We start from the raw sequence: 55,850 nt of genomic DNA, 5'->3' as shown, positions 1-55,850 counted from the left end.
GACGGCCTCGCCTGACCGATCCACCGCTCCGTGTACGCGGATGGGCCCGGCACCTCACCCGTGCCGGGCCCATCCGCGTACGACGTCGCGATCAGTCGTTCGGCGTCCAGTACTCGATCAGCTTGCCCACGCCGTGCTCCACGCCCTTCCAGGAGCCGGAGAACTCGACGACGGCGAACGCGGCGGTCGGGAATCCGCCGTGGGTCATCCGGGCCAGGGTGTCGCCCTCCGCCGATGCGGAGAGGGCGTCGGCGAGAGCGTGCATCCCGGGGTTGTGACCGATGATCAGCAGGTTCCGTACCTCATCGGGGGTCTCGTTGATCAGGGCGATCAGCTCGCCGAGCGAGGCCTCGTAGAGCCGCTCCTCGTGCACGGTCTTGGGACGCTTCGGCATCTCGTGTACCGCCAGCTTCCAGGTCTCGCGCGTCCTGGCGGCGGTCGAGCAGAGGGCCAGATCGACGACGATGCCGGAATCGACGAGTTTGCGGCCTGCCACCGGCGCATCCTTGCGGCCGCGCTCCGCGAGCGGTCGCTCGTGGTCGGAGTCCTGCGACCATTCCGCCTTTGCGTGTCTGAGAAGGACGATCCTGCGAGGTGTATCGACGCTCATACACCTCAGCTTCGCATGAAATGTTCCGCCCGTCGCAGGGTGTTGAAGGGCTCCCCCGCCGCGGGTGAACGCCCTCAGCGGATCAGCAGGTCCACGATTCGCTGAAGCAACCGGCCGATCGCCGGGTCGCCCGTCGCCGCGTGCGCCTGGCCGGATCCCACCATCATCAGCAGGAGGACGGCGAACGCCACCGAGGGGAGCGCGATGGCCCACCACGGCAGCCGGACCTCGACGCCGGCCGACGCGGGGCGGGGGGACCGGGTGTACGTACGGGCCGACATGTCCGCCTCCGTGGGGCATCGGTTCTGATACTTGAAACCTACGGATCCGGCGGCGCCCGTCCCATCCGGTGACCCACCCACTTCACCCTGACCCTGGCCCCCTAGGGGATGGTGGTGCTAGCCCCACCATCCCCGGCGGGGACGTCGGGGCGTGGCACTGGGCAGGTGTCAGGGAGAGGCGATCGAAGCGATCACTCCGATGATCACCGTGATCAGGAGCATGACTCCGAGCACGAGGAGAAGCTTCTTCTGACCGTTCTGGGGATTCGGATCGAGCACTGGCATGGGGCCAGTCTCGCATCTCAGCTTTCGTCCTCGATCGTCCGGTCCCGCCCGGCCAGAATTCCCGCCGCCATCTGCGGCACCATGAGGCCCGCCATCAGCGCGATCGGCAGCCCCCACCCGCCGCTGTGCTGGTAGAGCACGCCGACCAGCAGCGGGCCGGGGATCGAGATCAGATAGCCGGTGGACTGGGCGAACGCCGACAGGCGGACCACTCCGGCGCCGCTCCGGGACCGCATGCCGATCATGGTGAGGGCGAGCGGGAAGGCACAGTTGGCTATGCCGAGGAGGAGCGCCCAGGCCCAGGCGCCGCCCGCCGGTGCAAGGTAGAGACCGGCGTAGCCGATGAGGCCGCAGGTGCCGAGCACGACGACGATCGGGCCCTGGTTCCGCATCCGGGCGGCGGCCCGCGGGATGACGAAGGCGAGCGGCACGCCCATGGCCATGGTCACGGCGAGCAGCACCCCCGCCGTGCCGGCGGAGACCCCGGCGTCGCGGAAGATCTGCGGCATCCAGCCCATGGTGATGTACGCGGCCGTGGCCTGGAGGCCGAAGAAGCAGGCGAGGGCCCAGGCTGTGCGGGAGCGGGTGATCCGCAGGGCCGGGGCGTCCTGGTGCTGCTGGCCGGCGGGCTGTCCCCGGGTGCCGCGCCGGTCCCGTACCAGCGGGATCCAGGGCATGATCGCCGCCGCTCCGAGCATGGCCCAGATCCCCAGACCTGCCTTCCAACTGCCGCCGAGCGCATCGGTCATGGGCACGGTGACGGCCGCGGCGAGTGAGGTGCCGAGGGCCAGCGCCATGGAGTAGAGCCCGGTCATGGAGCCGACCCGGTCCGGGAACCAGCGCTTGACGATCACCGGCATCAGAACATTGCTGACGGCGATGCCCATGAGCGCGAGGGCGCTGGCGGCGAGAAAACCGGCCGTGGAGCCGACAAGGGGCCGGATCAGCAGTCCGGCCGTGATGGCGACCATGCCGGCGCAGACGACCGCGCCGGGGCCGAAGCGGCGGGCGAGGCGAGGCGCCATGATGCCGAAGACGGCGAAACAGAGCGGCGGTACGGAGGTAAGGACACCGGCGACGCTGCCGCTCATGTGCAGCCCGTCCCGTACCTCTTCGAGGAGGGCGCCGAGGCTGGTGATGGCGGGGCGGAGATTGAGCGCGGTGAGAACGAGACCGACGGTGACCAGGCGCAGGAGCCAGGGGGCGGGATCCGCGGCGGCCGGCGGAGCCGGGGCGTCCAGGGGGATGTTCGCCGTGGTGGTGTGCCTGTTCAGGGTCAGGGGCTGGCGCTGGGTCTCGTCGTCGGGCATGGGCCCCATCATAGAATCATGGGATGATTGATTGTCCAATCGTCTGAGAAGCTTCGGAAACCTTCGGGAAACCCGCAGACCGGAGAATCCGGAGACCCAAGGAACCGAGCAAGGAGCATCATGGCGCTGACGTCTCCGCGACGTTCGGCACTCGCCGACCAGGTGATTGCCCAGTTGAGGAATCAGATCACCTCGGGCGAGTGGCCCGTCGGTTCGCGGATTCCGACCGAACCCGAGCTGGTCGAGCAGCTGGGGGTGGCCCGCAACACCGTCCGCGAGGCGGTGCGCGCGCTCGCGCACAACGGGCTGCTGGACATCCGTCAGGGGTCGGGCACGTATGTCGTCGCCACCAGCGAACTGGCCGGGGTGATGCACCGCCGTTTCGCCTCCGCCGACCCGCGCCATGTCGCCGAGCTGCGCTCGACACTGGAGTCGTCCGCGGCCCGGCTGGCGGCCGTCCGGCGCACCGAGCGGGATCTGAAGCAGCTGGACGCGCTCATGGCGCGCCGCGAGGAGACCTGGGCCGCAGGGGACGCGGAGGCGTTCGTGGCAGCGGATGCCACGCTGCATCTGGCCGTGGTCGCCGCCTCGCACAATGACGTACTGACGGGTCTCTATGCCGATCTGGGGGATCTGCTGCGCGACTATCTGCGGGTCGATGTCGGGCACGAACTGCGGCCGGAGAACCATATGGACCATGGGCGACTGGTCGAGGCGATCCGGGCCGGTGACGCGGAGACTGCGGCCGCCGAGGCGGCGAGCCACGCACTGAGCTGTCTGGTGGAACGGAAATGACCCGGAGGAGTGGATCTATATCCGGCGGTGGGTGACCCAGGCGGAGGCGACTTCCTTCCAGCAGCGGTCGTCGAGCCGCACCGTCTGTCCGGGAGCGACGTCGACGGGTATGCCGTCCGCGTCGATGTCCCACCAGCGGCGGCATTCGGTGTGCAGCTGCACCCGGTCGATGGAGGGGTACGGGTTGTGGCAGTAGGCGACCACCTGGGAGCCCTGGACCGTCGTACGGCATTCGGCGCCGGAGGGGTCCGGGGTGGGGCCGGCGGGTGCGGACGTTCCCGCGCCCATCCGCCCCATGACGGATATGCCTATGGGGGCGGCAAGTGCGACGGCGACGGCCGAGGCCGCCAGCAGGGCCCGGGTTCGGCGACGTGTGGGGCGCACAGCGATCACCTCCGCAGCCTGACCAAAAGTCCGGTTCCACCACATTCTGCGGTGGATCGACCGTCTTTTCGACTTGAGCGGGGGAAGACCGGGCGGAGACGCACGACGGCCGCGCACCACCCGCTCGGAGGTGGTACGCGGCCGGATCGTGCCGGGTCGTACGAGGTCAGGCACCCATCATGTGCACGCCACCGTCGACGTGGATGATCTCACCCGTGGTCTTCGGGAAGAAGTCCGAGAGCAGGGCGACGACGCCGCGGCCGGCCGGCTCCGGGTCGGCCATGTTCCAGGACAGCGGGGAGCGGGTGTTCCACACGTCCGCGAGCTCCGAGAAGCCCGGGATGGACTTGGCGGCCATCGAGCCGATCGGTCCGGCGGAGATCAGGTTGCAGCGGATGTCGTCCTTGCCCAGGTCGCGGGCGAGGTAGCGGGAGGTGGCCTCCAGCGCGGCCTTGGCCGGGCCCATCCAGTCGTACTGCGGCCAGGCGAACTGTGCGTCGAAGGTGAGGCCGACGATCGAGCCGCCCTCGCTCATCAGCGGCTTGCAGGCCATGGCGAGCGACTTCAGCGAGAACGCCGAGACGTGCATCGCGGTGGCGACGGACTCGAACGGGGTGTTCAGGAAGTTGCCGCCGAGCGCGTCCTGCGGCGCGAAGCCGATGGAGTGGACGACGCCGTCCAGCGAACCGAGCTCCGCACGGACCAGGCCTTCGAGCCGGTCCAGGTGCTCGGTGTTGGTCACGTCCAGCTCGATGACCTTGGCGGGCTTGGGCAGCTTCTTGGCGATGCGCTCCGTCAGCGTGGGCCGGGGGAAGGCCGTCAGGATGACTTCGGCACCCTGCTCCTGGGCCACCTTGGCGGTGTGGAAGGCGATGGACGACTCCATCAGCACACCGGTGATGAGGATGCGCTTGCCGTCGAGAATTCCGATCATGGTGGTCAGTGACCCATGCCCAATCCGCCGTCAACGGGGATGACGGCTCCAGTGATGTACGACGCGTCGTCGGAGGCGAGGAAGCGCACCGCGGCGGCGATCTCCTCGGGCTGCGCGTAACGGGCCAGCGGCACCTGGGCGACGATGCCCTTGCGCTGCTCCTCGGTGAGCGCCTGGGTCATGTCGGTGTCGACAAAACCGGGCGCGACGACGTTGAAGGTGATGTTCCGCGAGCCGAGCTCACGCGCCAGCGACCGGGCGAAGCCGACCAGGCCGGCCTTGGACGCGGCGTAGTTGGCCTGCCCCGCCGAGCCGAGAAGGCCGACGACGGAGGAGATGAGGACGACACGGCCCTTCTTGGCGCGCAGCATGCCGCGGTTGGCACGCTTGACGACCCGGAAGGTGCCGGTGAGGTTGGTGTCGATTACGGACGTGAAGTCCTCCTCGGACATCCGCATCAGCAACTGGTCCTTGGTGATACCGGCGTTGGCGACCAGCACCTCGACCGGACCGTGCTTCTCCTCGATCTCCTTGTATGCCTGCTCCACCTGCTCGGCGTCGGTGATGTCGCACCGGACGGCCAGGACCCCCGCTTCGGTGAGGACCTGGGGCGGCTCGCCCGAGCGGTACGTGATCGCGACCTTGTCGCCGTTGTCGGCGAAAGCGCGGGCGATGGCGAGGCCGATGCCCCGGTTTCCTCCGGTGACGAGAACCGAGCGGCTCAACGGATCACCCTTTCGATAGCGGTCTGGTACCTCGAAAACCTATCGCTACCATGCGCTTTCCAAGGACTCGGCCCCTGACAGTGGCTTCCACGAGGCACTGTGGGGTTCCTACAGTCGGCGGCGGCCCGGCCTCATTCCACCATTCCGGGCGCATGCGCGGACAGGCCCTCTTCCCTCGCCGTTTCCAGCATTCGCTTGTCGTACGTGATCAGGGAGTCGAGGGCTCCGCCGATGACGAGCGCGCTCGCGACGTGGATGGCATCAATGGATCTCAGGGCCCCGGAGACCCTGGTGGCCACCGGCAACATTCGGCCTACTGCCGTGCGGCATGCTCAGGACCCGCAAACCAGTAGCCGACCGGTGACGGTCCGCTCCATGATTCACTGCGAGCACTGTCAAAAGGAGGGGAGCCCTTCGTGGCCCACGAGGTAGATCAGTCGTTTCTCGCCCTGCCGCTACGAGCCCTCGCCGACGCGGCGCTCGCCCGGGCCCGCGCGCTGGGCGCCACGCATGCGGACTTCCGCTTCGAGCGGGTGCGCAGCGCCTCCTGGCGGCTGCGGGACGCCCGGCCCTCGGGGACCTCGGACACCACCGACCTCGGGTACGCGGTACGGGTGGTGCACGGCGGGGCGTGGGGGTTCGCCTCCGGGGTCGATCTGACCATGGACGCCGCGGCGAAGGTGGCGTCACAGGCGGTCGCCATGGCGAAGCTCTCGGCGAAGGTGATCGCGGCGGCGGGCTCGGACGAGCGCGTGGAGCTGGCGGACGAGCCGGTGCACGGTGAGCGGACCTGGGTGTCGGCGTACGAGATCGACCCGTTCTCCGTACCGGACGAGGAGAAGGCGGCGCTGCTCGCCGAGTGGAGCAGCCGGCTCCTGGGTGCCGAGGGCGTCGCGCACGTCGACGCCTCGCTGATGACCGTCCACGAGAACAAGTTCTACGCGGACACGGCGGGCACCGTCACCACCCAGCAGCGGGTCCGGCTGCACCCGGAGTTCACCGCGGTCGCCGTGGACGGCACGACGGGTGAGTTCGACTCGATGCGGACCATCGCCCCTCCGGTGGGGCGTGGCTGGGAGTACCTCACCGGAACCGGCTGGGACTGGGATTCCGAGCTGGAGCGGATCCCGGGGCTGCTCGCGGAGAAGATGCGGGCTCCGAGTGTCGAGGCGGGGACGTACGACCTGGTGGTCGACCCGTCGAATCTCTGGCTGACGATCCACGAGTCGATCGGGCATGCCACGGAGCTGGACCGGGCGCTGGGGTACGAGGCGGCGTACGCCGGAACCTCGTTCGCCACCTTCGACCAGCTGGGCAAGCTGGCGTACGGCTCCCCCGTGATGAATGTGACGGGCGACCGGACCGCCGAGCACGGACTCGCGACCATCGGGTACGACGACGAGGGTGTCGAGGCCCAGTCCTGGGACCTGATCAAGGACGGCACGCTGGTCGGTTACCAGCTGGACCGGCGGATCGCGAAGCTGACGGGTCTCGGACGGTCCAACGGGTGCGCGTACGCGGACTCCCCGAGCCATGTCCCCGTGCAGCGGATGGCGAACGTGTCGCTGCAGCCGGACCCGGGCGGCCTGTCCACCGAGGATCTGATCGGCGGGGTGGAGCGCGGCATCTACGTGGTCGGCGACCGGTCCTGGTCGATCGACCAGCAGCGCTACAACTTCCAGTTCACCGCGCAGCGGTTCTTCCGCATCGAGAACGGCAAGCTGGCCGGACAGCTGCGCGACGTCGCGTACCAGGCGACGACGACGGACTTCTGGGGCTCGATGGAGAAGGTCGGCGGCCCGCAGACGTACGTCCTGGGCGGCGCTTTCAACTGCGGCAAGGCCCAGCCGGGCCAGGTCGCGGCCGTCTCGCACGGCTGCCCCTCCGCCCTCTTCCGAGGCGTGAACATCCTCAACACGACGCAGGAGGCGGGCCGATGAGCCGCGTCAGCAAGCCGTACGAGATCGTCGAGCGCGCGCTCGAACTGTCCACCGCCGACGGCTGTGTCGTCATCGCCGACGAGGCGTCCTCCGCCAATCTGCGCTGGGCGGGCAACGCGCTCACCACGAACGGGGTGACCCGGGGGCGGACCCTGACCGTCATCGCGACGGTCGACGGCGCCGAGGGGGCCGCGTCCGGAGTCGTGTCGCGGTCCGCCGTCACCGCCGAGGACCTCGAGCCGCTGGTACGGGCCGCCGAGGCGGCCGCGCGGGGCGCAGGTCCGGCCGAGGACGCGCAGCCGCTGATCACCGGTGTGCCGTCATCGCCCGATTTCACGGACGCGTCGGCCGAGACGGGTTCCGACGTGTTCGCGGAGTTCGCCCCGGCGCTCGGTGACGCCTTCGCCCGCGCCCGGGCCGGCGGCCGTGAGCTGTACGGCTTCGCGCACCACCAGCTGACCTCGACGTATCTGGGCACGTCGACGGGGCTGCGGCTGCGTCACGACCAGCCGAACGGCACGCTGGAGCTGAACGCCAAGTCGCCCGACCGGTCGCGTTCCGCGTGGGCGGGCCGTGCCACCAGGGACTTCAAGGATGTCGACCCGGCCGAGCTGGACGCGGAGCTGGCGCAGCGGCTCGGCTGGGCGGAGCGCCGTATCGAGCTGCCCGCCGGGCGGTACGAGACGCTGCTGCCGCCGACCGCCGTGGCCGATCTGCTGATCTACCAGCTGTGGTCGTCGACGGCCCGGGACGCCGCCGAGGGCCGGACGGTCTTCTCGAAGCCGGGTGGCGGCACCCGGCTCGGCGAGAAGCTGTCCGAGCTGCCGCTCACGCTGCGCAGCGACCCGAACGCGCCGGGGCTGGAGTCCGCTCCGTTCGTGATCGCCCATGCCTCGGGGGACACCGGCTCCGTCTTCGACAACGGTCTGCCGCTGACGTCGACGGACTGGATCAAGGACGGCCGGCTGGACCGTCTGACCACCACCCGGCACACGGCGGGGCTGACCGGGCTGCCGGTCGCCCCCGCGATCGACAACCTGGTGCTCGACGGCGGCGGTGAGCGGTCGCTCGACGAGATGGTCGCGGCGACGACCGGCCGTGCCCTGCTGCTGACCTGCCTCTGGTACATCCGGGAGGTCGACCCGGCGACGCTGCTGCTGACCGGGCTGACCCGCGACGGGGTGTATCTCGTGGAGGACGGCGAGGTGGTCGGCGAGGTGAACAACTTCCGGTTCAACGAGTCGCCCGTCGACCTGCTCTCCCGGGCGTCCGAGGCCGGCCGCACCGAGAAGACGCTGCCGCGCGAGTGGGGCGACTGGTTCACCCGGGCCGCGATGCCCGCGCTGCGGATCCCGGACTTCAACATGAGCTCGGTGAGCCCGGGCGTGTGACCCGCCTAGACTGACTGTTGCCTTTCGATACACGTAGCTGAGGAGACACGGAACCGTGACGGACATCGTCGACGAGCTGAAGTGGCGTGGGCTGTTCGCCCAGTCCACTGATGAGGACGCACTGCGCAAGGCTCTCGCGGACGGTCCCGTCACGTTCTATTGCGGCTACGACCCCACCGCGGCGAGTCTGCACGTCGGCCATCTGGTGCAGGTGCTCACCATGCGCCGGCTCCAGCAGGCCGGTCTGCGGCCGCTCGCCCTGGTGGGCGGGGCCACCGGTCAGATCGGTGACCCGCGGCCGACCGCCGAGCGCACGCTGAACGACCCGGAGACGGTCGCCAACTGGGTGTCGCGGCTGCGGTCCCAGATCGAGCCGTTCCTGTCCTTCGAGGGCGAGAACGCGGCGGTCATGGTCAACAACCTGGACTGGACCGCGGGCATGTCCGCGATCGAGTTCCTCCGGGACATCGGCAAGCACTTCCGCGTCAACAAGATGCTGACCAAGGACTCCATCGCCCGGCGGCTGCAGTCCGACGAAGGCATCAGCTACACCGAGTTCAGCTACCAGCTGCTCCAGAGCATGGACTACCTGGAGCTGTACCGGCGCTACGGCTGCACCCTCCAGCAGGGCGGCAGCGACCAGTGGGGCAACCTCACCGCGGGCCTCGACCTGATCCACCGCCTGGAGCCGGGCGCCGAGGTGCACGCGCTGGCGACCCCGCTGATGACGAAGGCGGACGGGACCAAGTTCGGCAAGTCCGAGAGCGGGGCCGTCTGGCTCGACCCGGCGATGACGACGCCGTACGCGTTCTACCAGTTCTGGCTGAACGTGGACGACCGGGACATCTCCCGGTACATGCGCATCCTCAGCTTCCAGAACCCCGCAGAGCTGGCGGAGCTGGAGCAGCTCACCCAGGAGCGCCCGCAGGCCCGGACGGCGCAGCGCGCGCTGGCCGAGGAGCTGACGACGCTGGTGCACGGCGCCGACCAGTGCGCTGCGGTCATCGCGGCGTCGAAGGCACTCTTCGGTCAGGGTGAGCTCGGCGAGCTGGACGAGGCGACGCTGAGCGCCGCACTGTCCGAGGTGCCGCACGCGCAGGTCACCGAGCTCGGCCCGCTGGTGGACCTCCTGGTGGAGGCCGGCCTGGCGCCGAGCAAGTCGGGAGCCCGCCGCACGGTCAAGGAGGGCGGGGCCTACGTGAACAACGTCAAGGTCGCGGACGGCGAGGCCGCACCGGCCCGTGAGGAACTGCTGCACGGGCGCTGGCTGGTGCTGCGCCGGGGCAAGAAGAACCTCGCGGCCATCGAGGTCATCGCCGGCTGACCGGAAACGGACGCGCACTGCGGCCGGGCACGCGGGATGCGTGCCCGGCCGCACTGTGCTGTACGGGTGCCCGATCAGGCCTTCTGTCTGGTGCCGCGCATCGATGTCCAGAGCATGTCGCCGACACCGACGACGACCACGGCGCCGATCAGCTGCAGCAGGTGGCGCGTCCAGTCGATGCCCGCGGTGTCATTGACGCCGATCCAGGTCGCGACGGTATTGCCGAGGACGCTGCCGATGATGCCGAAAACGGTCGTCAGCCAGAGTGGGATGTTCTGTTTGCCCGGCAGGATCGCCTTGGCGATCAGACCGAGGACCAGCCCCACGATGATTGCCCACAACCAGCCCATGTCGCCTCCTCATGCGGCGCGCTGTCGCGCATGTGCGCCCAGTCTCGGCCCATCGGCGGTACTCCGCATGTCAGGCAGGTCCGTCCGTGCCACGAGGGTGCGGTTGTGCATGGATACGGCGTGCCCCGGTCTCGTGCCCGTCGGATGCCGGGCGTACCGTGGGAGCGGCTCGCGGAGAGCCCGGGGAAGGGTGGTGGAACGTGATGTGGAAGCAGAGCGGGGCGGAGGTCTTCCGGATCACGGGAGCGCGGCAGAGCCTCGCGGACGATGTGCGCGGCAGGCAGCGCCGCTACGTGATCTCGATGTCCGTACGGACGGTCTCGGTGATCCTTGCCGCAGTGCTGTGGAACATCGAGAGGCCTGTGGCCATCGTGGCGCTCGTCCTGGGTGCCCTGCTTCCGTACGTCGCCGTCGTCATCGCCAACGCGGGCCGGGAAACGCCCCCTTCGCTGCCCTCGACCTTCGTATCGCCGCCCGCGCGGCCGATGCTCGACGCCGCCCCGGTGGCCGGTCCCGCGGATTCCGGACCGGTGGCCGACCGGGCCCGTGGTGCGGCGGAACCGCATGAGCACAGTTGAGCGCACGGCACACCCGGAGCTCAAGAAAAGCGTCGGATCAATCATGCAGTTCAGGTGCACCGCACCCCGGTCCGCGTGACATACTGCCTACGCGCTCCGCATCCCCCGTCGGAGCGACAGACCGACGCCGGGCAGCTCCCCCCGTGGCTGCTCGGCGTCGTTTTTTCTCCGGCTCTCGCAGGGCCCTAGTGTTGAGTCCGTGAACTCCCCCGAACATGCCGCCGAGAGCGCTGCCACCGCACCGATCTGTTCCGCCAAGGGCTGCCGTACGGCCGCCGTATGGGTGCTGGCCTGGAACAATCCGAAGCTGCACGCCCCCGAGCGCCGTAAGACCTGGCTGGCCTGCGACGAGCACCGGGAGCATCTCTCCTCGTTCCTGGGGGTTCGAGGTTTCCTGAAGGATGTCGTGACGCTGGCGGAGTGGGAGTCCTCGGCCGAGGGGCACTGAGGACCGTTCGCCGCCGCGGCGGGGCTGGGCGGCCTAGCCGCCGATCGCCGACATCGGGCGGTCGGGCTGCAGGAACGACGGGTCGTCCAGACCGGATCCGGCCTTTTTTCCCCACATCGCGAGACGCCAGAGCCGGGCGATCTCCTCGTCCGGGGCCTCGGACCGCAGCGCGCCGCGCAGATCGGTCTCCTCGCGGGCGAACAGGCAGGTCCGCACCTGGCCGTCGGCGGTGAGCCGGGTGCGGTCGCAGGCCCGGCAGAACGGGCGGGTGACGGAGGCGATGACGCCGACCCGGTGGGGTCCGCCGTCGACGAGCCAGCGCTCGGCGGGGGCGGAGCCGCGCTCGTCCTCGCCCTCGGCGGTGAGGGCGAAGCGGGTGCGCAGCGAGGCGAGGATGTCGCCTGCCGTGATCATGCCGTCGCGCTTCCAGCCGTGCTGGGCATCGAGCGGCATCTGCTCGATGAAGCGCAGTTCGTATCCGTGTTCCACGGCCCAGGCGAGCAGGTCGGGGGCCTCGTCCTCGTTGAGCCCCGGCATCAGCACGGTGTTGACCTTGACCGGGGTGAGGCCTGCGTCGTGGGCGGCTTCGAGGCCTGCCAGCACGTCGTGGTGGCGGTCGCGTCGGGTGAGGGTCTTGAAGACGTCGGGGCGCAGGGTGTCCAGGGAGACATTGACCCGGTCCAGTCCGGCGGACCTGAGGGCGGCCGCCGTACGCTTCAGCCCGATGCCATTGGTCGTCAGCGACATCTTCGGGCGGGGCGTCAGCGCCGCGCACTGCTCGACGATGGAGACGAGGCCGGGGCGCAGCAACGGCTCGCCGCCGGTGAAGCGGACTTCCGTGATCCCCAGCCGGGTGACGGCGATACGGACAAGCCGGACGATCTCGTCGTCGCTCAGCAGGTCCGGCTTGGCCAGCCACTGCAGTCCCTCTTCGGGCATGCAGTAGGTGCACCGGAGGTTGCAGCGGTCGGTCAGCGAGACGCGCAGGTCGGTGGCGACCCGGTCGTAGGTGTCGATGAGCATGGTGGGCCCCCTCCCGCGGTGGATCCCGGTTGCGGATCTGACTGATTCGAGACTACGCGAGACCTGTGACACGCAGGTGGCCCGGTTGTCACGAGGTGCGGCGCGGCCGCGTCGTAGGACTCTACGACGCGGCCCCGGGAACAGCGTGGTGCGTGGCTCGAACCTTTCGATTGGTTCCTTCTCGTCAGTGGGCACCGACGCCGGTGAGGGACTTGACCTCCAGCTCGGCGTACTTGCCCTGGTCCGGCTCCTCCTTCGAGAGGAGGGAGCCGAGCCAGCCGAGCAGGAAGCCCAGCGGGATGGAGATCAGGCCGGGGTTCTCCAGCGGGAACCAGGCGAAGTCGACGCCCTTGAACATCGATGTCTTCGCGTTGCCGGAGACGACCGGCGAGAACAGCACCAGGATCACGGAGCAGGCCAGACCGCCGTAGATCGACCAGAGGGCGCCCTGGGTGGTGAACCGTTTCCAGAAGAGGCTGTAGAGAAGGGTCGGGAGGTTGGCGGAGGCGGCGACCGCGAAGGCGAGAGCCACCAGGCCGGCGACGTTCATGTCGCGGGCGAAGGCGCCGAGGATGATCGCGACCGCGCCGATGAGGACGGTGGCCCAGCGGGCGGCCCGCATCTCCTCCTTCTCGGTGGCCTTCCCCTTGCGGATGACGTTGGCGTAGATGTCGTGGGCGAAGGAGGACGAGGAGGCGAGGGTGAGGCCCGCGACGACGGCGAGGATCGTGGCGAAGGCGACGGCCGAGATCACGGCGAGCAGCACCGCTCCGCCCGTCGTGCCGACCCCGCCGAGGTATTCGGCGAGCTGCGGCGCCGCGGCGTTGCCGGCCGGGTTCTTCGCTCTGATCTCGTCCGGGCCGATGAGCGCCGCGGCGCCGAATCCGAGCGCGATCGTCATCAGGTAGAAGGCGCCGATGATGCCGATGGCCCAGTTCACCGACTTACGGGCGGCCTTGGCGGTCGGGACGGTGTAGAAGCGGATCAGGATGTGCGGGAGTCCGGCGGTGCCGAGGACCAGGGCGATGCCGAGGGAGAGGAAGTCCAGCTTCGAGGTGCCGGTGGCGCCGTACTTGAGGCCGGGCTCCAGGAACGCCGCTCCGTGGCCGCTCTTCTCGGCGGCCGTGCCCAGCAGGTCGGAGATGTTGAAGTCGAACTTGAGCAGCACCAGGAAGGTCATCAGGAGGGCGCCGGCGATGAGCAGGACGGCCTTGACCATCTGAACCCAGGTGGTGCCCTTCATGCCGCCGATGGTGACGTACACGATCATCAGGACGCCGACCAGGGCGACGATGAGGATCTTTCCGGCGTCGCTGGTGATGCCGAGGAGCAGCGAGACGAGCACGCCCGCGCCCGCCATCTGCGCCAGCAGGTAGAAGATCGAGACGACGATGGTGGAGACGCCCGCGGCGGTACGGACCGGGCGCTGCCGCATCCGGTAGGCGAGGACGTCACCCATCGTGTAGCGGCCGGAGTTGCGCAGCGGTTCCGCGACGAGCAGCAGGGCCACCAGCCAGGCGACGAGGAAGCCGATCGAGTAGAGGAAGCCGTCGTAGCCGAAGAGGGCGATGGCACCGGCGATACCGAGGAACGAGGCGGCGGACATGTAGTCGCCGGAGACCGCGAGCCCGTTCTGGAAGGCGGTGAACTGGCGGCCGCCCGCGTAGAAGTCGGAGGCGCTCCTGGTCTGCCGGCCGGCCCAGACGGTGATGCCCAGGGTCGCGGCGACGAAGACCGCGAACAGCGTGATGATCAGCGGCCGGTGCTCGGCGGTGGACGAGGCGGCGAGCTGGATCACGGGGTGCGAGTGGTACGCGGCGCTCATGCGTCGGCCTCCATACGGGACTTGATGGCCTCGGCCTTCGGGTCGAGCTTCGTCGCGGCGTGCCGCGCGTAGAACCAGGCGATGAGGAAGGTGGTGACGAACTGGGCGAGACCGAACACGAAGGCCACGTTGATGTTGCTGTACACCTTGGTGCCCATGAAGCCGCCGGCGTAGTTCGACAGCAGCACGTAGAGCAGGTACCAGAGCACGAACGCGATGGTCAGCGGGAAGGCGAACGAGCGGTGCGCGTGGCGCAGTTCGGCGAACTCCGGGCTCTCCTGAACCTCGACGAACCGTTCTGTCGTGGGCTGGGCAGGGCCGGTGTCCGGACCGGCCTTGGGCGGCGATGCATCGGTAGCCACGGATTCTCCTCGCGACGCGGGTGCGGTGGTGGGGGTGGTGGTGGGTTTCACAACAGAACCTCGATGTCGGGGGGTTGGTGGTGCGACTCCCCTGACAACGGCACGTGGGGCGCGGCGAAGCGGTTCACCGCGCGTTGCTGCTCCTCCGCTTCGCCCGATCGGCGGCGCACTTCGAACTGAATGTCGTCAATTCATTGATGTGCAGGATGATCAGCGATAGCTTCACCGTTCATGCACACGTCCGGACACATCCCGTGTCCGGCCGGCTGACACGGATGATGTGGAGACCCCATGGCGCATCTGGGATCCAGGCGGACCCGCGCACTGACGCTGCCCGTCGGATTGGCCCTCACTGCCTCGCTCGGCTTCCTGCCTATGAGTGCCGCATCCGCCGCCCCGTCGGACGGACTGCCCACGGCGGCGGTCTCGACGGACGGCCCGAAGCTGTCGTACGTCGTCAACACCCGTGCCAATCACGGCACCGTCAAGCAGGTGAAGAAGGCGATAGCCGCAGCCGGCGGCACGGTGGTGATCGCCTATGAGCAGATCGGCGTCATCGTCGTCGAGTCGCAGAACCCGGACTTCGCGGAGTCGATCCGCCGGGTCAAGGCCGTCGATTCGGCGGGGGCCACCCGTACCAACCCCATCGTTCCGCAGGCCACCACGGACATCGGGGTCGAGCAGCCGCTCTCCGCCGAGGAGGCGCGGACCGCGGCCGCGGAGGCCACCGGCGACCAGGATCCGATGGAGCCCCTGCAGTGGGATCTGCCCGCCATCAAGGCGGACCAGGCGCACCAGAAGACGCTGGGCAGCAGCAAGGTCACCGTCGCGGTCATCGACACGGGTGTCGACGACACCCACCCGGACCTGGCGCCGAACTTCAACCGCGGGGCCTCCGCGAGCTGCGTGTCCGGGGTGCCGGACACGACGGACGGCGCCTGGCGTCCCAAGGCCGGTGAGAGCGACCACGGCACGCATGTCGCGGGCACCATCGCCGCCGCGAAGAACGGCATCGGGGTGACGGGTGTCGCGCCGGGCGTGAAGGTCGCCGGCATCAAGGTCGCGAACCCGAACGGCTTCTTCTACACCGAGTCGATCGTCTGCGGCTTCGTCTGGGCCGCCGAGCACGGCGTCGATGTCACCAACAACAGCTACTACACCGACCCGTGGATGTTCAACTGCAAGAACGACCCGGACCAGGGCGCCCTGGTCGAGGCCGTCGCCCGCGCCACGCGGTACGCGGAGAGCAAGGGCACGGTGAACGTCGCCTCGGCCGGCAACAGCCGCTTCGACCTGGCCTCCGGCGCGATCGACGACACGACCAGCCCGAACGACACCACGGCCGTGACCCGGACGATCGACCCGCGTGAGTGCCTCGACATCCCGGCGATGCTGCCGGGCGTCGTGACCGTCTCCGCGACCGGTGCCAAGGGGCTGAAGTCCTCGTACTCGAACTACGGGAACGGTGTCATCGATGTGGCTGCCCCGGGCGGCGACTCGACGATCTACCAGACGCCCGCGCCGCCGGCCACGAGCGGTGGGATCCTGTCAACGCTGCCGGGCGGCAAGTACGGCTACAAGAACGGTACGTCGATGGCCTCCCCGCATGTCGCTGGTGTGGTGGCCCTGATCAAGTCGTCGCACCCGCACGCCTCGGCGGCCGCGGTGAAGGCGCTGCTGACCTCCCAGGCGGACGCGACCGAGTGCGGCGCCCCGTACGACATCAACAACGACGGCAAGATCGACGCCGTCTGCGAGGGTTCCAAGAACCGCAACGGCTTCTACGGTTTCGGTATGGTGAACGCGCTGAACGCGGTCAGCAAGTAACCGGCTCGTAGTCGGCAGGCGTAACGAGCGGGAAGGGCCGGGGGCATCCCCCCGGCCCTTCCTTCCGTCAGGTGGCACTCAGTGCCATAGTGTGGACATGACACACGTACAGAGCTCCGGTACGGAGCAGGCCTGGGCCGCTCTCGGCGGTGACCCCGCGCTTCTCGGCCGTATCGGCTTCGGCGGACCGACCGGTGCGCTGCCCGCGCGGCTGCCCGTCCTGGAGCTGGCCCGCTCCACCGTCGCGGTCTGTTCGCTGGCCGCCGCCGAACTCGCGGCGCGCCGCACGCGGGGCGGCGCCGGTCCCGTACCGCAGGTCCGGATCGACGACGGGGCGGTGGGCACGGCGTTCCTCAGCGAGCGGCATCTGCGGATCGACGGGCGCGCGCCGACGACGTTCGCCCCGCTGTCCCGGTTCTGGCGGACGGCCGACGGCTGGGTCCGCACCCATGCCAACTACCCGCACCACCGCGCCCGGTTGCTCGCCGCGCTCGGCCTGCCCGACGACACCGGGGTGGACACGGTGGCGGCTGTGCTCGCCGAACGCCGGTCGGTGGAGATCGAGGAGACGGTGTACGCCGCGGGCGGTCTGGCCGTCGCGCTGCGCACCCCCGAGGAGTGGGCGGCGCACGAGCAGGGCGCCGCGATCGCCGCACGCCCGCTGCTCACGCTCGAACGGACCGAGGGGCCGGGACCGGTGGCACCGCGCCGCCTCTCCCCGCTGTCGGGTTCGCCGCTGCTGCCCGCCGCCGGGCTCCGGGTCCTGGACCTGACGAGGGTGCTCGCCGGTCCGGTCGCCACCCGCACGCTGGCGCTGCTGGGCGCGGACGTGCTGCGGATCGACGCGCCGCAGCTGCCGGAGAGTCAGGACGCCCACAACGACACCGGCTTCGGCAAGCGGTCGGTCTCCCTGGACCTGCGCGACCGGGCCGGGCGGGCGACGTTCGAGGAGCTGCTCGCCGACGCCGATGTACTGGTGACCGGATACCGGCCGGGCGCGCTGGAGGCGTACGGCCTGACTCCGGAGGCGCTCGCCGTACGCCGTCCCGGTCTGGTCCTCGCGCAGGTGTCCGCGTGGGGCCGGTACGGGCCGTGGCACGAGCGGCGCGGCTTCGACAGCCTGGTGCAGGTGGCCACCGGCATCGCGACGCTGGAGGGGAGCTCGGGAGCCCCGGGTGCGCTGCCGGCGCAGGCCCTTGACCACGGCACCGGGTACCTGCTGGCGGCGGGGGTGCTGCGGGCGCTGTCCGATCAGCACGACGACGGCGGTTCGCGGCTGCTGCGGCTGGCGCTCGGGCAGACGGCGCACTGGTTGTGCAAGGGTCTGTCGGAGCAGCCGGCCGACGGCGCCCCGGAGACGTACGACCCCGAGAAGTACCTCGGCATCACGGACAGCGAGATGGGACGCCTGCGGTACGCCCTGCCGCCGGTGTCCTTCGCGGGCGGCCCGGCGGACTGGTCGCGCCCGCCGGGCCGGCTGGGCGCGGATTCCCCGGTGTGGAGTGTCACCGCGGCTGCCACGAGCGGCACCCACTGACCGGGACGGGCCCGGCGGACATGTCTCGTCCGCCGGGCCCGCACCGTTCACTGCCGGGGTCCGCTACGGCTTGATGAGGACCTTCAGCGCCGTACGCTCGTCCATCGCCCGGTAGCCGGCGGGGACCTCGTCGAGGCCGATGGTGAGGTCGAAGACGGGCGACGGGTCGATCGTGCCGGACAGGACGTCGGGGAGCAGTTCCGGAATGTACGCGCGCACGGGAGCGACGCCGCCGCGCAGGGCGATGTTCCGGTCGAACATGACGCCGAGGTCCAGCCCGGTGCCGCTGCCGTGCGGCACGCCGACGTAGCCGATCGAGCCGCCGTCGCGGGTGATCCCGACCGCCGTACGCATCGACTGCTCGGTGCCGACGGCCTCGATCACGGCCTGCGCGCCCGCGCCGCCGGTCAGTTCCCGTACGGCGGCGACGGCCGCCTCGCCGCGCTCGGCGACGACGTCCGTGGCGCCGAAGCTGCGGGCGATGTCCGTACGCGCCTGGTGGCGGCCCAGCGCGATGATCCGCTCGGCGCCGAGCCGCTTGGCGGCCATGACGCCGCACAGGCCGACCGCCCCGTCACCGACGACCGCGACCGTGGAGCCGGGCTTCACGCCCGCGCCGACGGCTGCGTGGTGGCCGGTGCCGAGCACGTCGGACAGGGCCAGGAGCGCCGTGAGCAGCCGGTCGTCGGACGCGGCGGCGGCCGGGAGCTTGACCAGTGTGCCGTCGGCGAACGGGACGCGGACGGCCTCGCCCTGGCCGCCGTCGGAGCCGACCGAGCCCCAGAAGCCGCCCTGCGGGCAGGACGTCATCAGGCCCTCGGCGCAGTACTCGCAGGTGCCGTCGGACCAGACGAAGGGGGCGACGACCAGGTCGCCGACCGCGAATCCAGCGACCTCCGAGCCCGCCTCCTCGACGATCCCGAGGAACTCGTGGCCGATCCGCTGGCCGGGCTGCCGGGCGGACTCGCCGCGGTACGCCCACAGGTCGCTGCCACAGATACAGGCCCGCAGGACCCGCAGCACCACATCGGTGGGCTGCTGGATCGTCGGGTCCGACACCTCCTGCACACGTATGTCGTGGGGGGCGTGGATGACGGTGGCGCGCATGCGTGGGGGTCCTTGCTGATCTCAGATGCTGATACTCCGCTCACGGTACGCCCCAGGGGCGACAGCGGCCCATTTCGCACCCGGTGCGAGCGCTCCGACGGTCAGCAGGAACTGCGCCGCGATGTAGGTGAGCATGATCCAGAAGCCGGGGGCCGGCAGCTGGGGCAGGTCGGCGATGCCGGTGGCGATCAGCGCGTCGGAGAGCAGGAAGAGCGCCCCGCCGACGGCCGCGTACCGGCCGAAGGTACTGGACCGGTAGGCCATCGCGGTGAGCAGCAGGCTGTACCCGGCCATCGGGATCCTCAGGTCCGCGGGCAGCCCGCCCCAGAGCAGGACGAGGAAGCCGGCCAGGACGACCGCGTACGCCACGCCGAGCAGCACGGAACTCCGGGCGCGCCCGAAGAGCCAGAGATAGCAGACATGACCTGCGGCGAAGGAGCCCATGCCGATGAGGAAGGCGGCGTCGGCGTCCGTCAGCAGGAATGTGTCGCCGCCCCAGCCGAAGAGCAGCGCGGCGATCAGCGGCCGGGGGCCGCGGCGGGCGGCGGCGTACCCGGCGAGCAGCGGCATGAGCAGCGGCTTGGCGACGAGGTGGGCGATGCCGGCATCGGCGAGGAGGCCGAAGAGATCGACGGCGGAGGCGACAAGGAAGGCGATGAGCAGGGGGCGTACGAGGCGCGCCCGCGGATCAGCGACCGTGGCGGCGCTCATCCGGTGCGACCGGGTGCGGGGACGGCGGTGGCGGAGACCTTGGGCGCCGGCTGCCACCCCGGCCCGCGGAAGACTCGCCCGGCCCGCTCGCGCCAACTTACCGCCGCCCGTACGTCCCGGGCGATCGCGGCGTACTCGTGGGTCGCGACGCGCAGCGGGTTGTGGGTGGCGATGTTCTTGGTGAGCCCGTAGACCGGCCGCTCGGTCTCGGCGGTGAAGGAACCGAAGAGCCGGTCCCACAGGATCAGGATGCCGCCGAAGTTCCGGTCGAGATAGCCGCCCTGGGACGCGTGGTGCACCCGGTGGTGGGAGGGCGTGTTCAGTACGTACTCGAAGGGCCGGGGCAGCTTGTCGATCCGTTCGGTGTGGACCCAGAACTGGTAGACGAGATTGGCCGAGGAGCAGAACGCCAGCGCCGCCGGATGGACCCCGCACGCGATGAGCGGCACATAGAACGGCCAGACGGTCAGCGAGGTCCAGGGCTGGCGCAGCGCGGTGGTGAGGTTGAACTTCCGGCTGGAGTGATGGACCACATGGCAGGCCCAGAGGATCCTGATGACGTGGTGGCCGCGGTGGGACCAGTAGTAGAGGAAGTCCTGCGCGAGCAGCATCAGCGGGACCGTCCACCACAGGACGGGGACGCGGAGCGGGGTCAGCTCGTAGACCGCGGTGTAGATCGCCACGATGGGCACTTTCCACAGCAGGTCGAAGACGAGGCTGCCGAGCCCCATGGTGACGCTGGTGACGGCGTCCTTGGTCTCGTACCCTGCGGCGTCCTCGTCGGGGTGGATGCGGTGGCTGACCATTTCGACAACGGTGAGCAGGACGAAGGCCGGTATGGACCACAGGACGACATCGGGCAGGTTTGGCTCCATGCGAGCACCGTAGAGCTGCCGGTCGGCCCGGGACTAGACGTTGTTACCAACAAGTATGCGAGACGCGATGTCAGCAGCCTTTGGTGCCTTCTGCCAATTAGACCGTCGCACGATTCCGCTCATGCACGCTTGGGCGGGATCGGTGTGGCCTGGTGGTAGTAGATCTGCCACGCCGCGCCGGCACTCCGCCTGCGCCAGAGGGAGCTCCGTCGTGCCCGGTTTCCATCGATCACGGTCTCGTAGGTGAGATGCACCAGCCCGGGTGCCAGCAGGACACCGGTCATGTCCGAGGGCTCGAAGCGCGGGCCGCCCTCTGCCGCGCCGTCCAACTCGGGCAGCGCGGCCAGCATGTCCCCGTACGTCCACCTCCGGCCCGAGGCGCCGACCTCGACGAAGTCAGGATCCAGCAGCTGCCGGGCCTGCGACCGTGACGTGCGCACGTCGGGGTCCATCAGTCGCAGCTCGCCCGCGATGGCTTCGCTTACCTCGTCCGTCTCTCTGCTCATGCGGCATCTTCGCCCAGGTGACCCGCCCCTTCGCAACCGAGTTGCCCCCGCAGAACAAGCTCGGCCTCGGTTCCGGGGAGCCGGACGGTGGGCCGTCGGGCAGAGCCGAGCCGCCTCGGAACAGCTCCGACAGCGCGCTCGCCGGCGGCTCCGCAGGCGGCGGGTCGCCCGCACCGGTGCGGTCAGCATGGTCCAGCCCTCCACACGAGAGGCACTAGACCCCCACCGCCCCCAGCAACGCCCCCGCCCCATAGGTCACCGCCATGGCCACCGCTCCCCCACCCATGTTCCGCAGTATCGCGCGCCCCACCGTCGCGTCGCCCAGCCGTGCGCTCCACCACCCCGTGAGCGCCAGCGCGGCCAGGACCGCCAGGACCGTGACGATCAGGCGTACGGACGACGGCGGCAGCACGATCGCCAGCAGGGGCAGCAGGGCGCCCACCGTGAACGCCAGGAAGCTGGCGCCCGCCGCGTGCCAGGGGTTCGTCAGGGCGTCCGGGTTGATGCCCAGCTCGACCTCCGCGTGGGCGCGCAGCGCGTCGCGGTCGGTGAGCTGGAGGGCGGCCTCGCGGGCGACTTCACGGCTGAGGCCCTTGCCCTCCAACAGGGCGGTCAGTTCCACGAGTTCCGCCTCCGGGGTCTCCTTCAGCTCCCGTTTCTCCGTGGCCAGTGCAGCCTGTTCCGAGTCGCGCTGGGTGGAGACCGATACGTATTCGCCCGCCGCCATCGACATCGAACCGGCCAGCAGCCCGGCCAGGCCCGCTGTCAGCAGGGCGCCGCGGTCGTTGGTGGCTCCGGCGACACCGACGACGAGGCCCGCGGTGGAGACCACGCCGTCGTTGGCGCCGAGGACCGCGGCGCGCAGCCAGTTCAGCCGTGCGCCCAGTCCGTTGCCGTGCGGTTCGCTGTGTGCCTGGGTATCCGTCACCCGGGGATGGTCTCACCGTTCCTAGTGCCGTGACCGGCAAGCTTTGCCCCGTCGCGTCGTCCAGCACGCCCGCTCGCCGCGTTGGCCAAAAGCCCTGGTAGCTCCGCTACAAGGACTTTCGGCCGCCTTGCGATCGCACGCACTGGACGACGCTCCTCACGGGGCAAACATTGCCGGTCACGGCACTAGCCAGTGTGCATGAGTGAGTCCTGGACCCACTGATGTGTACTGGGCGCATCCCGAACGGTTTGGGATGCGCTGGGTTCCCGCTTTCGCGTCCCGTTCGGCGACGCATCTCCTGGGACGCGGTCCGTTGCGGGTGGGCGGGTTCCCTCACGCCCTCGGGTGCCTGGTGGGGCCTGGGCGGTCCGATGCCCCGCACGATCACTCCGGTCGTGTGGGGGCGGTGCCGTCCTTCCCCAAGCTCTCAACTCCGTTCGAGCAGGGGATACCCCATCCCGGACCGGGTGTCCGAGGGCGCGGCGTCCGATCGCGATACCGGCGGCATCGTGACGGGACATTCTGCGGTGCGGGGTGGCCAGCGGCTTCTGCCAGTGCTGGGCACCCCACATGCTGGTGTAGGCGGGGTCGACCGCGACAATGCTCAGGCCCTGTTCGGTGGCCATGGAGACCAGCCGGGCCTTGAGTTTGCCAGTCGGGATGCCGGAGATGAGCTGGCGGAAGCGTTTCCTGCGGCCAGTCCCCCGGTGAGGGTGATCCATGGGGTGTGGCCACCGCGGACCACGACCCGGCGCCGGCCCGGGCACTGGCCGGGCCCGCCGACCAGGACCGGCTGTTCACGGCGTCCGTGCGGGCGCTGGTGAACAGGCTGCCGGCGTCCGGCGGGACGTAGGAGCCGCGACCCCGGACCGGTCGAACAGAGGGCTCCCGGATAGGGGACTGTCAGTACCGGCCCGTATTCTCTGTGACCATGCTCGACGACCGCCAGACCGCAGCACCGTGGCCGACCGCCTACCCGCAGGGGTACGCGGTCGTCGACGTGGAGACCACCGGACTCGCCCGCGACGACCGGATAATCTCCGCTGCCGTCTACCGGCTGGACGCGCAGGGCGATGTCGAGGACCACTGGTACACCCTCGTCAACCCGGAGCGGGACCCCGGTCCCGTCTGGATCCACGGGCTGACCAGCGATGTCCTGGAAGGAGCCCCGCTCTTCCCAGAGGTCGCCGCCGCCCTGTCGGAGCGTCTCGCGGGCCGGGTCCTGGTCGCGCACAACGCCGCCTTCGACTGGTCGATGCTGGCCCGGGAGTACGCCCGCGCGGCGGTCGTCGCCCCGGTCGAGCAGCGGCTCTGCACCATCGCGCTCTCCAAGGAGCTGCGGCTGCCGCTGCCCAACCACAAGCTGGAGTCGCTGGCCGCGCATTTCGGAGTCGTGCAGCAGCGTGCGCACCACGCGCTGGACGACGCCCGGGTGCTGGCCGAGGCGTTCCGGCCGAGTCTGCATGCGGCGGCGCGCGACGGGGTGCGGCTGCCGCTGCTGGAGTGCCGCCCGCTGACCGAGTGGTCGGACTCCCCGGTGACCCCGAGGGTCGGCTATCAGCCCTCGTACGGCAGCCAGAACAGCTGGCGCCCTTCCCGGAAGCGGCCCGCCTGCCCGTATCCGAACCCCGGGCGGTACCACAAGGACAAACCACTCATGCAGGGCATGCGCGTGGCGTTCTCCGGGGACACCTCCGTCGACCGTGAGCTGCTGGAGGACCGGGCGGTCGAGGCCGGGCTGCATGTGGCGACGAGCGTCTCCCGGCTGACCAGCCTGCTGGTCACCAACGACCCGGACGCGGCGACGTCGAAGACGGTGAAGGCCAAGGCGTTCGGCACGCCGATCGTGGACGAGAACGCCTTCACCCACCTGCTGAGGGATGTGGCCGAGGTGTCGGCGACGACCGCGGCGCCCGTGGCTCCTGCTCTGCCGACGCCGTCATCGGAGTGAACCGGGGGCGACTCGCCCGTCCGCCGCTCGCTGCCCGGCGTCCCCGCGTCCCACCCTGTGGCGCATGGCACGTTGTGAGGTTTGCGGAAACGACTACGGCATGTCGTTCGAGGTTCACGCGCAGGGCGCGGTGCATGTCTTCGACTGCTTCGCCTGCGCCATTCACCGGATGGCACCCATCTGTGAGCACTGCCGGGTCCAGGTCATCGGCCAGGGTGTCGAGGTCGACGGGCACTGGTTCTGCGGGGGGCACTGCGCCCGCGCCGAGGGGAAGGTGGGCATCATCGACAGAGTCTGAGCCCCGGCCGCGCGACACCGTCCGCCACCCCCTGCGCGATGCACCCCATGACGCAGTTGTACCGTCGTGGGGTGTACCGCTTCCTGTTGACCCGGCAGTGGCTGATCCTCGCCCTCCTCGCCCTCGTCCTCATTCCCACGATGGTCGAGCTGGGTTTCTGGCAGCTCCACCGGCATGAGCACCGGGTGGCGCAGAACTCCCTGATCTCGCACAACCTGAAGGCGAAACCGGTTCCGGTCGCCACGCTCACCTCCCCCGGTCACACGGTCCCGCGCTCCGACTACTGGCGTGCGGTGACGGCCACGGGGACGTACGACACGAAGCACGAGGTCGTCGTGCGGCGCCGGACGTCCACCGACGGCAGCGTCGGCTTCCACGTACTGATCCCGCTCGACCTCAAGGGCGGCGGTACGGTCCTGGTCAACCGGGGCTGGATCCCCACCGCCGACGACCAGCGCGCCTTCCCGGACATCCCGGCCGTGCCCACGGGCGAGGTGACCGTCACGGGACGGCTCAAGGCCGACGAGACGACGGGCACCAGCGGCATCAAGGACCTGTCGGACCTGCCGGACCGCCAGGTGATGCTGATCAACAGCGCCCAGCAGGCCAAGGCGCTCTCCCGGCCGGTCCTCGGCGGCTACATCGAGCAGACCGCCCCCGAACCGTCCGGCGACGTTCCGGAGCTGATCGAGGCGCCGGACGACAGCTCCATCGGTCCGCACATGGCGTACGCGGTCCAGTGGTGGCTGTTCGCCGCCGGTGTCCCTGTCGGGTACGTGGTGCTGGCCCGGCGCGAGAAGCGTGACCGGATGGAGGCCACGGCCAGGGCCGAGGCCGAGGCAGCAGGCGATCCGGAGCCGGAGAAGCCCGCGCCCGCGACTGCCTGAGCAGCCGTGGCCGGCGACGGCCCGCCACCGTGCCCACGAGCCGGTGATGCCGGGCATGCGGCCGCCTGTTGGACATCGGCTGCTTAGCGGGGCCCCGGTGCGGGAACACGGCAGAACGTGACCCCACGCATCGAGGACTACGCCCTCATCGGCGATCTGCAGACAGCCGCCCTGGTCAGCAGGAACGGTTCTGTGGACTGGCTCTGTCTGCCCCGCTTCGACTCGGGCGCCTGTTTCGCCGCCCTGCTCGGCGACGAGGACAACGGCCACTGGCGCATCGCCCCGAAGGGCGCGGACACCTGCACCCGGCGCGGCTACGCGGGCGACTCCCTCGTCCTGGAGACGTTCTGGGAGACCCGCACCGGCACCGTCAAGGTCATCGACTTCATGCCGCAGCGCGACCGGGAACCCGATGTCATGCGGATCGTCGAGGGGGTCAGCGGCACCGTCGACATGGCCTCCGTGATCCGGCTGCGCTTCGACTTCGGCTCCGTCGTGCCGTGGGTGCGCCGCTCGCAGGGCCACCGGGTGGCGGTCGCCGGACCCGACTCGGTCTGGCTGCGCAGCGAGCCGCCGGTCAAGACGTGGGGCCAGGAGTTCTCCACCTGCTCGTCGTTCACCGTCTCCGCGGGCGAGCAGGTGGCGTTCGTACTGACCTGGCATCCCTCGCACTCGCCGCGCCCCGATCTCGTCGATCCGCACGAGGCGCTGAAGAACACCCTGTCCGACTGGGCCGAGTGGTCGGCCCGTTGCAAGTACCGGGGCCCGTACCAGGAGGCCGTGATCCGCTCGCTGATCACCCTCAAGGCGCTCACCTTCGCTCCGACCGGCGGCATCGTGGCGGCCCCCACCACCTCGCTGCCGGAGGAGATCGGCGGCGTACGGAACTGGGACTACCGCTTCTGCTGGCTGCGGGACTCCACCCTGGCGCTCAACGCGTTGCTCTCGGCCGGCTATGTGGAGGAGGCCGCCGCCTGGCGGGACTGGCTGCTGCGCGCCGTCGCCGGGGACCCGGCCGACCTGCAGATCATGTACGGGCTGTCGGGCGAACGACGGCTGCCCGAGTCTGAGCTGCCGTGGCTGCGCGGATACGGGAACTCCAGCCCGGTCCGGATCGGCAACGCGGCGGTCCGGCAACGGCAGCTCGATGTGTACGGAGAGGTCATCGACTCGCTCCGACTGGCGCGTGAGGCGGGCCTGGCCGACCAACCGCACGCCTGGAGCCTGCAGCTCAGCCTGCTCGGCTTCCTGGAGTCCACCTGGCGCGAGCCGGACGAGGGGCTGTGGGAGATCCGCGGCCAGCGCCGCCACTTCGTGCACTCGAAGGTGATGGCCTGGGTCGCCGCCGACCGCGCGGTGCGCACCCTGGAGGCCAACCCGTCGCTGGCCGGGGACGCCGACCGGTGGCGGGCGATGCGGGACGCCGTGCACCGGGAGGTGTGCGAGAAGGGGTACGACCCGGTGCGGAACACCTTCACGCAGTCGTACGGCTCCCGGGAGCTGGACGCCGCGACGCTGCTGATCGCCCGGACCGGCTTCCTGCCGCCGGACGATCCGCGGATCGTCGGGACGGTCGACGCGGTCCGGGCCGAGCTGGGCAGCGACGGGCTGGTCCGCCGCTACAGCACGGCCGGCGGCTCGATCGACGGGCTGCCGGGTGGCGAAGGGGCGTTCCTGGCGTGCTCGTTCTGGCTGGCGGACGCGTTGCGCCTGACCGGGCGCACCGAGGAAGCCACGGAGCTCTTCGAGCGGCTCCTCGCGCTGCGCAACGATGTCGGGCTGCTCGCCGAGGAATACGACACGGTGGCACGGCGGCAACTGGGCAACTTCCCGCAGGCGTTCAGCCACATCGGACTGGTGGGCACCGCCGTTGCCCTGGCCGGGTGCGACATACTGGAAGCCGACGCGGCAGGATAGGGCCCATGGATCTTGGGCTGAAGGACCGTGTGTACATCGTGACCGGCGCGACCCGGGGGCTTGGCCATGCCACCGCGCGGGAGCTGGCGGCGGACGGCGCGAAGGTGATCATCACCGGGCGGGACGGGAAGCGGGCCGAGGCGGCCGCCGCCGAACTGGGACCGGACGTGGTCGGCGTGGCCGCCGACAACGGGGAGCCCGGCGCGGCGCAGCGTCTGGTGGACGCCGCCCATGAGCGGTTCGGGCGGCTCGACGGCATCCTGATCAGCGTCGGCGGGCCTGCGCCCGGTTTCGTCGCCGACAACACGGACGAGCAGTGGCAGTCGGCGTTCGACTCGGTGTTCCTGGGCGCGGTACGGCTGGCGCGCACGGCGGCCGCGGCGCTCGGCGAGGGCGGGGTCATCGGCTTCGTGCTCTCCGGCTCGGTCCACGAGCCGATCGCCGGGCTGACCATTTCGAACGGTCTGCGTCCGGGCCTGGCCGGGTTCGCCAAGTCCCTGGCCGACGAGCTCGGCCCACGGGGCATCCGTGTGGTGGGCGTGCTGCCGTCCCGGATCGACACGGACCGGGTGCGGGAGCTGGACGCGCTGTCCGGTGACGCGGAGGCTTCGCGTACGGCGGCCGAGGCGCGGATTCCGTTGCGCCGGTACGGTACGCCGGAGGAGTTCGGGCGGACGGCGGCGTTCCTGCTGTCGCCTGCGGCGTCGTATCTGACGGGGATCATGGTGCCGGTGGACGGCGGGTCGCGGCACGGGTTCTGAGCGGGACCGGATACCGGGGCCGTCCGGCGGCCGTTTCGTCCTCGGCCTCCCCATGCCAGGAGGGCCGGGAGGGCCCCTCGTCGGGCTCGATTCTGCCGCTGACGGACGTCCCCGCCCTCAACTCACCCGTTCCGCACGGTGCTTGACGGCCCTCATCCGCACTTCCGCCGGCAGTTCCGCCAGGCCCGCCGAGTCCCTCGCGTGAGCCAGGGCCTCGTCGGTGAGGCGGCCGAGGGCCTCGTCCGGTGCCGCGTGCGGTTCCATCAGCAGCCGGATCCGCGCCTGCGGCGTGCTGCGCCGGCCGACCAGCATCACCTGGGCGCGGGCCACCCCGTCCAGCGTCCCCGCCTCCGCGGCGAGCACGCCCTCCAGGGCCCGGCCGCGCAGCAGCGCCCCCTCGCCGTCGCCGCTGTCGACCAGCACCTCGGCGAGGCGGGCGCGGCGGAGCTGGGCGAGGAACCACCACAACGCGAGGACGACGAGGACCGCGAGGACCACGAGGACGGTCGGCCACCACCAGCCGTCGGCACGCCAGCGGTACCGGTCGGCCCTGCTGAGCAGCACATCGGTCCTGTGGTCCCACGGCCACCAGGACGGCACGGAAAGGCCGAGCCCGGCGGCGAGCACCGCGCCGCCGCCGCAGATCAGCACCAGCCCGGCCAGTGCGAGCAGTACCCGGTTGACGGTCCTGAGCACCGCGGTCACCCCTTCTTCGCCGGACGGCGGACATACACGGACAGGCTCGGCGGCTTCGCCAGGCCCAGTTCCTCGATCCCGTTGCCCAGTACGGTGTCCAGGTCGGCCCGCACGTCGTCGAGTTCGCGGAAGTGCGACACGGCGCGCACCGTGACCTTGGCGCGCCCCATCCGGACCCGCACCGACTGCACGCCGGACACCTCCACGGCCCGGTCGCGCAGGACCAGGGCGGCGGCGGTCCGGTCGAGCCCGGCCCGTACCCCCGGACGGTCGCGGCGCATCGGCAGCACGTCGCGCAGACCGGGCGTGGCAGCGAGCACGATCAGCCACACACCGATCGCCATCGCGAGCGCGGCACCGGTCACCACCCACACATTGTCCAGCGGCCGCTCCGCCAGGTCGTCGGCGAGTGCACGGCGCCAGTGCATGGCCGGGTGATGGGCCCGTACCGCCGCCACGTCGTACAGCAGCAGGCCGGATCCGCCGAGGATCACCAGCGCGAGGAGCCCGGCCGGGATGCGGCGCGCGGACCAGAAGCGGCCGGCGCTGCCGCCGCTGCGCTCCTTCACCGGCGGCGGGTCGTACGCCGCGGCGGAGGCGGACCGGTCGAGAGCCAGTCCGCCTCCGTGTTCCACGGGGTCGCCGGTGGGCGGGCGCCGCGTGCTGTTCTCCGGCTCCTGGGGCTCGGTCATCGGATCCTCCCCTGTGTCGCGGCGCTCGCTCCCGCGGGGTGCAGACGCTCGACCTGTACGGCCACTTCGGGCACTTCCATCCCCGCCAACGCCTTTACCCGTTCGGTGACGTGCCGGCGTACGGCACCGCACTGGCGGCCGATGTCGGTGGGGTATCCGAGCTCCAGACTGACCCGTACCCGGGCGGTGTCACGGTGCACCGTGACCGTGGCGCGCGGCGAGGTACCCTCCCGCGGCGGCTCGATGACAGCCTCCTTCGCCGCCTGTGCGGCGATCTTCGCGACGACCCGGTCGGCGATCCGGGTCTCGCCCCGTTCGGCGGCAGGGACCCGGCCGAGCACCCCCGACAACGCCGTCACCGCCGTCGGTCGCCGCGCTCGCGACTCCGGAAGAAGTCGCCGGGTTCCAGATCGCCGTCCAGGAAGCGACCGGCGACGTAGCCGATCGCTCCCAATGCGGCGACAAGCAGAAAGGCCCCGAATCCGCCGAAGTACCCGGCGAATGCGAGCGCCATGCCGGCCACCATGCCGACCACAGCCATGCTCATCGTGCGCTCCTCAACTGCCTCGGGTGGGAGGACTACTGGAGACGTGGCTCGGCATGCTCCCCTTCCTCCTCGTCGGGCAGCTTCACATCACTGACCGCGATATTGACCTCGACGACCTCGAGGCCCGTCATCCGCTCGACCGCCGCGATGACGTTCTCCCGTACGTCACGGGCGACGTCGGCGATCGACATGCCGTAGTCGACGACGATCTCCAGGTCGAGGGCGGTCTGCGACTCGCCGACCTCCGCCTTGACGCCGCGGGTGACCGATTTGCCGCCGCCGGGGACCCGGTCGCGCACCGCGCCGAAGGTACGGGACAGGCCGCTGCCCATCGCGTGGACACCGACCACGTCGCGCGCCGCCATACCGGCGATCTTCTCGACCACACCGTCCGCGATGGTGGTACGGCCGCGGGTGGCGGGATCTCCTCCGCCGCGCTTGGTCAGCGGACTCTTCCTGGCGTCGTCCCCCGTCGCGCTGTCGGGGTTCTCGGGCCGGTTCCGCTGCGGGGTGTCGGTCATCGCCACTCTTCCCTTCGGGGCAGGGTTGGACTTCCTTGCCCACACTAAGTGCGCTTGCCCCGTCTCGCGCCGTGGATGCGGCAGGCTGGGGCAATGACGACGGCTGACAGCCCGCACAGGGCCGACGGGTGGACGGCGGCGGTACGGCAGAGGCTCAGCCTGGGCAGACTGCTCCCCCTGGGTGGTCCGGCGGACGGTGCGTGGATCGCGGAGCGGGCTGTGATCTCGGTGCTGCGGCGCTCGGTGGGCGCATCGGGAACCGGCCCGGTGCTCGGGGACGTACGGATCACCGTGGCGGACCCGGGCGCGGCCCCGGACCCGGCGCTGCCGTCGCCGCCGAGCGCGCTGCCGCCCGGGCCACTGCGGATCGAGGTGACGATGTCGGCGACGGCCGACCGCCCGCTGCCCGCCGCCGCGGCCGCCCTGCGCTCGGTCCTGCTGACGGCGGCCACGCAACGGCTCGGCCTGGTGGTCGGCGAGGTGGATCTGCGGGTGACGGAGCTGCTGGACACGGTCCCCGACCGGGCGGCCCCGGAGCCTGCCGCGGTGCGCGGGGCGGAACCGGAGGGCGATGCGGGGACGGCGGCGGCAGCAGTCCCTGGTGTCGCGACGCTGACCCGTGTGCTGGGCAGCGCGGTGCAGACGGCCGCGGACCATGTGCGGGTCGAGCTGGCGACGGACGCGAACCACCGGGCGCTCGATGTGGCACGGGCGGTGCGAACGGCGGTGGCGGGCGCCGTGGACGGACATCCGCCGGTGACCGTGCTGGTCACCTCGGTGGTGGACGCGGGATGAACGGACCGGCCGCCGAGGTGGTGGACGCGGAGCCACCGGAGTCGTCACGGCCATGGGGCACACGAAGTGACCCTGAATCGTCGCCACCGCGGCGCACACGGAGCGGCCGGACCGTCGGCACCGCGGCGCACACGGAGTGGCCGGGCGGCTCCCGCTGGGGGACGCCCGGTCAGTCCGTGAGACCCGCGAGGTCGCGGAGGCGGCGGCCCTGGGCCGCGCGCTCGGCGGTGCGCTGGTCCTCGTACGTACGCGAGACCGCACCGCTCAGCAGCGCCTTGGTCTCGACGACGGCGTCACGCGGGGCCGCCAGCAGCGCCGCGGACAGTTCACGGGTCGCCGCGTCGAGCTCGTCGGCGGGGACCACGAGGTTGGCGAGACCGGTGCGCTCGGCCTCCTCCGCGTGGACGAAGCGGCCGGTGGCGCAGATTTGGAGCGCGCGGGCATATCCGACCAGGTGCACCAGGGGGTGCGTGCCGGTGAGGTCGGGGACCAGGCCGAGACTGGTCTCACGCATGGCGAACTGCACGTCCTCGGCGACGATCCGCAGATCGCAGGCGAGGGCGAGCTGAAAGCCGGCGCCGATCGCATGCCCCTGGACCGCCGCGACCGACACGATGTCGTTGCGGCGCCACCAGGTGAAGGCCTCCTGGTACTCGGCGATGGTCGCGTCGAGCTCGGACTCCTTGCCGCGCGCCAGGTCGAGGAAGGACGGCTCACCGTCGAACCCCTCGGGGCTGAACGCCTGCCGGTCGAGCCCCGCGGAGAAGGACTTGCCCTCGCCACGGAGCACGACGACCCGCACGCTGCCGGGCAGCGCCCGTCCGGCCTCTGTCAACGCCCGCCACAGAGCGGGGGACTGAGCGTTGCGCTTGGCCGGATTGGTGAGCGTCACCGTGGCAACCGCGTCATCGACGGTGAGTCGTACGCCGTCCTGGTCGAGCACAGAATCGAGCGAAGTCATGGGGCGCCTCCGGTTCGGGTGCAGTCAGCATGTCGAGCTAAGTGACTGAACAGTAACCACCCGGTCGACCACATGGTCGACCGGGTGGCCACCGCCCGAAACCGGTGAGCCCTCGGGGCATGCCCGTCCTGCGACGTGCCCCGATCCGCCCAGGTCCCATCGTCGAGCTGCCGTACTCGCCCCAAGGGCGGCAGACAGCAGACGACACGGCCTGAGGCCGTCAGGCCGTGGCAGCCTTCTTGCCCCGTGTCGCTCCGCCGCGTCCCCGCAGCGTGACTCCGGACTCGCTGAGCATCCGGTGGACGAATCCGTAGGAGCGGCCGGTCTCTTCGGCCAACGCCCGGATGCTCGCACCGGAGTCGTACTTCTTCTTCAGGTCTGCCGCGAGCTTGTCGCGCGCGGTGCCGGTCACCCGGCTGCCCTTCTTCAGAGTCTCGGCCACCCGTGCCTCCTCATGGGAAGTGCGCTCTGGATTCTCATGATCACCCCTCGGGGGCTTCCTGGCCACCCATTCGGCAAGGTCCGTACAACCGGTTTCGCACCCCGGGAATACGTCTCCACGATCGGAATCTCGCATTCCGCCGGGCTTCTGGGGCGGTCCGGCGCGGAGTTGAGACGAAGAGCCAGGTCAGGGCCGTATGAGGGGAATCGGCCCCACATGGGTGCGCCCGGCAGTTATCTGCCGGGCGCCGCGCCGAGGTACGAGAGATCCTCACGCAGATGATGGATCACGCGTAGGCCGAATGATCCAGTCGGAGTGGATCAGCCGGCAGCGGTCAGGGAGGCCGCCCGGACCGCGGGAATCAGGCCAGGGCGACCAGGTCCCGGTAGTCCGCACCCCACAGGTCCTCGACGCCGTCCGGCAGCAGGATGATCCGCTCCGGCTGGAGCGCCTCGACCGCACCCTCGTCGTGCGTGACGAGGACGACCGCGCCCTTGTACGTGCGCAGTGCGCCGAGGATCTCCTCGCGGCTGGCCGGGTCGAGGTTGTTCGTCGGCTCGTCGAGGAGCAGCACATTGGCGGAGGAGACCACCAGGGTCGCGAGCGCCAGACGGGTCTTCTCACCGCCGGAGAGCACGCCGGCCGGCTTGTCGACGTCGTCGCCGGAGAAGAGGAACGAGCCCAGCGTCTTGCGGACCTCCACGAGGTCGAGATCCGGGGCGGCGGAGCGCATGTTCTCCAGGACCGTGCGCTCCGGGTCGAGGGTCTCGTGCTCCTGGGCGTAGTAGCCGAGCTTGAGCCCGTGGCCCTCGATGACCTCGCCGGTGTCGGGCTTCTCGGCACCGCCGAGGAGCCGTAGCAGGGTGGTCTTGCCCGCACCGTTGAGACCGAGGATGACGACGCGGGAGCCCTTGTCGATGGCGAGGTCCACGTCGGTGAAGATTTCGAGCGAACCGTAGGACTTGGACAGTCCCTCCGCCATCAGAGGGGTCTTGCCGCACGGCGAGGGCTCGGGGAAGCGCAGCTTGGCGACCTTGTCGGAGACCCGGACGGCCTCCAGGCCGGAGAGCAGCCGCTCGGCGCGCTTGGCCATGTTCTGCGCGGCGACGGTCTTGGTCGCCTTGGCGCGCATCTTGTCGGCCTGCGAGTTGAGCGCGGCCGCCTTCTTCTCGGCGTTCTGACGCTCACGCTTGCGGCGCTTCTCGTCGGCCTCGCGCTGCTGCTGGTAGAGCTTCCAGCCCATGTTGTAGATGTCGATCTGCGAGCGGTTGGCGTCGAGGTAGAAGACCTTGTTGACGACCGTCTCGACGAGGTCGACATCGTGTGAGATCACGACGAAGCCGCCGCGGTAGCTCTTGAGGTAGTCGCGCAGCCAGACGATGGAGTCGGCGTCGAGGTGGTTCGTCGGCTCGTCGAGGAGCAGGGTGTCGGCGTCCGAGAACAGGATGCGGGCCAGCTCGACGCGGCGGCGCTGACCGCCGGAGAGCGTGTGGAGCGGCTGTCCGAGCACCCGGTCGGGCAGGCTGAGCGCGGCGGCGATGGTGGCGGCCTCGGCCTCGGCGGCGTAACCGCCCTTGGTGAGGAACTCCGTCTCCAGCCGCTCGTACTTCTTCATCGCCTTCTCGCGGGTGGCGCCCTTGCCGTTCGCCATCCGGTCCTCGTTCTCGCGCATCTTGCGCAGGATCTCGTCGAGACCACGGGCGGACAGGATGCGGTCGCGGGCGAGGACGTCGAGATCACCGGTGCGCGGGTCCTGCGGGAGGTAGCCGACCTCACCGGAGCGGGTGATGGTGCCGCCGGCCGGTGCGCCCTCGCCGGCGAGGCACTTGGTGAGGGTGGTCTTGCCCGCTCCGTTGCGGCCGACGAGGCCGATGCGGTCGCCCTTGGCGATACGGAAGTTGGCGGACTCGATGAGGATGCGGGCGCCGGCGCGCAGCTCGATGCCGGAAGCGGTGATCACGGAAAAACTCCAGGGCGGTTTGGACGGCGGACGGGACGACTTCAGAGTCTCGACTCGACGCCGCTACTCATGCACAAGGAGAATTGCCATACGGGCCATTCTACTGGCGGTGTGCAACTGCTTTTCCGCATGCTCCTACGGCATTTGCCGATCACTCGCCCAGGACGCCCTCCGGCGCCGCGACTCGGCGGCGCAGCGGCAGCAGTGGTTCACCACCGGTTTCCGCAGCGGCGGCATGGCCGACTGCAACACCTTCCGGTGAGCCGGCCGCGCGGCCGGTCCGGCCACTGCCGGTGGCCGACGGCATACTGAGACGCAGATCACAATGGAGAGTGGAGAGAGGTGAGCGCCATGGCGGGCGCACCGGCCGGGGTTCCGACGATCTATCCGACGATTCTGTACGACGACGCGAAGGCCGCGATCAGGACGCTGACGGAGGGGCTGGGGTTCACCGAGGAAGCGGTGTACGAGGGCGAGAACGGCACGGTGATGCACGCGGAGCTGTCCTGCGGCAACGGCAGGGTGATGCTGGGCTCCAAGGGGCGCGGGGGGATCTTCGCCAAGGCGATGACGGATGCCGGACCGAGCGGGGTGTACGTCGTGGTGGACGAGGTCGATGCGCACCATGCGCGGGCCGTGGAGTACGGGGTGGAGATCCTGATGCCGCCCACGGATCAGGACTACGGGTCGCGCGACTACATGGCGCGTGACGCGGAGGGCAATGTGTGGAGCTTCGGGACGTACGCCCCGGGGTCCGCGGACTGACCGCGTCCGCGTCCCCGGGCGCTCCACCCTGATTCCTACGCGCCGCCGGTGTGCACCTGGAAGGCGGCCCGGCGGACGGCCTTGGCCAGCGCGGGGTCCGGATGGGCGGCGGCCAGCGCCACGAGCACCTGGACGGTGCGCGGGTGGCCGACGGCCCGGACCTCGTCCAGCAGCGCCGGGACCGTGCCCTGGACGGCGGAGTCGAGATGACGGACCAGCAGTGCCGTCTCGCCGTGGTCGGCGACGGCCGCCGCGGTGTCGACCCAGAGCCAGGTGGCTTCCTCGCGGCTGAGGAGCTCCTGGGCGTCCTCGGGGTCGGCTCCGTCGTACTCGGCCAGCCAGAGCAGCGCGTAGGGGCGCAGCGACGGGTCGGTGACGACGGAGCGCACCACCGGCTCGGCGGGGGCCCCGACGACCCGGAGCGCCTCGAAGGCGAGTCCGCGCAGCAGCGCGTCCTCACCGCGGGCGACGGCGAGCAGTTCGGCGACGGCGCTGCCGACGGGACGGGCGGCCAGCCAGGCCCGGTATTCGGCGCGGGCCGGTCCGGGGGTGAGCCGGGCACAGCCGAGCAGCATGTCGGCGGCGGACTGCTCGATGTTCCCTGCCGGGCTCTGGGCGGCGACGCAGATCTGTTCCAGTTTGACCCAGACCGCCCAGTTGCCGAGCGGGGTGAGGGTGGCATGACCGGCGCCGAGCGTGAGTGCGCCGACGGCGGCCAGCCCCTCCAGTGCCCAGTCGAGGAGCAGCGCGACCAGGGCGGCGGGGTGCGCGGTGAGAGCGGGTGCCGCCGGTTCGGCCGGCGCCTGCGGTCCGTACGGCACCTCGCAGCGCTCCTCGTGGAGTTCGGCGACGCGCTGGCCGAGGAGATCGAGGAGGGCGGGCACGGTGACCGGGCCCGCCGAGAGCTGCAGGAGAGAGAGCACCTGGGGTACGGCCTCGACGGCTTCGGCGACCGCGGTGGACTCGATGTCCTCGGGCGCCGGGTGGACGAGCGACCAGGCGTCGAAGAGCGCCACCCAGCCACGGAGCACGGCGGAGTCGTCGCGGTCCCAGGCGCGCAGCCGCCAGCCGGGGCGTGCGGTCTCGCCGTGGAGTTCGACGAGGCCGGCCAGGCGGGCCCGGTCCCAGCCGGAGCGGACCTGCGCCGGGGACAATTCCAGTGCGGTCGCAGCCCGTTCGAGAGCGTGGGCGGCGAGCGGGGCCGTGCCGGGGCTCGCGCCGTCGGCGGCCCAGCGGGCGATCCGTACGGCGTCGGCGAGCGCGGCCCTGGCCTGGCGGGCCAGTTCCGCACGGGGCGGGGTGCCCTCGGGCGGGCGGGGGGCCGGCCTGGTGCGCCGGGTGGTCACGGCCTTGCGGGCGGTGGCAAGGGGTCGCGGGCGGACAAGTCGCAGCCTGGAGTCGCGCGGGGTACGGGACGTCACGGGGAGCAGTCTTGCCTCTGACGGCCCGAAAGCCCAAACGGAACCCGGATTCGCGGCAGCAGGGGGCTGCCGGCCCGGACGGTTCCAACCGGCCGATCCCTCGCATCAGCTCACATCAGGGGCGTGAGGAAGCGTCGCAGGGCCTCTTCGTAGCGGGCCGGATCGGCATTCCACATCGCCGCATGCGGAGCCTGCGGTACGGGATGCAGGGCGACCAGGTCGGGACGGCGCTCGGCGAGCTTCCGGCTCGGCTGCCAGGGGGCCAGGGTGTCGGCGGGGCCGTGGAAGATCAGCGTCGGGACGTGCAGGGCCTGCGGGAGGGAGGCGTCGAGGAGCCGGGAGCCGCGCAGACCGGTCTGGCCCTGGGCGGCGCGCAGGGCGAGCGGCAGCAGCGGGGACGGGACGCCGCGGGCGGTGGCCAGGGCACGCAGGGTGGTGGCCCAGTCGAGCACCGGGGAGTCCAGGACGAGGCCGCAGATCCGCGTGCGGAGCGCGGAGTTGACGGCCGCGTGCAGGGCCATGGAGGCGCCGGTGGACCAGCCGTGCAGGACGACCTTCTCGGCGCCGTACCGCACGGCGAAGCGGACGGCCGCGTCCAGGTCGCGCCATTCGGACTCGCCGAGGTGGGCGAGTCCGTCCGGGGAGCGCGGGGCTCCGGGGTCGCCGCGGTAGGCCAGGCCGAGGACCGGCAGCCGCAGGCCGTGCAGGAACTCCATGATGTTCATGGGGTGTTCGCGGGTGGTGCCGAGGCCGTGCACGGTGATGACCCAGGTGTCCCGGGGGCCGGGCACGAACCAGGCGGGCAGGATGCCGAGCTCACCGGGGATCTCGACGTCCTCGTGGTCGAGGCCGAGGGCCGTACCGGGGTCGCCGCTGTACAGCGCGGGGGTGATCCGGACCTGGGCGCCGGGTTCCAGGCTGCCGTCATTGACGCGTTCCAGTCTGCGTACGACGGCGTCGGGGGCGTGCGGTGCGTGCTCGATCACCGGGCCGACGACGGCCTGGACACCGTCGCCCACCAGTCCGTACATACCCGGCCGGAGCGCGGCGAAGGAGCGGGTCAGTGTGACCTGCCCGGCCGCCGTGGCGTGCACGGTGAGTTTCCGGTCTGCGGGGAGCGGACGTCCGGACGGCGCTCTCAGGGCGGCGTGGCTGGCGTACCGGCCGGCCACGACCGCTGCCGCGCCGACGCCGAGGACGGTGGTGACGGCTGCTGCCGCCGCTGTTGCCGGGCGCACTGCTTCAGTGTCGGGGGGTGTGCCGCGCCCTGCCAGTGGACGGGGGCCGTCCGGTGGCTCGCCGGGGCTCCCGGTCAGCCGGGTTGTCCGTACCCCTTCAGGGCGTCCTGCACGTCGCGCAGCTGAGCGAGGGAGAGCAGGGACGGGGTGTGGCCGGGTACGGAGCTCGCGGTGAGCCAGAGCCTGCACATCCATTCCAGCTGGGCGGTGCGGTCGTAGGCCTGGTCGAGGGTGGATCCGTAGGTGACGGTTCCGTGGTTGCGGAGCAGACAGCCCGTGCGGTCGCGCAGGGCGGCCAGCATGTGCTCGGCCAGCTCCTGCGTTCCGTAGCGCGCGTAGGCCGCGGTACGGACGGGGCCGCCGAGCATGGCGGCGGCGTAGTGCACCAGCGGGACCTCGGGGACGAGGGTGGAGACGGCCGTGGCGTGCACGGCGTGGGTGTGCACGACGGCGGCGGCGTCGGTGTTGCGGTAGACCGCCAGGTGGAGCGGGAGTTCGCTGGTCGGGGCGAGGGCGCCGAGCACCTGGTTGCCGTGGAGGTCGACGGCCACGGTGTCGCCGGGGCCGAGCCGGTCGTACGGCACACCGCTCGGGGTGACCAGGACGAGGTCGCCGACCCGCGCCGACACATTGCCCGAGGTGCCGACGACCAGGCCCTCCGTCGCGGTCCTGCGGGCGGTGGCGACGACACCGTTCCAGGCCTGCTCGATCGCGTCGCGTGCGTCGTTCGCATCGCGCCCGCCGTGCCCGTTGTGCCCGTTGTGTGCGTCCTCGCGGTGATCGCTCATGGGGGAATCCTGTCAGCGGGGCCGCCGCGGCAGGAGACCTCGGGTGACCCACATCTCTTTTCGGAGGTTTCCCGGCGTCGGACCACGGGGCGTGAAGCGGGGCGGGAGGGGCGAAATCCGGCCACGACAGGCACTGCGCCCCGCATCGGCTGTCGGTGACCCGACAAAAAGAATGGCTCAACTCCGCTTGGAGTCACCACAGGGCCCCGCCCAGTTCATCTTCCGTTCACCCAGGTTGCCTACGTTCCACGTGCCAATGACGTCGAACGATTGCCTGGGTAAATGGAACACATCACGCTGCTACTCGCGATTGTGATCGTGACAGCTCTAGTGTTCGATTTCACGAACGGTTTCCATGACACCGCGAACGCGATGGCGACCACCATCTCGACCGGTGCTCTCAAACCCAAGACAGCGGTGGCCATGTCCGCCGCTCTCAACCTCGTCGGCGCGTTCCTGTCGGTGGAGGTCGCCAAAACGATCTCCGGCGGGATCATCAATGAGGACGGGCTGCGGACAGAAGTCATCTTCGCGGCCCTCGTCGGCGCCATTCTGTGGAATCTGCTGACCTGGCTGGTCGGCCTGCCGTCCAGTTCGTCCCACGCACTTTTCGGCGGCCTGATCGGCGCCGCGGTGATGTCGGCGGGCTGGTCCTCGGTCGACGGCGGAACCGTCGTCACCAAGGTGCTGCTTCCCGCGGTCGCCGCCCCGGTCGTCGCCGGTCTCGCCGCACTGCTGGCGACCAGGCTGACGTACCGGATCGGCGGCGGGATCCGTAACGACGCCCAGGAGAAGGCCACCGCCAAGGGCTACCGGGCCGGCCAGATCGCCTCGGCCGGACTGGTCTCGCTCGCCCACGGCACCAACGACGCGCAGAAGACCATGGGCATCATCACCCTGGCCCTGGTCACCGGTGGCGTCCTGTCCCCTGGCTCGAACCCGCCGGTCTGGGTCATCGTCTCCGCCGGTCTGGCCATCGCGCTCGGCACCTACCTGGGCGGCTGGCGCATCATCCGCACCATGGGCAGCGGCCTCACCGAGCTCAAGCCGCCGCAGGGCTTCGCCGCCCAGACCAGCGCGGCCACGGTCATCCTGGCCTCCTCGCACCTCGGCTTCTCCCTCTCCACCACCCAGTCCTGCTCCGGCGCCGTGATGGGTGCGGGTCTGGGCCGCCGGGGCGGTGTGGTCCGCTGGTCCACCGCGACCCGGATGTTCGTCGCCTGGGGTCTGACCCTGCCGGCCGCGGGTCTGGTCGGCGCGGGCGCGGAGTTCCTCACCAAGCAGGGCACCTGGGGTGTCGCCGTCGTCGCCGTCCTGCTCGTCGCGGGCTCCGGAGCGATCTGGCTGCTGTCCCGGCGCAAGCCGGTCGGGCACGACGATGTCGCGCCCACCGGCGAGGTCGCCGAACCGGCGGGTGTCATCACCACCGCCATCGCGGCCGTCACCCCGCCGCCGCCCGCCGGGGCGGCCGCGGTCGCCCCGGCAGTGGACACGACCACGGACCTCAAGACCACCATCCCGGCCCAGCCCGGAACCGTCGCCGCCGATCCGGCGCGGCCCGCCACGGTGTAAGGACAGATCACCATGAACATCGACTGGGCAGCCCTCGGCTCCGTTTTCGGCGTCTCGCTCGTCGTCACCGTCGCACTGGTGGGCCTCTTCACCCTGGGCATCGTCGGCCTCTCCAAGCAGCCGGAGCCGGCCGCGCAGGGCGGCTCCACCGGAGGCTCCCTGGTGCTCGCCCGCGCGGGCGCGTACCTCTGCTTCGGGCTCTGCGCGGCCTCGGTCGCGTACGGGATCTATCTGATCGTCGCCTGAGCCCCTTCCCGCACTCCCTCATCGGGCCGGACACACCTCGCGTGTGTCCGGCCCGATGTGCGTCTGCGCACACTGCACCGCCGCAGGTCAACGCCAGGTTGACGGGCGTTCGCGGAGCGTGGTGGACTGCCGGAGCCATTTACGGCGACAGCAGAGGAAGCCGGTGCGAATCCGGCGCGGTCCCGCCACTGTCACCGGGGAGCAGTCCCCCACACCGGAAGTCACGGCCCGCGCATGCGGGCTGGAAGGCCGGGGGAACTGCGGATCCGGGAGCCAGGAGACTCTCGCCGCCGGTCACGTCGAACCAGGGCGCGGACCCTGAGTGAGGACATATCGCCATGCCCGGCTGCCGTGCGTCCGCCGTTTCTGTGCCGCTCTCACCAGGAGCCGGCTGTACCAGGGTCCTTCGAGGCAGCGCGGCCGGCTGAGCCGTGCGAGCCGACCGCATCTTCGCGTACGGCGCCGCCGCCGGCCTGATCGGCGATCTGCTGCTCGGCGATCCCCGCCGGGGGCATCCGGTCGCCGCCTTCGGGCGGGCCGCGGCGGGCGTCGAACGGCGTCTGTGGCGCGACCACCGCGGGTGGGGCACCCTGCACACCCTGGTCTGCGCCGGAGGCGCTGCGGGTGGAGCCACGCTGGCCGCCCATGCCGTACGCCGTCATCCCGCCGTCTCCGTCGCCCTGACCGCGGCCGCCACCTGGTCCGTCGTCGGCGGCACCTCGCTGGGTCGCGAGGCGCGCGCCATCGGCGGCGCGCTCACCGCCGGTGACATCGAGCTGGCCCGGGAGCGCCTCCCCCATCTGTGCGGGCGCGACCCGCACTCCCTCGACGGGCCGCAGATCGCGCGCGCCGTGGTGGAGTCCGTGGCCGAGAACACCTCGGACGCGGTGGTGGGTGCCCTCGTGTGGGGCGCGCTGGGTGGCGTGCCCGGACTCGTCGCCTACCGCGCCGTCAACACCCTCGACGCGATGGTCGGGCACAAGTCGCCCCGCCATCTGCGCTACGGCTGGGCCTCGGCCCGCCTGGACGACGTCGCGGGCTGGCCCGGCGCCCGGCTCACCGCCGCGCTCGCCGTGGTTGCCGGGGGGCAGCCACGTCGAGCGCTGCGGGCCTGGCGGGCGGACGCGGGCAGGCATCCGAGCCCCAACGCGGGTCCGGTGGAGGCCTCGTTCGCGGGGGCGCTCGGCGTACGGCTCGGCGGGACCCTCGCGTACGGCGGGCGTGTCGAGCACCGGCCGGTACTGAACGGCGCGACCGGCCGTGCGGTGGAGACCGGGGACATCGAGCGCGCGGTGCGGCTGTCGCGCCGGGTGGGGGTGCTGGCTCTCGGCGTGTGCGCGGCGGGCCGGCTGATCGCGGGACGGTGGTCGCCCCCGGGGTGGCGTCCGGCCGCGGGACGGAGCGGGACATGAGCGGCGGACTGCTGGTCGCCGGAACCACGTCGGACGCGGGCAAGAGCGTCGTCACGGCAGGCATCTGCCGGTGGCTGGTGCGCCAGGGCGTGAAGGTCGCGCCGTTCAAGGCGCAGAACATGTCACTGAACTCGTTCGTCACCCGCGAGGGCGCGGAGATCGGACGCGCGCAGGCGATGCAGGCGCAGGCCGCGCGGGTGGAACCGACCGCGCTGATGAACCCGGTGCTGCTCAAGCCCGGCAGCGACCGGTCCAGTCAGGTCGTCCTGATGGGCAGGCCGGTGGGCGAGATGAGCGCGCGCGGCTACCACGGGGGGCGACAGGAATCCCTGCTCGGTACGGTCGTGGACTGTCTGGAGCAGCTTCGGGGCACCTATGACGCCGTGATCTGCGAGGGGGCGGGCAGCCCGGCCGAGATCAATCTGCGGCGCACCGACATCGTGAACATGGGGATCGCGCGGGCCGCGGGGTTTCCCGTCGTCGTCGTCGGCGACATCGACCGCGGTGGCGTCTTCGCCTCGTTCTTCGGCACGACGGCACTCCTCGGCGCCGAGGACCAGGCGCTGATCGCCGGCTATCTGGTCAACAAGTTCCGCGGCGACGTGTCGCTCCTGGAGCCGGGGCTCGACATGCTGCACGGGCTGACCGGGCGGCGGACGTACGGAGTGCTGCCGTTCGCCCACGGCCTGGGCATCGACGAGGAGGACGGGCTGCGGGTCTCGCTCCGCGGCGCGGTACGCGAGTCGGTCGTCGCACCGCCGCACGGCGAGGACGTGCTGCGGGTCGCGGTGTGCGCCGTACCGCTGATGTCGAACTTCACCGATGTGGACGCGCTGGCCGCCGAACCGGGTGTCGTGGTGCGGTTCGTGGACCGGGCGGAGGAGCTGGCCGACGCGGATCTGGTGATCGTGCCGGGCACGCGCGGGACGGTAAAGGCGCTGGCCTGGCTGCGGGAACGGGGGCTGGCCGACGCGCTGCTGCGCCGGGCGGCGCAGGGGCGTCCGGTGCTCGGCATCTGTGGCGGGTTCCAGGTGCTCGCGGAGCAGATCGAGGACGAGGTGGAGTCGCGGGCGGGGCGGGTCGACGGGCTCGGACTGCTGCCGGTGCGGATCCGGTTCGACCGCGAGAAGACCCTCGCCCGGCCGGTCGGTACAGCGCTCGGGGAGCCGGTGGAGGGATACGAGATCCACCACGGGGTCGCCGATGTGCGGGGCGGCGAGCCGTTCCTGGACGGGTGCCGGGTCGGCGCGGTGTGGGGGACGCACTGGCACGGGTCGCTGGAGAGCGATGCGTTCCGGCGGCGGTTCCTGGGGGAGGTCGCGCGGGCGGCGGGACGGCGGTTCGTGGCCGCGCCCGACACGAGTTTCGGGGCGTTGCGGGAGGAGCAGCTGGATCGGCTGGGGGATCTGATCGAGGAGCACGCGGATACGGGGGCGTTGATGCGGTTGATCGAGACGGGGGTGCCGGAGGGACTCCCCTTTGTGGGCCCTGGGGCGCCGGAGGTGCCGGCGGCCCGTGGGGCCGGGGTGACTGGGGGGTTGGCGTGAGGGGGACGCCTTCGGCGGGCTCTGTTCCCCGGCCCGCACCTTCCCGTGACCGGGTCTCGGCCCCGGACCCCGGTCCTCGGGTGCCGGACGGGCCGAGCAGTCGCCCACAAGCGCAGGGCAGCGGGCCGGACGGACTGAGTGGCGGGCCGGAACCGGTCACCGGTTCTTGGATGGATGACGTCGTCAAGGAGGCTTTGTGAGTACCCCGTATCCCTTTACCGCCATCGTCGGGCAGGACGATCTGCGGCTCGGATTGTTGCTGAACGCCGTATCGCCCGCTGTCGGTGGTGTGCTCGTGCGTGGGGAGAAGGGGACCGCCAAGTCCACCGCCGTGCGGGCGCTCGCCGCGCTCATGCCCGAGGTCGATGTCGTCTCCGGATGCCGGTTCTCGTGTGACCCGGTGTCGCCCGATCCGGCGTGTCCCGATGGGCCCCACGAGGCCGGAGGCGGCGTGTCGCGGGCTGCGCGGACCGTGGAGCTGCCGGTGGGCGCCTCCGAGGACCGGCTCGTCGGGGCGCTCGACATCGAGCGGGCGCTCACCGACGGGGTCAAGGCGTTCGAGCCGGGGCTCCTCGCCGACGCGCATCGCGGAATCCTGTACGTCGACGAGGTCAACCTGCTCCATGACCACCTGGTGGATCTGCTGCTGGACGCGGCTGCCATGGGTGCCTCGTACGTGGAACGCGAAGGCGTCTCCGTACGGCATGCCGCGCGGTTCCTGCTCGTCGGAACGATGAACCCCGAAGAGGGCGAGCTGCGGCCGCAGTTGCTCGACCGGTTCGGGCTGACCGTCGAGGTCGCCGCGTCACGCGACACCGATCAGCGGGTCGAGGTCGTACGGCGGCGGCTCGCGTACGACGACGATCCGGCCGGGTTCGCCGCCCGGTGGGCCGAGGAGGAAGGGGAGTTGCGGGAGCGGATCGCCGCCGCGCGGGCGCTCCTTCCCCACGTGGTGCTCGGGGACCGTGCGTTGCGGCAGATCGCCGCCACCTGTGCGGCCTTCGAGGTCGACGGGATGCGCGCCGACATCGTGATGGCCCGCACCGCGACCGCGCTGGCCGCGTGGGCGGGACGTACCGACGTGCTCGCCGAGGACGTCCGGCAGGCCGCCCTGCTGGCGCTCCCCCACCGGCGCCGCCGCAATCCGTTCGACGCGCCCGGTCTCGACGAGGACAAGCTCGACGACACGCTGGAGCAGAACAGCGGTGAAGGGGACGGGGGCCCGGACGATCCCGATCCGGACGGGCCGGGTGGAGGCGCGCAGCCCCCGCGGGGGGATGGTCCCGACACGCCGCCGCAGCCCGGGGCGGGGAACGGCGACACGCCCGGACTGCCCTCGCAGGGCCAGCCGGCCGGCGGCGAGCAGCAGCCCGTACGTGCTGCCGAGCCGTTCCGCACGAAGATGCTGAGCGTGCCGGGGCTCGGCGAAGGCGCGGCGGGGCGGCGGTCCCGGGCGCGTACCGAACACGGTCGTACGACCGGGGCGCGGCGGCCCGAGGGGGCCCTGACCAGACTGCATCTCGCCGCGACCGTGCAGGCTGCCGCCCCGCACCAGCGTGCGCGCGGACGGTCGGGCCGGGGGTTGGTGGTGCGGCGGGATGATCTGCGGCAGGCGACCAGGGAGGGACGCGAGGGGAACCTCGTTCTTTTCGTCGTGGACGCGTCCGGGTCGATGGCCGCCCGGCAGCGGATGGGCGCCGTGAAGGGTGCGGTGCTGTCGCTGCTGCTGGACGCGTACCAGCGGCGGGACAAGGTCGGTCTGATCACCTTCCGCGGCAGGGACGCCGACGTGGCACTGCCGCCGACCTCGTCCGTGGACGCGGCCGCCGCGCGGCTGGAGACGCTGCCGACCGGGGGGCGCACCCCCCTCGCGGCCGGACTGCTGAAGGCCCATGACGTCCTGCGGGTGGAGCGGCTGCGCGATCCGTCGCGGCGGCCGCTGCTGGTCGTGGTGACGGACGGACGGGCGACCGGAGGCCCGGAGCCGGTGGCCCTGGCGGCGCGGGCCGCGCGGCTGCACGAGGCCGAGGGCACGGCGTCCGTCGTCGTGGACTGCGAGTCGGGGGTCGTGCGGCTCGGGCTGGCCGGCTCCCTGGCCCGCGATCTCGGGGGCACCGCCGTCACGCTCGACGAGCTGCGGGCCGACTTGATCGCCGGGCTCGTCAGGGATGTTCAGGGAACCAACGGATCCAACAGGAGGGCCGCCTAATGCCGCAGGGACAGCCGACCACCGTGCCGGACGACGGGCTGACGACGCGTCAGCGCCGCAACCGTCCGCTGCTCTTCGTCCATACCGGTATCGGCAAGGGCAAGTCGACGGCCGCGTTCGGGCTCGCGCTGCGCGCCTGGAACCAGGGCTGGCCGATCGGGGTGTTCCAGTTCGTCAAGTCGGCGAAGTGGAAGGTCGGGGAGGAGAACGCGCTGAAGGTCCTCGGCGCGAGCGGTGAGGGCGGCACGGTCGCCTGGCACAAGATGGGCGAGGGCTGGTCGTGGGTCCAGCGCGGCCTGCACGGTGACAACGCGGACAACGAGGAGAAGGCCCGCGAGGGCTGGGAACAGGTCAAGCGCGACCTGGCCGCCGAGACGTACAAGCTGTACGTCCTCGACGAGTTCGCGTACCCGATGCACTGGGGCTGGATCGACACCGACGAGGTGGTCGAGGTGATGCGCAACCGTCCGGGGACGCAGCATGTGGTGATCACCGGGCGCAACGCCCCGGAGAAGCTCGTCGAGGCCGCCGACCTGGTGACCGACATGTCCAAGGTGAAGCACCCGATGGACGCCGGCCAGAAGGGCCAGAGGGGCATCGAGTGGTGACCATTCCGCGACTGGTGATTGCCGCGCCGGCCTCCGGCAGCGGCAAGACCACCGTGGCGACGGGACTGATGGCGGCCTTCGCGGAGCGCGGCCTCGCCGTGTCGCCGCACAAGGTCGGGCCCGACTACATCGACCCCGGCTATCACTCGCTGGCCACCGGGCGGGCGGGGCGCAACCTCGACGCGTACATGTGCGGGCCGGAGCTGGTCGCTCCGTTGTTCGCGCACGGGGCGCGTGGCTGCGACCTGGCGATCGTCGAGGGGGTGATGGGGCTGTACGACGGGGCGTCCGGGCAGGGCGAGTTGGCGTCGACCGCCCATGTCGCGAAGCTGCTGCAGGCACCGGTGGTGCTGGTGGTGGACGCGTCGTCGCAGTCGCGGTCGGTGGCGGCGCTGGTGCACGGCTTCGCCTCGTGGGATCCGGCGGTACGGATCAGCGGGGTGATCCTCAACAAGGTCGGCTCGGACCGGCACGAGATGCTGCTGCGGGAGGCGCTGGACGAGTCCGGCGTGCCGGTGATGGGGGTGCTGCGGCGGGCCGAGCAGGTGGCCACGCCCTCGCGCCATCTGGGGCTGGTGCCGGTGGCCGAGCGGCGCGGCGACGCGGTGGACGCTGTCGCGGCGATGGGGGCGCAGGTACGGAGCGGGTGTGACCTGGATGCGCTGATGGCGTTGGCGCGGTCGGCGCCGCGGACGCCTGCCGCGTCGGGGGCGTGGGATCCGGTGGAGGCCGTGCGGGAGGCGGGTGGAGGCAGGGACGCCGACGGCGAGGATGGCCCGGGCGGGCTGGACGGTGGTCCGGGCGGGCCGCGTCGCGGCCGGCCCGTCGTCGCCGTGGCCGGAGGGCCCGCCTTCACGTTCTCCTACGCCGAGCACAGCGAACTCCTCGCCGCCGCCGGGGCCGACGTCGTGACGTTCGATCCGCTGCGGGACGAAGCGCTGCCCGAGGGCACCCGCGGGCTCGTCATCGGTGGGGGGTTCCCGGAGGTGTACGCCCCCGAGCTGTCCGCCAACGAACCGCTCCGCAAGGCCGTTGCCGATCTCGCCGCCGCCGGGGCTCCCCTTGCCGCCGAGTGTGCCGGGCTGCTCTATCTCTCGCGTTCGCTCGACGGACTGCCGATGTGCGGGGTGCTCGACGCCGACGGCCGGATGTCGAAGCGGCTGACACTCGGCTACCGGGAGGCCGTGGCACTCACCGACAGTCCGCTGGCCGCGGTCGGCACACGGCTGCGTGGGCACGAGTTCCACCGCACGGTGCTGGAGCCGGGCGCCGGCGCCTCCCCCGCCTGGGGGATGCATCTGCCGGAGCGGCGCGTGGAGGGCTTCGTGCAGCAGGGCGTCCATGCCAGCTATCTGCATACGCACTGGGCCTCGGCGCCGGGCGTCGCGCGGCGGTTCGTCGACAGGGCCGCGGTGTGACCCCGTCGGTCCGCGATGCCCACCACCGGCCGGCTGAAGCCGCTCCACGCCACGGTGCACAGCGGCGTGGAGCGGGCCGGCTGGGCGTGGTGTGCCGAGCGTCCCTCTCCCGCGCCGTGTGCCGCCTGGCGTACGGCGAGGAGTCGCTCCATCCTGCTCCTTGTCCCGCTCTCGTTCCCGGAAGGATCTCGCCCCATGGTTCTGCTCGTCGTCGGGGTCGGCGCGGGCCGTGGTGCGCCGGCCGGTGAGGTGCTGGAGCTCGTCTCGTCCGTACTGTACGAGGCGGGGCTTTCGCCCCGCGGCGTCGTGGAGTTGGCGACCCTCGACACGAAGACCGAGGAGCCGGGGATCGTAGAAGCGGCGGCACGACTGGGCGTTCCCGTACGCGGGTACAGCGCGGAGGAACTCGCCGCGGTCGCCGTACCGAACCCGTCGGGCGCCGTGCTCGCCGCGGTCGGTTCGGCGTCGGTCGCGGAGGCGGCGGCTCTGGTCCGCGCCGACGAACTCCTCGTACCGAAGCGGAAGTCGAACCCCGCGGGGCGGGTGGGGAAGGTGACCTGTGCGGTGGCCCGGCGGGCTTCGCACGCGCATCCGGATCCGACCGTTGCGTCGAGTGCGGTGCCGGGCACATAGTCGTCCTGCCGTCGCTCCATCCCCATCGTCATGAACTCGCCCCCCACACCCTCTGGAAGTCAATGCACACTCCCACTGAGAGACCCGATGTCAACCGCGCGGACGGACAGCACGATCTGCGGCACCACGGTGACGCGGAGGTCCGCGGCCTGGATCTGACCGATCTCGCCGTCAACGTACGTACCGATACGCCCCCGGCCTGGCTGAGGGAACGAATATCCGCGTCCCTCTCCACGCTCGCCGCCTATCCGGACGGGGGCCGTGCGAGGGCCGCGGTCGCGGAACGGCACGGGCTGCCGGTGGATCGGGTCCTGCTGACAGCGGGTGCGGCGGAGGCGTTCGTGCTGATCGCGCGGGCACTGCCGGCCCGGCGGCCGGTCGTCGTGCATCCCCAGTTCACCGAGCCCGAGGCGGCGTTGCGCGCGGCCGGGCACACGGTGGGGCGGGTGCTGCTGCGCGCGGAGGACGGTTTCCGACTGGATCCGGCGGCCGTGCCCGAGGAGGCGGATCTGGTGGTGGTCGGCAATCCGACCAACCCGACGTCGGTCCTGCATCCGACGGCCGCGCTGGAGAAACTGGCGCGCCCCGGGCGGACGTTGGTGGTCGACGAGGCGTTCATGGACGCGGTGCCGGGCGAGCGCGAGGCGCTGTGCGGACGTCACGACGTCCCGGGCCTCGTCGTGCTGCGCAGCCTCACCAAGACATGGGGGCTGGCCGGGCTGCGGATCGGTTACGTGCTGGCTTCCCCGGAGACCATCGGCGCGCTCCAGGAGGCGCAGCCGCTGTGGCCGGTGTCGTCCCCCGCGCTGGCGGCGGCCGAGGCGTGCATGGAGCCGCGGGCGCTGGTGGAGGCGGCCGCCGCGGCGGACCGTATCGCGGTGGACCGGGCCCATCTGATCGCCGGGCTCATGGAGTTCACCGAAGTGCGGGTGGCGGAGCCGGCCGAGGGGCCGTTCGTACTGGTGCGGCTGGAGCGGGCAGCGGAGGTGCGGGAGCGGCTGCGGGCGCTCGGCTTCGCGGCGCGGCGCGGCGACACGTTCCCGGGGCTGGGTCCGCAGTGGCTGCGGCTGGCCGTGCGCGACCGCGTGACGACCAACCGTTTTCTGCAGGCGCTCGATCAGGCGCTCCAGGTGCTCGCCTCCCCCAGGAACCGCTGACGGGGAGCGGCGCTCACCCCTGTGTGAACGCCGCTCCCCCATGCCCCCTGATTTCCCCCTGTCCCGCCCCTCGGGCCGGGCCGGTGTCAGTCCTGGGCGCGCCTGCGTGCCACGACCGTCGCGCCCGCACCCAGCGCCAGCAGGAACGCCGCTCCGCCCGCGAGGTACGGCGTCGTGGAGCTGCCACCGGTCTCCGCGAGGTTCGTGTCGACCGCTGCCGGGGCGTGGCCGGTCCCGGTCTGCGGTTTCATCTCGCCGCCGGTGCTGCCACCGCTGTCGCCTCCGCCGGAGTTGCCCCCCGCGGGCTCGGTGGGCTCGGCGCTGGGAGCGGCCGCCTTCGGGGTCTCGCAGGTCGCCTCGGCGAGCGTGACCTCGCCCTGGACGTCGGCGACATTGAGCTTGAGCGGGTTGACCGACACCTTCAGCCGCAGCGCGGTCGCCGCGGCGGTACGTGACGTGGTCTGCGTCTTCGACAGGTCGAGGACGACCTCGCCGACGCCGGGCACCGCCACCCGTGTCGTGCCGCCCGCCGTCAGCGTGATTTTCCGGCCGAGGACCGTGACATGGCCCAGCACATTCGATTCGGCGACGGGCTTGTGGCCCACTTCGCAGACCGCCTTGGAGGTGACCTTCTCGACCTCGATGAGCGAGAGCCGCGGCAGTCCGGGCACATGGACGCGGGCCTTCGCCAGGTTGCTGTAGCCCTCGGCCCTGTGCTTGTCGACGGTCGCGTCCGCCGTGGCCACGTCGGCACGCAGCACGTCGACCGGGCGGCCCTGCGACACGCCGTCGAGCCGCACGCTGAGTGCGGTCTCCTCGGCGCTCGCCGGTGCGTGCACCTCGTTGAGCGTGGCCTTCAGCGGCACGTCGACCGTCTTGTTCAGGAGTGAGACGTCGAGTGCGGTGCGGAGCACGACCGCGCTCGCCTTCCCGCCGCCGGTGGTCGTGGTGGACCCGGTGGCGTGCGCCGGGGCGGCAACCAGCAGGGCGACGGGAGCGGCGGCAACCGCCAGTGCGGCGAGGCGGAAGGTGTTGCTGTTCAAGATGGTGGAACCCCCACAAGAGACATGGAGCCACCGGCGCCGTCCAATGGGGGACATCGCGGGCACCGGTGGCCTCGACTCCGTGAATCTTTTCGTACAGAGGGTGAACTGGCAGTTGCCTGGGGCGAGTTCACCCCAAAGGGGGTTGCCGTGTCTGTATTCGAATATCTCGGCACGTGCGACCCTCGGTGTCACCCGATCCGCTGAGCGTGTGCGAGGTGCCGGCCGACTGCGCCGGGGTGTGCGCTGAAGTGCTTCAACGAGCGCGAGCTCCGTCCGGTCACTGGCTGTCAACGCGGCGCCGGGGCGGCATCAGCCGATCACACGGCCGTTCAGCACCACATGGCGCGGCGCCGCCAGCACCCGAACATCCGCCCGCGGGTCCGCCTCGTACACCACCAGATCCGCCGGGGCGCCCTCCTCAAGACCCGGCCGCCCGAGCCAGGCGCGCGCACCCCAGGCCGTCGCCGAGAGAGCCTCGCGGGGCGGGATGCCCGCCGTGACCAGTTCGGCGACCTCCGCCGCCACCAGGCCATGGGCGAGCGAGCCGCCCGCGTCGGTGCCGACGAAGACCGGCACGCCCGCGTCGTACGCCGCGCGCACGGTGTCGTAGCGACGCTCGTACAGCCGCCGCATGTGCGCCGACCAGCGCGGGAACTTCGCCTCGCCGCCGGCCGCGAGGTCCGGGAACGTGGCGATGTTGACCAGCGTCGGGACGATCGCGACGCCGCGCTCGGCGAAGAGCGGGATGGTGTCCTCGGTCAGCCCCGTCGCATGCTCGATGCAGTCGATCCCGGCCTCGACGAGATCGACGAGAGCGGCCTCGGCGAAGCAGTGCGCGGTGACCCGGGCGCCGAGCCGGTGCGCCTCGGCAATGGCCGCCTCGACCTCGCCGCGCGGCCAGCAGGCGGCCAGGTCACCGGCGTCCCGGTCGATCCAGTCACCGACCAGCTTGACCCAGCCGTCGCCGCGCCGCGCCTCCTGCGCGACGTATGCGACGAGGTCGCCGGGCTCGATCTCATGCGCGTAGTTCCGGGTGTACCTGCGGGTCCTGGCGATATGACGTCCGGCCCGGACGATCTTGGGAAGATCCTCGCGGTCGTCGATCCACCGGGTGTCGGAGGGCGATCCGGCGTCCCTGATGAGCAGCGTGCCGGCCTCCCGGTCGGTGAGCGCCTGCTTCTCGCTCGTGGCGGCGTCGACCGGACCGTGGTGATCGAGCCCCACATGGCAGTGGGCGTCCACGAGGCCCGGCAGCACCCAGCCGGTGACGGTCTCCGCCGCGTCCGCGCCGGGCGGCCGCTCGTACGAGATCCGCCCGTCGACGGCCCACAGCTCGTCCCGTACGTCGTCGGGACCGACGAGTACCCGCCCCTTCACATGCAGCACCGGCTGCACCGTGTGATCACTCATGGCAACACTGTACGAGGCGGCCGATGGCGGCCTCGGTACTCTCGACGGAAGCGCTGTTCGTACGCCGAACCGCAGGCCGATCCGATCCGAAGAGAGCACCACCGTGACGCACCCCTTCCTCGACCTCGCCCCGCTCACCGCCGCACACTTCGCCGCCATCGAGCGGCGGGTGGCCGGCCTCCTCGCCACCGAGCAGGACGTCGTCATCATGCAGGGCGAGGCACTGCTTCCCCTCGAAGGCTGCATCCGGGGCGGCGCCCGGCCCGGTTCGACCGCACTGAACGTGGTCACGGGGCCGTACGGGCAGACCTTCGGGAACTGGCTGCGCGACTGCGGTGCCAATGTCATCGATCTGGCGGTGCCGTTCCACACGGCGGTCACCGCCGACCAGGTCGCGCAGGCGCTCGCCGCGCACCCGGAGATCGACTTCGTCTCGCTGGTCCACGCGGAGGCGGCGACCGGCAACACCAACCCGGTCGCGGAGATCGGTGAGGTCGTCCGGGCGCACGGGGCGCTGTTCATGCTGGACGCCGTCGCCTCGGTGGGCGCCGAGCCGCTGCTGCCGGACCTGTGGGGCGTCGACCTGTGCGTGATCGGCGCGCAGAAGGCGATGGGCGGCCCGGCCGGGGTGTCGGCGGTGTCGGTGAGCGGGCGCGCCTGGGAGCGGATCGCCGCCAACCCCGAGGCCCCCCGTCACTCGTACCTCTCGCTCCTGGACTGGAAGCAGCGCTGGATCGACGGCGGCCGCAAGGCGCTCCTGCACGCCCCCGCGCAGCTGGAGATGCTGGCCCTGGAGGCGTGCGTGGAGCGGATCGAGACGGAGGGTCTGGAGGCGCTGATGGCACGGCACGCGGCGGCCGCCGCGGCGACGCGGGCGGGCGCGGTGGCGCTCAGCGGCGGCCTGGCGCCGTACGTGCACGAGGCGCGGGACGCGGCGCCGGTCGCCACGACGCTGCGCGCCCCGGCGGGGATCGACGCCGCCGGGCTGGTCGCCAAGGCACTCGCGGCCGACCCGTCGCTGCCGCTGATCGCGGGCGGCGGGGCGCTGTCCAAGGAGATGATCCGGGTCAATCACTACGGTGTGGACGCGACGCGGGGCGCGGTGCAGTCCTCGCTCGCGGCTCTGGGGGCGGCGCTGGCCGACGCGGGCCGGCCGGTCGACTTCGAAGCTGCCCGCAGGGCCGTTTCGGAAACGTGGCCGAGCGAATAAGACCGACCGGCAATTGGGGGGCTGCGGCGGATCTCCACGAATTCATCAATGCGGGGAGCTGCTCCATTCAGAGCAGCTCCCCGCGTTCTTTTGCCCGCTTCCCCGGACCCTAAACTCCAAAGTTTCAGCAGCGCCGATCCGCGCAACTACATCGAGCGCGACGGCATCACCCACGGCCTCGACATGGCGACCACCGCGAAACGCTCCTTCATGGAGACCTTCCGGAACGTGGTGCTGCGCCCGCGCGACCTTCCGTACAAGGTGATGTTCCCCGGCCCGACCGGCACCAACGCGGTCGAGGCCGCGCTGAAGCTGGCCCGCAAGGTGAAGGGACGCGAGTCGGTCGTCTCGTTCACCAACGCCTTCCACGGCATGTCGCTCGGCTCGCTCGCCGTCACCGGCAACGCCTTCAAGCGGGCCGGGGCCGGTATCCCGCTGGTGCACGGCACGCCGATGCCGTTCGACAACTATCTCGACGGCCGGGTCCCGGACTTCCTCTGGTTCGAGCGGCTCCTCGAGGACCAGGGCTCGGGTCTCAACCAGCCCGCCGCCGTGATCGTCGAGACGGTGCAGGGCGAGGGCGGCATCAATGTCGCGCGGCCCGAATGGCTGCGGGCGCTGGCCGATCTGTGCCACCGCCGCGACATGCTGCTGATCGTCGACGACATCCAGATGGGCTGCGGCCGTACGGGCGCGTTCTTCTCGTTCGAGGAGGCCGGCATCACGCCGGACATCGTCACCCTGTCGAAGTCCATCAGCGGTTACGGACTGCCCATGTCGCTCTGCCTGTTCCGCCCGGAGCTGGACGTCTGGGGACCGGGCGAGCACAACGGCACCTTCCGCGGCAACAATCCCGCCTTCGTCACCGCCGCCGCCGCTCTCGACGCCTACTGGGCGCACGGCCAGCTGGAGAAGCAGACCCTGGCCCGCGGCGAACAGATCGAGCAGGCACTGCTGGCGATCTGCGACGAACATGCCCGGCTCGGCGCCCGGTTCCGCGGCCGCGGCCTGGTCTGGGGACTGGAGTTCGCCGACGCGTCGCGCGCCGCCGCGGTCTGCGCCCGCGCCTTCGAACTGGGGCTGCTGGTGGAGACCTCCGGTCCGCGGAGCGAGGTCGTGAAGCTGCTGCCGGCCCTGACCGTCACCCCCGAGGAACTGGACGAGGGCCTGCGCACGCTGGCCCGTTGCGTCCGCGAAACCGCCTGACACCCCGGCGCGCAGAGACACCGAAGAGAAAAGTAGAGAAAGGCACCGACTCACCGTGATCGTCCGATCGTTCAGTGACATCGAGAACACCGACCGGCATGTGAAGGCCGCCTCCGGCACCTGGGAGAGCAAGCGCATCGTCCTCGCCAAGGAGAGGGTGGGCTTCTCGCTCCACGAAACCGTGCTGTACGCGGGCACGGAGACGTCGATGTGGTACGCGAACCACATCGAGGCCGTGTTGTGCACCGAGGGCGAGGCCGAGCTCACCAACGACGAGACCGGCGAGAAGCACTGGATCTCTCCCGGCACGATGTACCTGCTGAACGGGCACGAGCACCACACGCTGCGCCCGAAGACCGACTTCCGCTGCGTCTGCGTCTTCAACCCTCCCGTCACCGGACGGGAGGACCACGACGAGAACGGCGTCTATCCCCTGCTGACCGAGGAGGGCTGAACCATGACCACCGATGTACGCGCCGATCTGTATCCCACCCGGGGCTCGGCCGAGCTGATCACACCCCGCCGGGACCCGGTCATCTGGTCGGCGCCCGGCGCCCCCGGTCCGGTCGCCGTGAAGGACCTGCAGGGGCTCGAGCGTGACGGCTTCCTCACCGTCGACGAGCTGATCACACCCGCCGACGTCGACGGCTACCGGGCCGAGCTCGACCGGCTGACCGCCGATCCCGCGGTCCGGGGCGACGAACGCTCGATCATCGAGCCCACGTCGCAGGACGTCCGCTCGGTCTTCGAGGTCCACCGGATCAGCGAGGTCTTCGCCCGGCTGGTCAGCGACGAGCGGGTGGTGGGCCGGGCCCGCCAGATCCTCGGTTCGGACGTGTACGTCCACCAGTCGCGGATCAACGTCAAGCCGGGCTTCGGCGCTTCGGGGTTCTACTGGCACTCGGACTTCGAGACCTGGCACGCCGAGGACGGTCTGCCGCACATGCGGGCGGTGTCCGTGTCGATCGCGCTGACCGAGAATCACGGCACCAACGGCGGGCTGATGATCATGCCCGGTTCGCACAAGTCGTTCCTCGGGTGCGCGGGCAGGACACCGAAGGACAACTACAAGAAGTCACTGAGGATGCAGGACGCCGGCACCCCGTCCGACGAGGCGCTGACCAGGATGGCCGACCGGTACGGCATCCGGCTCTTCACGGGTCCGGCCGGTTCGGCGACCTGGTTCGACTGCAACTGCATGCACGGCTCGGGGGACAACATCACCCCGTACCCGCGCAGCAATGTCTTCATCGTCTTCAGCAGTGTGGAGAACACCGCCGAGGAACCGTTCGCGGCGCCGGCCAGGCGCCCGGAGTTCATCGGGTCGCGGGACTTCTCGCCGGTGGGATGAGGCGGTGGCGCGGTGGGGGGGGGGGGGGGCGCGGGGCCCCCCCCCCCCCCCCCCCCCCCCCGCGCCCCCCCCCCCCCCCCCCCCCCCCCCCCCCGCGGGGCAAAAAAAAAAACCAACAAACACCAAACA

General features: G+C 71.2%; 56 protein-coding genes, 4 pseudogenes and 1 riboswitch (1 of these 61 cut by a window edge). Of the genes and pseudogenes, 29 read left to right on the top strand and 31 right to left on the bottom strand.

Annotation, left to right across the window (positions count from 1 at the left end):
* Positions 1-15, top strand: the final stretch of a protein-coding gene (serB, locus tag ACGFSA_RS12935) for a phosphoserine phosphatase SerB (RefSeq protein ID WP_393303445.1). Its footprint begins 1,248 nt before the window's first position; the window shows 15 of its 1,263 coding nt (coding positions 1,249-1,263); its start codon lies off the left edge, out of view; its stop codon occupies positions 13-15.
* Positions 16-91: 76 nt separating this feature from the next.
* Here serB and ACGFSA_RS12930 read toward each other — a convergent pair whose 3' ends face one another.
* From ACGFSA_RS12930 to ACGFSA_RS12915, 4 genes are all read right to left on the bottom strand, one after another.
* Positions 92-610, bottom strand: coding sequence for a SixA phosphatase family protein (locus tag ACGFSA_RS12930; protein WP_393303443.1), 519 nt, complete (start codon positions 608-610; stop codon positions 92-94).
* 74 nt (positions 611-684) lie between these two features.
* Positions 685-891, bottom strand: coding sequence for a hypothetical protein (locus ACGFSA_RS12925; RefSeq protein ID WP_393303441.1), 207 nt, complete (start codon positions 889-891; stop codon positions 685-687).
* 168 nt (positions 892-1,059) lie between these two features.
* On the bottom strand, positions 1,060-1,176 hold the full coding sequence (locus ACGFSA_RS12920; protein ID WP_266987204.1) for an SGM_5486 family transporter-associated protein: 117 nt from the start codon (positions 1,174-1,176) through the stop codon (positions 1,060-1,062).
* A gap of 17 nt (positions 1,177-1,193) precedes the next feature.
* On the bottom strand, positions 1,194-2,486 hold the full coding sequence (locus ACGFSA_RS12915; protein ID WP_393303439.1) for a CynX/NimT family MFS transporter: 1,293 nt from the start codon (positions 2,484-2,486) through the stop codon (positions 1,194-1,196).
* Between the two features lie 120 nt (positions 2,487-2,606).
* On the opposite strand from ACGFSA_RS12915, the gene ACGFSA_RS12910 reads away from it, so the two are divergent.
* A complete protein-coding gene (locus tag ACGFSA_RS12910; protein WP_393303437.1) occupies positions 2,607-3,281 on the top strand; it encodes a FadR/GntR family transcriptional regulator in 675 nt (224 codons plus the stop codon).
* Positions 3,282-3,296: 15 nt separating this feature from the next.
* Here the strand turns inward: ACGFSA_RS12910 and ACGFSA_RS12905 are convergent, their stop codons facing one another.
* The 4 genes from ACGFSA_RS12905 to ACGFSA_RS12890 form a co-directional block, all read right to left on the bottom strand.
* Positions 3,297-3,665 carry a hypothetical protein gene (locus ACGFSA_RS12905; RefSeq protein ID WP_393303435.1) on the bottom strand — a complete coding sequence of 123 codons (369 nt, stop codon included), beginning with the start codon at positions 3,663-3,665 and terminating at the stop codon, positions 3,297-3,299.
* A gap of 166 nt (positions 3,666-3,831) precedes the next feature.
* On the bottom strand, positions 3,832-4,599 hold the full coding sequence (gene fabI, locus ACGFSA_RS12900; RefSeq protein ID WP_393303433.1) for an enoyl-ACP reductase FabI: 768 nt from the start codon (positions 4,597-4,599) through the stop codon (positions 3,832-3,834).
* Positions 4,600-4,604: 5 nt separating this feature from the next.
* The gene (gene fabG, locus ACGFSA_RS12895) at positions 4,605-5,324 is read right to left on the bottom strand and encodes a 3-oxoacyl-[acyl-carrier-protein] reductase (protein ID WP_393303431.1); all 720 of its coding nucleotides are present in this window, start codon (positions 5,322-5,324) and stop codon (positions 4,605-4,607) included.
* Between the two features lie 131 nt (positions 5,325-5,455).
* Entirely contained in the window at positions 5,456-5,623 is a 168-nt protein-coding gene (locus ACGFSA_RS12890) for a hypothetical protein (RefSeq protein ID WP_393303429.1), read from the bottom strand.
* Between the two features lie 117 nt (positions 5,624-5,740).
* Between ACGFSA_RS12890 and ACGFSA_RS12885 the strand changes: the two genes are divergently transcribed.
* From ACGFSA_RS12885 to tyrS, 3 genes are read left to right on the top strand one after another with little or no spacing between them, the layout of a single operon-like run.
* Positions 5,741-7,264, top strand: coding sequence for a TldD/PmbA family protein (locus ACGFSA_RS12885; protein ID WP_393303427.1), 1,524 nt, complete (start codon positions 5,741-5,743; stop codon positions 7,262-7,264).
* Positions 7,261-8,655, top strand: coding sequence for a metallopeptidase TldD-related protein (locus ACGFSA_RS12880; RefSeq protein WP_393303425.1), 1,395 nt, complete (start codon positions 7,261-7,263; stop codon positions 8,653-8,655). Before ACGFSA_RS12885 ends, ACGFSA_RS12880 begins: the two co-directional genes overlap by 4 nt.
* 55 nt (positions 8,656-8,710) lie before the next feature.
* A complete protein-coding gene (gene tyrS / locus ACGFSA_RS12875) occupies positions 8,711-9,979 on the top strand; it encodes a tyrosine--tRNA ligase (protein ID WP_393303423.1) in 1,269 nt (422 codons plus the stop codon).
* Between the two features lie 74 nt (positions 9,980-10,053).
* Here the strand turns inward: tyrS and ACGFSA_RS12870 are convergent, their stop codons facing one another.
* The gene (locus ACGFSA_RS12870; protein ID WP_393303421.1) at positions 10,054-10,329 is read right to left on the bottom strand and encodes a GlsB/YeaQ/YmgE family stress response membrane protein; all 276 of its coding nucleotides are present in this window, start codon (positions 10,327-10,329) and stop codon (positions 10,054-10,056) included.
* A 203-nt stretch (positions 10,330-10,532) separates the two neighbouring features.
* Between ACGFSA_RS12870 and ACGFSA_RS12865 the strand changes: the two genes are divergently transcribed.
* Both ACGFSA_RS12865 and ACGFSA_RS12860 read left to right on the top strand, forming a co-directional pair.
* Positions 10,533-10,907: a DUF3099 domain-containing protein gene (locus tag ACGFSA_RS12865; RefSeq protein WP_393303484.1), complete on the top strand. Its 375-nt coding sequence runs from the start codon at positions 10,533-10,535 to the stop codon at positions 10,905-10,907.
* A gap of 199 nt (positions 10,908-11,106) precedes the next feature.
* Positions 11,107-11,355 carry a hypothetical protein gene (locus ACGFSA_RS12860; protein ID WP_393303420.1) on the top strand — a complete coding sequence of 83 codons (249 nt, stop codon included), beginning with the start codon at positions 11,107-11,109 and terminating at the stop codon, positions 11,353-11,355.
* Between the two features lie 33 nt (positions 11,356-11,388).
* On the opposite strand, the gene moaA is transcribed toward ACGFSA_RS12860, so the two are convergent.
* From moaA to ACGFSA_RS12845, 3 genes are all read right to left on the bottom strand, one after another.
* Positions 11,389-12,378, bottom strand: coding sequence for a GTP 3',8-cyclase MoaA (moaA, locus tag ACGFSA_RS12855; RefSeq protein ID WP_393303418.1), 990 nt, complete (start codon positions 12,376-12,378; stop codon positions 11,389-11,391).
* Positions 12,379-12,562: 184 nt separating this feature from the next.
* The gene (locus ACGFSA_RS12850; RefSeq protein WP_393303416.1) at positions 12,563-14,203 is read right to left on the bottom strand and encodes a cation acetate symporter; all 1,641 of its coding nucleotides are present in this window, start codon (positions 14,201-14,203) and stop codon (positions 12,563-12,565) included.
* Entirely contained in the window at positions 14,200-14,565 is a 366-nt protein-coding gene (locus ACGFSA_RS12845) for a DUF485 domain-containing protein (protein ID WP_393303414.1), read from the bottom strand. Before ACGFSA_RS12845 ends, ACGFSA_RS12850 begins: the two co-directional genes overlap by 4 nt.
* Positions 14,566-14,856: 291 nt before the next feature.
* Here ACGFSA_RS12845 and ACGFSA_RS12840 point away from each other — a divergent pair, with 291 nt between their 5' ends.
* The gene (locus ACGFSA_RS12840) at positions 14,857-16,392 is read left to right on the top strand and encodes a S8 family serine peptidase (RefSeq protein ID WP_393303412.1); all 1,536 of its coding nucleotides are present in this window, start codon (positions 14,857-14,859) and stop codon (positions 16,390-16,392) included.
* A 97-nt stretch (positions 16,393-16,489) separates the two neighbouring features.
* A complete protein-coding gene (locus tag ACGFSA_RS12835; protein WP_393303410.1) occupies positions 16,490-17,929 on the top strand; it encodes a CoA transferase in 1,440 nt (479 codons plus the stop codon).
* Positions 17,930-17,992: 63 nt separating this feature from the next.
* Here ACGFSA_RS12835 and ACGFSA_RS12830 read toward each other — a convergent pair whose 3' ends face one another.
* The 6 genes and pseudogenes from ACGFSA_RS12830 to ACGFSA_RS12805 all read right to left on the bottom strand — a co-directional run.
* The gene (locus ACGFSA_RS12830; RefSeq protein ID WP_393303408.1) at positions 17,993-19,036 is read right to left on the bottom strand and encodes a zinc-dependent alcohol dehydrogenase family protein; all 1,044 of its coding nucleotides are present in this window, start codon (positions 19,034-19,036) and stop codon (positions 17,993-17,995) included.
* 21 nt (positions 19,037-19,057) lie between these two features.
* Positions 19,058-19,747 (bottom strand): lysoplasmalogenase, encoded by a 690-nt coding sequence (locus tag ACGFSA_RS12825; protein WP_393303406.1) that lies wholly within the window; start codon positions 19,745-19,747, stop codon positions 19,058-19,060.
* Positions 19,744-20,622 (bottom strand): sterol desaturase family protein, encoded by an 879-nt coding sequence (locus ACGFSA_RS12820; protein WP_393303404.1) that lies wholly within the window; start codon positions 20,620-20,622, stop codon positions 19,744-19,746. The genes ACGFSA_RS12825 and ACGFSA_RS12820 overlap by 4 nt, the downstream gene beginning before the upstream one ends.
* Before the next feature lie 119 nt (positions 20,623-20,741).
* Complete coding sequence (locus ACGFSA_RS12815) at positions 20,742-21,128, bottom strand: DUF4440 domain-containing protein (RefSeq protein WP_393303402.1); 387 nt, start codon at positions 21,126-21,128, stop codon at positions 20,742-20,744.
* Positions 21,129-21,342: 214 nt separating this feature from the next.
* Entirely contained in the window at positions 21,343-22,056 is a 714-nt protein-coding gene (locus ACGFSA_RS12810; protein ID WP_393303400.1) for a VIT family protein, read from the bottom strand.
* 185 nt (positions 22,057-22,241) lie between these two features.
* A pseudogene (locus tag ACGFSA_RS12805) lies at positions 22,242-22,754 on the bottom strand (IS200/IS605 family accessory protein TnpB-related protein); the annotation flags it as partial.
* A 29-nt stretch (positions 22,755-22,783) separates the two neighbouring features.
* Between ACGFSA_RS12805 and ACGFSA_RS12800 the strand changes: the two are divergent.
* From ACGFSA_RS12800 to ACGFSA_RS12775, 6 genes are all read left to right on the top strand, one after another.
* A complete protein-coding gene (locus ACGFSA_RS12800) occupies positions 22,784-22,909 on the top strand; it encodes a hypothetical protein (RefSeq protein WP_393303398.1) in 126 nt (41 codons plus the stop codon).
* A 72-nt stretch (positions 22,910-22,981) separates the two neighbouring features.
* Positions 22,982-24,007, top strand: coding sequence for a DEDDh family exonuclease (locus ACGFSA_RS12795; RefSeq protein ID WP_393303396.1), 1,026 nt, complete (start codon positions 22,982-22,984; stop codon positions 24,005-24,007).
* 64 nt (positions 24,008-24,071) lie between these two features.
* Positions 24,072-24,305, top strand: a complete 234-nt coding sequence (locus ACGFSA_RS12790; protein WP_358860900.1) for a hypothetical protein — start codon at positions 24,072-24,074, stop codon at positions 24,303-24,305.
* A gap of 71 nt (positions 24,306-24,376) precedes the next feature.
* On the top strand, positions 24,377-25,192 hold the full coding sequence (locus ACGFSA_RS12785) for an SURF1 family protein (RefSeq protein WP_393303482.1): 816 nt from the start codon (positions 24,377-24,379) through the stop codon (positions 25,190-25,192).
* A 117-nt stretch (positions 25,193-25,309) separates the two neighbouring features.
* Positions 25,310-27,109: a glycoside hydrolase family 15 protein gene (locus tag ACGFSA_RS12780; protein ID WP_393303394.1), complete on the top strand. Its 1,800-nt coding sequence runs from the start codon at positions 25,310-25,312 to the stop codon at positions 27,107-27,109.
* Between the two features lie 5 nt (positions 27,110-27,114).
* Complete coding sequence (locus ACGFSA_RS12775) at positions 27,115-27,870, top strand: SDR family oxidoreductase (protein ID WP_393303392.1); 756 nt, start codon at positions 27,115-27,117, stop codon at positions 27,868-27,870.
* Positions 27,871-27,987: 117 nt separating this feature from the next.
* On the opposite strand, the gene amaP is transcribed toward ACGFSA_RS12775, so the two are convergent.
* Genes amaP through ACGFSA_RS12750 form a run of 5 tightly spaced genes read right to left on the bottom strand, consistent with a single transcriptional unit; the run spans position 27,988 to position 30,326 of the window.
* Positions 27,988-28,575 carry an alkaline shock response membrane anchor protein AmaP gene (amaP, locus tag ACGFSA_RS12770; RefSeq protein WP_393303390.1) on the bottom strand — a complete coding sequence of 196 codons (588 nt, stop codon included), beginning with the start codon at positions 28,573-28,575 and terminating at the stop codon, positions 27,988-27,990.
* Positions 28,572-29,258 carry a DUF6286 domain-containing protein gene (locus ACGFSA_RS12765; RefSeq protein WP_393303388.1) on the bottom strand — a complete coding sequence of 229 codons (687 nt, stop codon included), beginning with the start codon at positions 29,256-29,258 and terminating at the stop codon, positions 28,572-28,574. Before ACGFSA_RS12765 ends, amaP begins: the two co-directional genes overlap by 4 nt.
* Positions 29,255-29,608, bottom strand: coding sequence for an Asp23/Gls24 family envelope stress response protein (locus ACGFSA_RS12760; RefSeq protein ID WP_393303480.1), 354 nt, complete (start codon positions 29,606-29,608; stop codon positions 29,255-29,257). Before ACGFSA_RS12760 ends, ACGFSA_RS12765 begins: the two co-directional genes overlap by 4 nt.
* A 5-nt stretch (positions 29,609-29,613) precedes the next feature.
* The gene (locus tag ACGFSA_RS12755) at positions 29,614-29,805 is read right to left on the bottom strand and encodes a hypothetical protein (protein ID WP_358860894.1); all 192 of its coding nucleotides are present in this window, start codon (positions 29,803-29,805) and stop codon (positions 29,614-29,616) included.
* A 32-nt stretch (positions 29,806-29,837) separates the two neighbouring features.
* A complete protein-coding gene (locus ACGFSA_RS12750; RefSeq protein ID WP_393303386.1) occupies positions 29,838-30,326 on the bottom strand; it encodes an Asp23/Gls24 family envelope stress response protein in 489 nt (162 codons plus the stop codon).
* 93 nt (positions 30,327-30,419) lie between these two features.
* On the opposite strand from ACGFSA_RS12750, the gene ACGFSA_RS12745 reads away from it, so the two are divergent.
* Positions 30,420-31,121 (top strand): hypothetical protein, encoded by a 702-nt coding sequence (locus tag ACGFSA_RS12745; RefSeq protein ID WP_393303384.1) that lies wholly within the window; start codon positions 30,420-30,422, stop codon positions 31,119-31,121.
* A gap of 169 nt (positions 31,122-31,290) precedes the next feature.
* Here the strand turns inward: ACGFSA_RS12745 and ACGFSA_RS12740 are convergent, their stop codons facing one another.
* From ACGFSA_RS12740 to ACGFSA_RS12730, 3 genes are all read right to left on the bottom strand, one after another.
* Positions 31,291-32,082 (bottom strand): enoyl-CoA hydratase/isomerase family protein, encoded by a 792-nt coding sequence (locus ACGFSA_RS12740; RefSeq protein WP_393303382.1) that lies wholly within the window; start codon positions 32,080-32,082, stop codon positions 31,291-31,293.
* A 220-nt stretch (positions 32,083-32,302) separates the two neighbouring features.
* Positions 32,303-32,524, bottom strand: a complete 222-nt coding sequence (locus tag ACGFSA_RS12735; RefSeq protein WP_037691626.1) for a helix-turn-helix domain-containing protein — start codon at positions 32,522-32,524, stop codon at positions 32,303-32,305.
* 361 nt (positions 32,525-32,885) lie between these two features.
* Positions 32,886-34,484: an ABC-F family ATP-binding cassette domain-containing protein gene (locus ACGFSA_RS12730; protein WP_393303380.1), complete on the bottom strand. Its 1,599-nt coding sequence runs from the start codon at positions 34,482-34,484 to the stop codon at positions 32,886-32,888.
* Positions 34,485-34,835: 351 nt separating this feature from the next.
* Here ACGFSA_RS12730 and ACGFSA_RS12725 point away from each other — a divergent pair, with 351 nt between their 5' ends.
* Positions 34,836-35,249, top strand: coding sequence for a VOC family protein (locus tag ACGFSA_RS12725; RefSeq protein ID WP_393303378.1), 414 nt, complete (start codon positions 34,836-34,838; stop codon positions 35,247-35,249).
* A 35-nt stretch (positions 35,250-35,284) separates the two neighbouring features.
* Here ACGFSA_RS12725 and ACGFSA_RS12720 read toward each other — a convergent pair whose 3' ends face one another.
* The 3 genes from ACGFSA_RS12720 to ACGFSA_RS12710 all read right to left on the bottom strand — a co-directional run bounded on the left by ACGFSA_RS12720 (position 35,285) and on the right by ACGFSA_RS12710 (position 38,696).
* Positions 35,285-36,595, bottom strand: a complete 1,311-nt coding sequence (locus tag ACGFSA_RS12720) for a hypothetical protein (protein ID WP_393303478.1) — start codon at positions 36,593-36,595, stop codon at positions 35,285-35,287.
* Between the two features lie 185 nt (positions 36,596-36,780).
* Positions 36,781-37,908, bottom strand: a complete 1,128-nt coding sequence (locus ACGFSA_RS12715) for an alpha/beta hydrolase (protein ID WP_393303376.1) — start codon at positions 37,906-37,908, stop codon at positions 36,781-36,783.
* A 74-nt stretch (positions 37,909-37,982) separates the two neighbouring features.
* The gene (locus ACGFSA_RS12710) at positions 37,983-38,696 is read right to left on the bottom strand and encodes a class II aldolase/adducin family protein (protein ID WP_393303374.1); all 714 of its coding nucleotides are present in this window, start codon (positions 38,694-38,696) and stop codon (positions 37,983-37,985) included.
* A 282-nt stretch (positions 38,697-38,978) separates the two neighbouring features.
* On the opposite strand from ACGFSA_RS12710, the gene ACGFSA_RS12705 reads away from it, so the two are divergent.
* The 8 genes and pseudogenes from ACGFSA_RS12705 to cobC all read left to right on the top strand — a co-directional run.
* Entirely contained in the window at positions 38,979-40,268 is a 1,290-nt protein-coding gene (locus ACGFSA_RS12705; RefSeq protein WP_393303372.1) for an anion permease, read from the top strand.
* A 12-nt stretch (positions 40,269-40,280) separates the two neighbouring features.
* A complete protein-coding gene (locus ACGFSA_RS12700) occupies positions 40,281-40,514 on the top strand; it encodes a hypothetical protein (RefSeq protein ID WP_037691639.1) in 234 nt (77 codons plus the stop codon).
* A 152-nt stretch (positions 40,515-40,666) separates the two neighbouring features.
* Positions 40,667-40,798, top strand: a riboswitch (cobalamin riboswitch).
* Positions 40,799-40,945: 147 nt separating this feature from the next.
* Complete coding sequence (locus ACGFSA_RS12695) at positions 40,946-41,926, top strand: cobalamin biosynthesis protein (protein ID WP_393303370.1); 981 nt, start codon at positions 40,946-40,948, stop codon at positions 41,924-41,926.
* Positions 41,923-43,673, top strand: a pseudogene (locus ACGFSA_RS12690) (cobyric acid synthase). The gene ACGFSA_RS12695 and the pseudogene ACGFSA_RS12690 overlap by 4 nt, the downstream one beginning before the upstream one ends.
* Positions 43,670-45,682, top strand: a complete 2,013-nt coding sequence (locus ACGFSA_RS12685; RefSeq protein WP_393303368.1) for a putative cobaltochelatase — start codon at positions 43,670-43,672, stop codon at positions 45,680-45,682. The pseudogene ACGFSA_RS12690 and the gene ACGFSA_RS12685 overlap by 4 nt, the downstream one beginning before the upstream one ends.
* On the top strand, positions 45,682-46,290 hold the full coding sequence (gene cobO, locus ACGFSA_RS12680; protein WP_030920034.1) for a cob(I)yrinic acid a,c-diamide adenosyltransferase: 609 nt from the start codon (positions 45,682-45,684) through the stop codon (positions 46,288-46,290). Before ACGFSA_RS12685 ends, cobO begins: the two co-directional genes overlap by 1 nt.
* A complete protein-coding gene (locus tag ACGFSA_RS12675; RefSeq protein WP_393303365.1) occupies positions 46,284-47,708 on the top strand; it encodes a cobyrinate a,c-diamide synthase in 1,425 nt (474 codons plus the stop codon). The genes cobO and ACGFSA_RS12675 overlap by 7 nt, the downstream gene beginning before the upstream one ends.
* A gap of 246 nt (positions 47,709-47,954) precedes the next feature.
* Positions 47,955-49,498 (top strand): annotated as a pseudogene (gene cobC, locus ACGFSA_RS12670) (Rv2231c family pyridoxal phosphate-dependent protein CobC); the annotation flags it as partial.
* Positions 49,499-49,584: 86 nt separating this feature from the next.
* On the opposite strand, the gene ACGFSA_RS12665 reads toward cobC, so the two are convergent.
* The gene (locus ACGFSA_RS12665) at positions 49,585-50,541 is read right to left on the bottom strand and encodes an SCO1860 family LAETG-anchored protein (protein WP_393303363.1); all 957 of its coding nucleotides are present in this window, start codon (positions 50,539-50,541) and stop codon (positions 49,585-49,587) included.
* A 312-nt stretch (positions 50,542-50,853) separates the two neighbouring features.
* A complete protein-coding gene (locus ACGFSA_RS12660; RefSeq protein ID WP_393303361.1) occupies positions 50,854-51,954 on the bottom strand; it encodes an amidohydrolase family protein in 1,101 nt (366 codons plus the stop codon).
* 103 nt (positions 51,955-52,057) lie between these two features.
* On the opposite strand from ACGFSA_RS12660, the gene ACGFSA_RS12655 reads away from it, so the two are divergent.
* From ACGFSA_RS12655 to thpD, 4 genes and pseudogenes are all read left to right on the top strand, one after another.
* Positions 52,058-53,164 (top strand): pyridoxal-phosphate-dependent aminotransferase family protein, encoded by a 1,107-nt coding sequence (locus ACGFSA_RS12655; protein ID WP_393303359.1) that lies wholly within the window; start codon positions 52,058-52,060, stop codon positions 53,162-53,164.
* A 144-nt stretch (positions 53,165-53,308) separates the two neighbouring features.
* Positions 53,309-54,370: pseudogene (locus ACGFSA_RS12650) on the top strand (aspartate aminotransferase family protein); the annotation flags it as partial.
* A 55-nt stretch (positions 54,371-54,425) separates the two neighbouring features.
* Positions 54,426-54,824, top strand: a complete 399-nt coding sequence (locus tag ACGFSA_RS12645) for an ectoine synthase (protein WP_393303357.1) — start codon at positions 54,426-54,428, stop codon at positions 54,822-54,824.
* 3 nt (positions 54,825-54,827) lie between these two features.
* The gene (gene thpD, locus ACGFSA_RS12640; RefSeq protein ID WP_393303355.1) at positions 54,828-55,721 is read left to right on the top strand and encodes an ectoine hydroxylase; all 894 of its coding nucleotides are present in this window, start codon (positions 54,828-54,830) and stop codon (positions 55,719-55,721) included.
* Positions 55,722-55,850: the final 129 nt, after the last annotated feature.

Source organism: Streptomyces sp. NPDC048496, assembly GCF_043200055.1.
In the GTDB taxonomy this organism is placed as follows: domain Bacteria; phylum Actinomycetota; class Actinomycetes; order Streptomycetales; family Streptomycetaceae; genus Streptomyces.
Note: the sequence above shows the minus strand (reverse complement) of the source record. Positions and strands in the feature narration are given on the sequence as shown.

Bases quoted from the DNA above. Each gene is read 5' to 3' on its own strand.
- ACGFSA_RS12745 (WP_393303384.1), top strand. From the start codon at position 30,420: ATGACGACGGCTGACAGCCCGCACAGGGCCGACGGGTGGACGGCGGCG.
- ACGFSA_RS12765 (WP_393303388.1), bottom strand. From the start codon at position 29,258: ATGACCGAGCCCCAGGAGCCGGAGAACAGCACGCGGCGCCCGCCCACC.
- ACGFSA_RS12705 (WP_393303372.1), top strand. From the start codon at position 38,979: ATGGAACACATCACGCTGCTACTCGCGATTGTGATCGTGACAGCTCTA.
- ACGFSA_RS12725 (WP_393303378.1), top strand. From the start codon at position 34,836: ATGGCGGGCGCACCGGCCGGGGTTCCGACGATCTATCCGACGATTCTG.
- ACGFSA_RS12700 (WP_037691639.1), top strand. From the start codon at position 40,281: ATGAACATCGACTGGGCAGCCCTCGGCTCCGTTTTCGGCGTCTCGCTC.
- ACGFSA_RS12840 (WP_393303412.1), top strand. From the start codon at position 14,857: ATGGCGCATCTGGGATCCAGGCGGACCCGCGCACTGACGCTGCCCGTC.
- ACGFSA_RS12920 (WP_266987204.1), bottom strand. From the start codon at position 1,176: ATGCCAGTGCTCGATCCGAATCCCCAGAACGGTCAGAAGAAGCTTCTC.
- ACGFSA_RS12740 (WP_393303382.1), bottom strand. From the start codon at position 32,082: ATGACTTCGCTCGATTCTGTGCTCGACCAGGACGGCGTACGACTCACC.
- fabI (WP_393303433.1), bottom strand. From the start codon at position 4,599: ATGATCGGAATTCTCGACGGCAAGCGCATCCTCATCACCGGTGTGCTG.
- ACGFSA_RS12850 (WP_393303416.1), bottom strand. From the start codon at position 14,203: ATGAGCGCCGCGTACCACTCGCACCCCGTGATCCAGCTCGCCGCCTCG.
- ACGFSA_RS12775 (WP_393303392.1), top strand. From the start codon at position 27,115: ATGGATCTTGGGCTGAAGGACCGTGTGTACATCGTGACCGGCGCGACC.
- ACGFSA_RS12880 (WP_393303425.1), top strand. From the start codon at position 7,261: ATGAGCCGCGTCAGCAAGCCGTACGAGATCGTCGAGCGCGCGCTCGAA.
- moaA (WP_393303418.1), bottom strand. From the start codon at position 12,378: ATGCTCATCGACACCTACGACCGGGTCGCCACCGACCTGCGCGTCTCG.
- ACGFSA_RS12755 (WP_358860894.1), bottom strand. From the start codon at position 29,805: ATGAGCATGGCTGTGGTCGGCATGGTGGCCGGCATGGCGCTCGCATTC.
- ACGFSA_RS12790 (WP_358860900.1), top strand. From the start codon at position 24,072: ATGGCACGTTGTGAGGTTTGCGGAAACGACTACGGCATGTCGTTCGAG.
- thpD (WP_393303355.1), top strand. From the start codon at position 54,828: ATGACCACCGATGTACGCGCCGATCTGTATCCCACCCGGGGCTCGGCC.
- ACGFSA_RS12660 (WP_393303361.1), bottom strand. From the start codon at position 51,954: ATGAGTGATCACACGGTGCAGCCGGTGCTGCATGTGAAGGGGCGGGTA.
- ACGFSA_RS12815 (WP_393303402.1), bottom strand. From the start codon at position 21,128: ATGAGCAGAGAGACGGACGAGGTAAGCGAAGCCATCGCGGGCGAGCTG.
- ACGFSA_RS12830 (WP_393303408.1), bottom strand. From the start codon at position 19,036: ATGCGCGCCACCGTCATCCACGCCCCCCACGACATACGTGTGCAGGAG.
- ACGFSA_RS12915 (WP_393303439.1), bottom strand. From the start codon at position 2,486: ATGCCCGACGACGAGACCCAGCGCCAGCCCCTGACCCTGAACAGGCAC.
- ACGFSA_RS12750 (WP_393303386.1), bottom strand. From the start codon at position 30,326: ATGACCGACACCCCGCAGCGGAACCGGCCCGAGAACCCCGACAGCGCG.
- ACGFSA_RS12825 (WP_393303406.1), bottom strand. From the start codon at position 19,747: ATGAGCGCCGCCACGGTCGCTGATCCGCGGGCGCGCCTCGTACGCCCC.
- ACGFSA_RS12710 (WP_393303374.1), bottom strand. From the start codon at position 38,696: ATGAGCGATCACCGCGAGGACGCACACAACGGGCACAACGGGCACGGC.
- ACGFSA_RS12865 (WP_393303484.1), top strand. From the start codon at position 10,533: ATGTGGAAGCAGAGCGGGGCGGAGGTCTTCCGGATCACGGGAGCGCGG.
- ACGFSA_RS12835 (WP_393303410.1), top strand. From the start codon at position 16,490: ATGACACACGTACAGAGCTCCGGTACGGAGCAGGCCTGGGCCGCTCTC.
- ACGFSA_RS12930 (WP_393303443.1), bottom strand. From the start codon at position 610: ATGAGCGTCGATACACCTCGCAGGATCGTCCTTCTCAGACACGCAAAG.
- ACGFSA_RS12870 (WP_393303421.1), bottom strand. From the start codon at position 10,329: ATGGGCTGGTTGTGGGCAATCATCGTGGGGCTGGTCCTCGGTCTGATC.
- cobO (WP_030920034.1), top strand. From the start codon at position 45,682: ATGCCGCAGGGACAGCCGACCACCGTGCCGGACGACGGGCTGACGACG.
- ACGFSA_RS12820 (WP_393303404.1), bottom strand. From the start codon at position 20,622: ATGGAGCCAAACCTGCCCGATGTCGTCCTGTGGTCCATACCGGCCTTC.
- ACGFSA_RS12910 (WP_393303437.1), top strand. From the start codon at position 2,607: ATGGCGCTGACGTCTCCGCGACGTTCGGCACTCGCCGACCAGGTGATT.
- ACGFSA_RS12925 (WP_393303441.1), bottom strand. From the start codon at position 891: ATGTCGGCCCGTACGTACACCCGGTCCCCCCGCCCCGCGTCGGCCGGC.